General features: G+C 66.0%; 61 protein-coding genes (1 of these 61 running past the window's edge). 27 read left to right on the top strand and 34 right to left on the bottom strand.

All coding sequences use genetic code 11. From position 1 onward, the window contains the following. Positions 1-79 precede the first annotated feature (79 nt). From pufL to AC2EAL_RS07185, 5 genes are all read left to right on the top strand, one after another. Complete coding sequence (gene pufL, locus AC2EAL_RS07205) at positions 80-928, top strand: photosynthetic reaction center subunit L (RefSeq protein WP_484723519.1); 849 nt, start codon at positions 80-82, stop codon at positions 926-928. Beyond that, positions 921-1,844, top strand: coding sequence for a photosynthetic reaction center subunit M (pufM, locus tag AC2EAL_RS07200; protein ID WP_484723518.1), 924 nt, complete (start codon positions 921-923; stop codon positions 1,842-1,844). The genes pufL and pufM overlap by 8 nt, the downstream gene beginning before the upstream one ends. A 10-nt stretch (positions 1,845-1,854) precedes the next feature. After that, positions 1,855-2,076, top strand: coding sequence for an RC-LH1 core complex protein PufX (gene pufX / locus AC2EAL_RS07195; RefSeq protein WP_484723517.1), 222 nt, complete (start codon positions 1,855-1,857; stop codon positions 2,074-2,076). Positions 2,077-2,247: 171 nt separating this feature from the next. Continuing rightward, positions 2,248-4,185, top strand: a complete 1,938-nt coding sequence (gene dxs, locus AC2EAL_RS07190) for a 1-deoxy-D-xylulose-5-phosphate synthase (RefSeq protein ID WP_484723516.1) — start codon at positions 2,248-2,250, stop codon at positions 4,183-4,185. A 113-nt stretch (positions 4,186-4,298) separates the two neighbouring features. Continuing rightward, positions 4,299-4,880, top strand: coding sequence for a hypothetical protein (locus AC2EAL_RS07185; RefSeq protein ID WP_484723515.1), 582 nt, complete (start codon positions 4,299-4,301; stop codon positions 4,878-4,880). Positions 4,881-4,886: 6 nt separating this feature from the next. Here the strand turns inward: AC2EAL_RS07185 and ribD are convergent, their stop codons facing one another. Next, positions 4,887-5,984: a bifunctional diaminohydroxyphosphoribosylaminopyrimidine deaminase/5-amino-6-(5-phosphoribosylamino)uracil reductase RibD gene (gene ribD / locus AC2EAL_RS07180; RefSeq protein WP_484723514.1), complete on the bottom strand. Its 1,098-nt coding sequence runs from the start codon at positions 5,982-5,984 to the stop codon at positions 4,887-4,889. After that, entirely contained in the window at positions 5,981-6,448 is a 468-nt protein-coding gene (gene nrdR, locus AC2EAL_RS07175) for a transcriptional regulator NrdR (RefSeq protein ID WP_128514091.1), read from the bottom strand. The genes ribD and nrdR overlap by 4 nt, the downstream gene beginning before the upstream one ends. 241 nt (positions 6,449-6,689) lie before the next feature. Here nrdR and AC2EAL_RS07170 point away from each other — a divergent pair, with 241 nt between their 5' ends. From AC2EAL_RS07170 to AC2EAL_RS07155, 4 genes are read left to right on the top strand one after another with little or no spacing between them, the layout of a single operon-like run. Next, positions 6,690-6,887, top strand: a complete 198-nt coding sequence (locus AC2EAL_RS07170) for a glycosyltransferase family 2 protein (RefSeq protein ID WP_484723513.1) — start codon at positions 6,690-6,692, stop codon at positions 6,885-6,887. Further along, entirely contained in the window at positions 6,884-7,756 is an 873-nt protein-coding gene (locus AC2EAL_RS07165; RefSeq protein ID WP_484723512.1) for a glycosyltransferase family 2 protein, read from the top strand. Before AC2EAL_RS07170 ends, AC2EAL_RS07165 begins: the two co-directional genes overlap by 4 nt. After that, complete coding sequence (locus AC2EAL_RS07160; protein ID WP_484723511.1) at positions 7,756-8,631, top strand: glycosyltransferase family 92 protein; 876 nt, start codon at positions 7,756-7,758, stop codon at positions 8,629-8,631. Before AC2EAL_RS07165 ends, AC2EAL_RS07160 begins: the two co-directional genes overlap by 1 nt. A 35-nt stretch (positions 8,632-8,666) precedes the next feature. Next, positions 8,667-8,942, top strand: a complete 276-nt coding sequence (locus AC2EAL_RS07155) for a hypothetical protein (RefSeq protein WP_484723510.1) — start codon at positions 8,667-8,669, stop codon at positions 8,940-8,942. Positions 8,943-8,955: 13 nt separating this feature from the next. Here the strand turns inward: AC2EAL_RS07155 and AC2EAL_RS07150 are convergent, their stop codons facing one another. From AC2EAL_RS07150 to AC2EAL_RS07075, 16 genes are all read right to left on the bottom strand, one after another. Then, positions 8,956-9,426, bottom strand: coding sequence for a hypothetical protein (locus tag AC2EAL_RS07150; protein WP_484723509.1), 471 nt, complete (start codon positions 9,424-9,426; stop codon positions 8,956-8,958). Positions 9,427-9,541: 115 nt separating this feature from the next. Continuing rightward, positions 9,542-10,123, bottom strand: a complete 582-nt coding sequence (locus tag AC2EAL_RS07145; RefSeq protein ID WP_484723508.1) for a hypothetical protein — start codon at positions 10,121-10,123, stop codon at positions 9,542-9,544. Beyond that, positions 10,120-12,111, bottom strand: coding sequence for an RNA polymerase sigma factor RpoD (gene rpoD, locus AC2EAL_RS07140; RefSeq protein WP_484723507.1), 1,992 nt, complete (start codon positions 12,109-12,111; stop codon positions 10,120-10,122). Before rpoD ends, AC2EAL_RS07145 begins: the two co-directional genes overlap by 4 nt. Positions 12,112-12,185: 74 nt before the next feature. Next, positions 12,186-14,117 carry a DNA primase gene (gene dnaG, locus AC2EAL_RS07135; protein ID WP_484723506.1) on the bottom strand — a complete coding sequence of 644 codons (1,932 nt, stop codon included), beginning with the start codon at positions 14,115-14,117 and terminating at the stop codon, positions 12,186-12,188. Between the two features lie 147 nt (positions 14,118-14,264). Next, complete coding sequence (locus AC2EAL_RS07130; RefSeq protein ID WP_484723505.1) at positions 14,265-15,566, bottom strand: NAD(P)/FAD-dependent oxidoreductase; 1,302 nt, start codon at positions 15,564-15,566, stop codon at positions 14,265-14,267. Continuing rightward, positions 15,566-16,921 carry a glutamine synthetase family protein gene (locus AC2EAL_RS07125; RefSeq protein ID WP_484723504.1) on the bottom strand — a complete coding sequence of 452 codons (1,356 nt, stop codon included), beginning with the start codon at positions 16,919-16,921 and terminating at the stop codon, positions 15,566-15,568. The genes AC2EAL_RS07130 and AC2EAL_RS07125 overlap by 1 nt, the downstream gene beginning before the upstream one ends. A gap of 43 nt (positions 16,922-16,964) precedes the next feature. After that, positions 16,965-17,669 (bottom strand): type 1 glutamine amidotransferase, encoded by a 705-nt coding sequence (locus AC2EAL_RS07120; RefSeq protein ID WP_484723503.1) that lies wholly within the window; start codon positions 17,667-17,669, stop codon positions 16,965-16,967. A gap of 123 nt (positions 17,670-17,792) precedes the next feature. After that, the gene (locus tag AC2EAL_RS07115; protein WP_484723947.1) at positions 17,793-19,127 is read right to left on the bottom strand and encodes a glutamine synthetase family protein; all 1,335 of its coding nucleotides are present in this window, start codon (positions 19,125-19,127) and stop codon (positions 17,793-17,795) included. 187 nt (positions 19,128-19,314) lie between these two features. Beyond that, positions 19,315-20,139: an ABC transporter permease gene (locus tag AC2EAL_RS07110; RefSeq protein WP_484723946.1), complete on the bottom strand. Its 825-nt coding sequence runs from the start codon at positions 20,137-20,139 to the stop codon at positions 19,315-19,317. A gap of 76 nt (positions 20,140-20,215) precedes the next feature. Further along, on the bottom strand, positions 20,216-21,094 hold the full coding sequence (locus AC2EAL_RS07105; protein ID WP_484723502.1) for an ABC transporter permease: 879 nt from the start codon (positions 21,092-21,094) through the stop codon (positions 20,216-20,218). 51 nt (positions 21,095-21,145) lie between these two features. Beyond that, on the bottom strand, positions 21,146-21,898 hold the full coding sequence (locus AC2EAL_RS07100; RefSeq protein WP_484723501.1) for a transporter substrate-binding domain-containing protein: 753 nt from the start codon (positions 21,896-21,898) through the stop codon (positions 21,146-21,148). A 35-nt stretch (positions 21,899-21,933) separates the two neighbouring features. Next, entirely contained in the window at positions 21,934-22,644 is a 711-nt protein-coding gene (locus tag AC2EAL_RS07095) for a substrate-binding periplasmic protein (protein WP_484723500.1), read from the bottom strand. Further along, on the bottom strand, positions 22,644-23,426 hold the full coding sequence (locus AC2EAL_RS07090) for an ABC transporter ATP-binding protein (protein WP_484723499.1): 783 nt from the start codon (positions 23,424-23,426) through the stop codon (positions 22,644-22,646). Before AC2EAL_RS07090 ends, AC2EAL_RS07095 begins: the two co-directional genes overlap by 1 nt. Before the next feature lie 102 nt (positions 23,427-23,528). Then, a complete protein-coding gene (locus tag AC2EAL_RS07085; protein WP_484723498.1) occupies positions 23,529-24,302 on the bottom strand; it encodes a phosphate/phosphite/phosphonate ABC transporter substrate-binding protein in 774 nt (257 codons plus the stop codon). Further along, positions 24,299-24,733 (bottom strand): tellurite resistance TerB family protein, encoded by a 435-nt coding sequence (locus AC2EAL_RS07080; protein WP_484723497.1) that lies wholly within the window; start codon positions 24,731-24,733, stop codon positions 24,299-24,301. Before AC2EAL_RS07080 ends, AC2EAL_RS07085 begins: the two co-directional genes overlap by 4 nt. Positions 24,734-24,743: 10 nt before the next feature. Beyond that, entirely contained in the window at positions 24,744-25,541 is a 798-nt protein-coding gene (locus AC2EAL_RS07075) for a 23S rRNA (adenine(2030)-N(6))-methyltransferase RlmJ (protein WP_484723496.1), read from the bottom strand. A gap of 93 nt (positions 25,542-25,634) precedes the next feature. Here AC2EAL_RS07075 and AC2EAL_RS07070 point away from each other — a divergent pair, with 93 nt between their 5' ends. Together AC2EAL_RS07070 and AC2EAL_RS07065 are read left to right on the top strand one after the other, a co-directional pair. Beyond that, positions 25,635-26,297, top strand: coding sequence for a TerC family protein (locus AC2EAL_RS07070; protein ID WP_484723495.1), 663 nt, complete (start codon positions 25,635-25,637; stop codon positions 26,295-26,297). Between the two features lie 188 nt (positions 26,298-26,485). Then, the gene (locus tag AC2EAL_RS07065) at positions 26,486-26,953 is read left to right on the top strand and encodes an META domain-containing protein (RefSeq protein WP_484723494.1); all 468 of its coding nucleotides are present in this window, start codon (positions 26,486-26,488) and stop codon (positions 26,951-26,953) included. Positions 26,954-27,375: 422 nt separating this feature from the next. On the opposite strand, the gene pyrG is transcribed toward AC2EAL_RS07065, so the two are convergent. The 5 genes from pyrG to AC2EAL_RS07040 form a co-directional block, all read right to left on the bottom strand. Next, complete coding sequence (gene pyrG / locus AC2EAL_RS07060; RefSeq protein WP_484723493.1) at positions 27,376-29,019, bottom strand: CTP synthase; 1,644 nt, start codon at positions 29,017-29,019, stop codon at positions 27,376-27,378. A 151-nt stretch (positions 29,020-29,170) separates the two neighbouring features. Next, positions 29,171-29,575, bottom strand: a complete 405-nt coding sequence (gene secG / locus AC2EAL_RS07055; RefSeq protein WP_484723492.1) for a preprotein translocase subunit SecG — start codon at positions 29,573-29,575, stop codon at positions 29,171-29,173. Positions 29,576-29,787: 212 nt separating this feature from the next. Further along, the gene (locus tag AC2EAL_RS07050; protein ID WP_484723491.1) at positions 29,788-30,174 is read right to left on the bottom strand and encodes a VOC family protein; all 387 of its coding nucleotides are present in this window, start codon (positions 30,172-30,174) and stop codon (positions 29,788-29,790) included. Next, entirely contained in the window at positions 30,167-30,562 is a 396-nt protein-coding gene (locus AC2EAL_RS07045; RefSeq protein ID WP_484723490.1) for a DUF6524 family protein, read from the bottom strand. Before AC2EAL_RS07045 ends, AC2EAL_RS07050 begins: the two co-directional genes overlap by 8 nt. A gap of 96 nt (positions 30,563-30,658) precedes the next feature. Continuing rightward, positions 30,659-31,042, bottom strand: coding sequence for a hypothetical protein (locus tag AC2EAL_RS07040; RefSeq protein WP_484723489.1), 384 nt, complete (start codon positions 31,040-31,042; stop codon positions 30,659-30,661). A gap of 95 nt (positions 31,043-31,137) precedes the next feature. On the opposite strand from AC2EAL_RS07040, the gene AC2EAL_RS07035 reads away from it, so the two are divergent. The 3 genes from AC2EAL_RS07035 to AC2EAL_RS07025 all read left to right on the top strand — a co-directional run bounded on the left by AC2EAL_RS07035 (position 31,138) and on the right by AC2EAL_RS07025 (position 33,164). Beyond that, the gene (locus AC2EAL_RS07035) at positions 31,138-31,452 is read left to right on the top strand and encodes a winged helix-turn-helix transcriptional regulator (RefSeq protein WP_484723488.1); all 315 of its coding nucleotides are present in this window, start codon (positions 31,138-31,140) and stop codon (positions 31,450-31,452) included. Positions 31,453-31,526: 74 nt separating this feature from the next. After that, on the top strand, positions 31,527-32,819 hold the full coding sequence (locus tag AC2EAL_RS07030) for an adenylosuccinate synthase (RefSeq protein ID WP_484723487.1): 1,293 nt from the start codon (positions 31,527-31,529) through the stop codon (positions 32,817-32,819). 90 nt (positions 32,820-32,909) lie between these two features. After that, complete coding sequence (locus tag AC2EAL_RS07025) at positions 32,910-33,164, top strand: DUF2842 domain-containing protein (RefSeq protein ID WP_484723486.1); 255 nt, start codon at positions 32,910-32,912, stop codon at positions 33,162-33,164. A gap of 22 nt (positions 33,165-33,186) precedes the next feature. Here AC2EAL_RS07025 and AC2EAL_RS07020 read toward each other — a convergent pair whose 3' ends face one another. Continuing rightward, complete coding sequence (locus AC2EAL_RS07020) at positions 33,187-35,439, bottom strand: hypothetical protein (protein ID WP_484723485.1); 2,253 nt, start codon at positions 35,437-35,439, stop codon at positions 33,187-33,189. A gap of 135 nt (positions 35,440-35,574) precedes the next feature. Between AC2EAL_RS07020 and AC2EAL_RS07015 the strand changes: the two genes are divergently transcribed. Next, the gene (locus tag AC2EAL_RS07015) at positions 35,575-36,243 is read left to right on the top strand and encodes a thiamine diphosphokinase (RefSeq protein ID WP_484723484.1); all 669 of its coding nucleotides are present in this window, start codon (positions 35,575-35,577) and stop codon (positions 36,241-36,243) included. Here AC2EAL_RS07015 and AC2EAL_RS07010 read toward each other — a convergent pair. From AC2EAL_RS07010 to AC2EAL_RS06990, 5 genes are all read right to left on the bottom strand, one after another. Next, positions 36,218-37,156 carry a DMT family transporter gene (locus tag AC2EAL_RS07010; RefSeq protein WP_484723483.1) on the bottom strand — a complete coding sequence of 313 codons (939 nt, stop codon included), beginning with the start codon at positions 37,154-37,156 and terminating at the stop codon, positions 36,218-36,220. The two genes, AC2EAL_RS07015 and AC2EAL_RS07010, sit on opposite strands and share 26 nt — an antisense overlap. A 222-nt stretch (positions 37,157-37,378) precedes the next feature. Further along, positions 37,379-38,758, bottom strand: coding sequence for an L-serine ammonia-lyase (locus AC2EAL_RS07005; protein WP_484723482.1), 1,380 nt, complete (start codon positions 38,756-38,758; stop codon positions 37,379-37,381). Continuing rightward, the gene (locus tag AC2EAL_RS07000; RefSeq protein WP_484723481.1) at positions 38,758-39,423 is read right to left on the bottom strand and encodes a glutathione S-transferase family protein; all 666 of its coding nucleotides are present in this window, start codon (positions 39,421-39,423) and stop codon (positions 38,758-38,760) included. The genes AC2EAL_RS07005 and AC2EAL_RS07000 overlap by 1 nt, the downstream gene beginning before the upstream one ends. Next, on the bottom strand, positions 39,420-40,088 hold the full coding sequence (locus AC2EAL_RS06995) for a glutathione S-transferase family protein (RefSeq protein ID WP_484723480.1): 669 nt from the start codon (positions 40,086-40,088) through the stop codon (positions 39,420-39,422). Before AC2EAL_RS06995 ends, AC2EAL_RS07000 begins: the two co-directional genes overlap by 4 nt. Further along, on the bottom strand, positions 40,085-40,816 hold the full coding sequence (locus AC2EAL_RS06990; protein ID WP_484723479.1) for a glutathione S-transferase family protein: 732 nt from the start codon (positions 40,814-40,816) through the stop codon (positions 40,085-40,087). Before AC2EAL_RS06990 ends, AC2EAL_RS06995 begins: the two co-directional genes overlap by 4 nt. Before the next feature lie 120 nt (positions 40,817-40,936). Here AC2EAL_RS06990 and AC2EAL_RS06985 point away from each other — a divergent pair, with 120 nt between their 5' ends. The 8 genes from AC2EAL_RS06985 (at position 40,937) to AC2EAL_RS06950 (ending at position 48,207) form a co-directional block, all read left to right on the top strand. Next, a complete protein-coding gene (locus AC2EAL_RS06985) occupies positions 40,937-41,488 on the top strand; it encodes an EF-hand domain-containing protein (RefSeq protein ID WP_484723478.1) in 552 nt (183 codons plus the stop codon). A gap of 102 nt (positions 41,489-41,590) precedes the next feature. After that, positions 41,591-42,376, top strand: coding sequence for a ribose-5-phosphate isomerase RpiA (gene rpiA / locus AC2EAL_RS06980; RefSeq protein WP_484723477.1), 786 nt, complete (start codon positions 41,591-41,593; stop codon positions 42,374-42,376). A gap of 30 nt (positions 42,377-42,406) precedes the next feature. Next, on the top strand, positions 42,407-42,730 hold the full coding sequence (locus AC2EAL_RS06975) for a low molecular weight protein tyrosine phosphatase family protein (RefSeq protein WP_484723476.1): 324 nt from the start codon (positions 42,407-42,409) through the stop codon (positions 42,728-42,730). A gap of 116 nt (positions 42,731-42,846) precedes the next feature. Further along, complete coding sequence (gene gor / locus AC2EAL_RS06970; RefSeq protein WP_484723475.1) at positions 42,847-44,205, top strand: glutathione-disulfide reductase; 1,359 nt, start codon at positions 42,847-42,849, stop codon at positions 44,203-44,205. Between the two features lie 74 nt (positions 44,206-44,279). Further along, the gene (gene hflK, locus AC2EAL_RS06965) at positions 44,280-45,461 is read left to right on the top strand and encodes an FtsH protease activity modulator HflK (RefSeq protein WP_484723474.1); all 1,182 of its coding nucleotides are present in this window, start codon (positions 44,280-44,282) and stop codon (positions 45,459-45,461) included. Next, positions 45,461-46,381 (top strand): protease modulator HflC, encoded by a 921-nt coding sequence (hflC, locus tag AC2EAL_RS06960; RefSeq protein WP_484723473.1) that lies wholly within the window; start codon positions 45,461-45,463, stop codon positions 46,379-46,381. The genes hflK and hflC overlap by 1 nt, the downstream gene beginning before the upstream one ends. After that, on the top strand, positions 46,378-46,566 hold the full coding sequence (locus tag AC2EAL_RS06955; RefSeq protein WP_484723472.1) for a DUF2065 domain-containing protein: 189 nt from the start codon (positions 46,378-46,380) through the stop codon (positions 46,564-46,566). Before hflC ends, AC2EAL_RS06955 begins: the two co-directional genes overlap by 4 nt. 183 nt (positions 46,567-46,749) lie before the next feature. Further along, entirely contained in the window at positions 46,750-48,207 is a 1,458-nt protein-coding gene (locus tag AC2EAL_RS06950; RefSeq protein WP_484723945.1) for a Do family serine endopeptidase, read from the top strand. An 80-nt stretch (positions 48,208-48,287) separates the two neighbouring features. On the opposite strand, the gene AC2EAL_RS06945 is transcribed toward AC2EAL_RS06950, so the two are convergent. Beyond that, complete coding sequence (locus tag AC2EAL_RS06945; RefSeq protein ID WP_484723471.1) at positions 48,288-48,686, bottom strand: OB-fold nucleic acid binding domain-containing protein; 399 nt, start codon at positions 48,684-48,686, stop codon at positions 48,288-48,290. A 103-nt stretch (positions 48,687-48,789) separates the two neighbouring features. Here AC2EAL_RS06945 and AC2EAL_RS06940 point away from each other — a divergent pair, with 103 nt between their 5' ends. Together AC2EAL_RS06940 and AC2EAL_RS06935 are read left to right on the top strand one after the other, a co-directional pair. Next, the gene (locus tag AC2EAL_RS06940; RefSeq protein ID WP_484723470.1) at positions 48,790-49,113 is read left to right on the top strand and encodes a 2Fe-2S iron-sulfur cluster-binding protein; all 324 of its coding nucleotides are present in this window, start codon (positions 48,790-48,792) and stop codon (positions 49,111-49,113) included. A gap of 1 nt (position 49,114) precedes the next feature. Then, positions 49,115-49,882, top strand: coding sequence for an FG-GAP repeat domain-containing protein (locus AC2EAL_RS06935; protein WP_484723469.1), 768 nt, complete (start codon positions 49,115-49,117; stop codon positions 49,880-49,882). Here the strand turns inward: AC2EAL_RS06935 and AC2EAL_RS06930 are convergent, their stop codons facing one another. Both AC2EAL_RS06930 and AC2EAL_RS06925 read right to left on the bottom strand, forming a co-directional pair. Further along, on the bottom strand, positions 49,883-50,290 hold the full coding sequence (locus tag AC2EAL_RS06930) for a hypothetical protein (protein ID WP_484723468.1): 408 nt from the start codon (positions 50,288-50,290) through the stop codon (positions 49,883-49,885). A gap of 94 nt (positions 50,291-50,384) precedes the next feature. Then, on the bottom strand, positions 50,385-51,587 hold the full coding sequence (locus AC2EAL_RS06925) for a pyridoxal phosphate-dependent aminotransferase (RefSeq protein WP_484723467.1): 1,203 nt from the start codon (positions 51,585-51,587) through the stop codon (positions 50,385-50,387). An 84-nt stretch (positions 51,588-51,671) separates the two neighbouring features. Here AC2EAL_RS06925 and AC2EAL_RS06920 point away from each other — a divergent pair, with 84 nt between their 5' ends. Further along, positions 51,672-51,947 (top strand): FAD assembly factor SdhE, encoded by a 276-nt coding sequence (locus AC2EAL_RS06920; protein ID WP_484723466.1) that lies wholly within the window; start codon positions 51,672-51,674, stop codon positions 51,945-51,947. Between the two features lie 77 nt (positions 51,948-52,024). Next, positions 52,025-52,522, top strand: coding sequence for a MarR family winged helix-turn-helix transcriptional regulator (locus tag AC2EAL_RS06915; protein ID WP_484723465.1), 498 nt, complete (start codon positions 52,025-52,027; stop codon positions 52,520-52,522). Between the two features lie 229 nt (positions 52,523-52,751). Here the strand turns inward: AC2EAL_RS06915 and AC2EAL_RS06910 are convergent, their stop codons facing one another. After that, positions 52,752-53,198 carry a DUF1178 family protein gene (locus AC2EAL_RS06910; RefSeq protein ID WP_484723464.1) on the bottom strand — a complete coding sequence of 149 codons (447 nt, stop codon included), beginning with the start codon at positions 53,196-53,198 and terminating at the stop codon, positions 52,752-52,754. Positions 53,199-53,252: 54 nt separating this feature from the next. Continuing rightward, on the bottom strand, positions 53,253-53,493 hold the 3' portion of the coding sequence (locus AC2EAL_RS06905) for an NUDIX hydrolase (protein ID WP_484723463.1). 305 nt of this gene lie beyond the right edge of the window; the window shows 241 of its 546 coding nt (coding positions 306-546); its start codon lies beyond the right edge, outside the window — the gene reads right to left on this strand; the stop codon is at positions 53,253-53,255.

The following is a 53,493-nucleotide window of genomic DNA, read 5'->3' as shown; positions in this document are numbered from 1 at the left end:
CGTCTGACACATATCCGGCATCGCCTCACCGCCTGCGCCCGACGGCGGCCCTGACCGGAAAGAAACGCGAGAGGGAAGCATGGCACTGCTCAGCTTCGAACGAAAATACCGCGTGCCGGGAGGCACGCTGATCGGGGGCAACCTGTTCGACTTCTGGGTCGGCCCCTTCTATGTCGGGTTCTTCGGGGTCCTGACCTTCTTCTTTGCGGTGCTTGGCACGGTGCTGATCCTGTACGGGGCCGTGCTGCAGGGGACCTGGAACCCCTGGCTGATCTCGATCAACCCGCCGCCCGTCGAAGCGGGCCTGGCGATGGCCCCCCTGCGTGAGGGCGGGCTTTGGCAAATCATCACGATCTGCGCGATCGGGGCCTTCGTGACCTGGGCCCTGCGCGAGGTCGAAATCTGCCGCAAGCTGGGGATGGGCTACCACGTGCCCTTTGCCTTCGGCATGGCGATCTTCGCCTATGTGACGCTGGTGGTGATCCGCCCCGTCCTGATGGGGGCCTGGGGCTATGCCTTCCCCTACGGGATCTGGACGCACCTCGATTGGGTGTCGAACACCGGCTACACCTACGGCAACTTCCACTACAACCCGGCGCACATGATCGCGGTGAGTTTCTTCTTCACCAACGCGCTGGCCCTGGCCCTGCATGGCGCGCTGATCCTGTCGGCGGCCAACCCCGAAAAGGGGAAAGAGATGCGGACGCCGGACCACGAGGACACCTACTTCCGCGACCTGATCGGCTATTCGGTCGGCACGCTGGGCATCCACCGCCTGGGACTTCTGCTGGCGCTGAATGCCGGGTTCTGGTCGGCGGTCTGCATCGTCATCTCGGGCACGATCTGGTTCGACCAGTGGGTCGTCTGGTGGGACTGGTGGCTGCAACTGCCCTGGTGGGCTGGGATTCCGGGAGGCGTAAATGGCTGAGTATCAGAACATCTTCACGCAAGTTCAGGTGCGCGGGCTGCCCGAGATGGGGATGACCGAAGAGGTCGAACTGTCGAACCGGACCACGGGGGCAAGGTTCTCGTCGCTGGCCGGCTGGTTTGGCAACGCGCAGCTTGGGCCGGTCTACCTGGGCACGATGGGGGTGATCTCGCTGGCCGCTGGCCTTGCCTGGTTCGTCACTGTGGGCCTGTGGTACTGGTACCAGGCGGGCTACAACCCGGCGGTCTTTGCCCGCGACCTGTTCTGGTTCAGCCTGGAACCCCCGGCCGAGGAATACGGCCTGGGCTTCGCGCCGCTGGCCGAAGGCGGGGTCTGGATCATCGCCAGCTTCTTCCTGCTGGTAAGCGTCTGCGCCTGGTGGGTCCGTACCTACCTGCGTGCGCAGGCTCTGGGGATGGGCAAGCACGTGAGCTGGGCCTTCGCCAGCGCAATCTGGCTGTTCCTGGTGCTGGGCCTGTTCCGGCCGATCCTGATGGGGTCGTGGAGCCATGCCGTGCCCTACGGCATCTTCAGCCACCTCGACTGGACCAACAACTTCTCGCTGCAATACGGCAACTTGTTCTACAACCCGTTCCACGCGCTTAGCATCGTCTTCCTCTATGGATCGGCGCTGCTGTTCGCGATGCACGGGGCGACGATCCTGGCCGTAAGCCGCTTTGGCGGCGACCGGGAGCTTGAGCAGATCGCCGACCGGGGCACCGCCTCTGAACGGGCGGCTCTCTTCTGGCGCTGGACCATGGGGTTCAACGCGACGATGGAAGGGATCCACCGCTGGGCCTGGTGGTTTGCGGTGCTGGTCACGCTGACCGGCGGCATCGGCATCCTGCTGACGGGCACGGTCGTCGACAACTGGTACGTCTGGGCACAAGAGCACGGCTACGCGCCGCTCGACTAAGGAGGTCGATATGCCGAACGATTACTTCGAGGAAAGCAAGCAGACCAGCCTGGTGTACTGGGGCCTTGGCCACATGCTGAGGGGGGCCGGGTACGCCGCGGCCTTCGTCATCGCCATCGTGCTTCTGGTCTGGGCGATCTACCTGGTCGGGCTGCTTCTCCCCGAGGAAAGCCGCCAGACGCCGGACCCGATGGCCGCGCTTGAGATGCCGCTTGTGGCCGAGGTGGCCTGAAAGACCCACGGGTCCGAGGCCGATGCTTCGGGCCCGCCTTGCCGATCCTGACCCTCCCACGGGTCCGGATGTCGGGACCTCCGGGCCCCGGTTCCCTTCCTGTCGGACGACAGGCACTTGTGCCGTGTGGCCAATCCCCACACGGCACCTTTTGACCCCAAGGAGGCCGCCATGACCGCGCCCGGTTCCGCCGCCCTGACCCCCAAGCCGATGCTTGACCGCGTGGCCAGCCCCGCCGACCTGCGCGCGCTGCCCGACCGCGACCTGACCCAACTGGCCGACGAGTTGCGGCAAGAGGTGATCGAGGTCGTCAGCCAGACCGGCGGGCATCTCGGCTCCTCGCTGGGGGTGGTCGAGCTGACCGTCGCCCTGCACGCGGTCTTTGACACGCCCCGCGACAAGCTGATCTGGGACGTCGGTCACCAGTGCTATCCGCACAAGATCCTGACCGGCCGCCGCGACCGGATGCTGACGCTGCGCCAGGCGGATGGCCTGAGCGGGTTCACCAAGCGGTCGGAAAGCGAATACGATCCGTTCGGGGCGGCGCATTCGTCGACCTCGATCTCGGCGGCCCTGGGCTTTGCCATGGCGCGCGAGATGGGGCAGGCGGTGGGCGATACCGTGGCCGTCATCGGCGACGGGGCGATCACGGCGGGCATGGCCTACGAGGCGATGAACCATGCCGGTCACCTTGGTACCCGGCTGTTCGTGGTCTTGAACGACAATGACATGTCGATTGCCCCGCCGGTGGGGGCGATGCAGACCTACCTGAATTCCATTGCGCAGAAGGGCCCGCTGGCCACGCTGAAGGCCATCGCCGAAGGGATCGAAGAGGCGCTGCCCGGCCCCTTGCGCGAAGGCGCGCGGCGGGCGCGCGAGATGGTCAGCGACCGCCCGGGCGGCGTGACGCTGTTTGAAAAGCTGGGCTTTTCCTACTTTGGCCCGGTCAACGGGCATGACGTGCCGATGCTGCTGCATGCCTTGCGCTCGATGCGCGACAAGGCCGAGGGGCCGGTCCTGTTGCATGTCGTGACCAAAAAGGGCTGCGGCTATGGCCCGGCGGAAGGCGCGGACGACAAGTACCACGGCGTCGCCAAGTTCGACATTGCGACCGGCAAGCAGCACAAGACGCCCGCGAATGCGCCGAACTATACGGCGGTCTTCGGCCAGACGCTGACGGACGAGGCGGCGCGTGACCCGCGGATCGTGGCGATCACCGCAGCGATGCCGGGGGGCACGGGCCTTGACGTGATGCAAAAGCGCTTCCCGGCGCGGGTGTTCGACGTAGGGATTGCCGAACAGCATGGCGTCACCTTCGCGGCGGGGCTGGCGGCGGGGGGGATGCGGCCGTTCTGCGCGATCTATTCCAGCTTCCTGCAGCGCGGCTATGACCAGATCGTCCATGACGTCGCACTGCAGAACCTGCCCGTCCGCTTCATGATCGACCGCGCCGGGCTGGTGGGGCAGGACGGCGCGACCCATGCCGGGGCCTTCGACACGATGTACCTGGCGAACCTGCCGAACATGACGGTGATGGCGGCAGGCGATGAGGCGGAACTGGTCCATATGATCGCCACCGCCGCCCGGCATGACGAGGGGCCGACCGCGCTGCGCTATCCGCGCGGCGAGGGGATGGGCGTGGCGCTGCCCGAACGCGGGACGCCGCTGGAGATCGGCAAGGGCCGTGTCTTGCGCGAAGGCGGGGATGTTGCGCTGCTATCCTTTGGCGCGCATCTGTCTGAAGTGCTGGCTGCCGCCACGATCCTGGAAGCCGAGGGCCTGTCCGTCACGGTCGCCGATGCCCGCTTTGCCAAGCCGCTGGACCACGCGCTGATCGACCAGCTCTACCGCCACCACCAAGCGCTGGTGACGGTGGAACAGGGCTCGACCGGCGGTTTCGGGGCCTTGGTGCTGCACCACCTGGCCGCAACCGGCGCGCTGGACCGACGCGGAGCGGTGCGCACCATGACCCTGCCGGACCGGTTCATCGACCAGGCAAGTCCGTCGCAGATGTACGCCTGGGCTGGGCTGGCGGCCGCCGATATCGCCGCCACCGCCCGCGCAGTGGTGCTTCCTGCGAGGTCAGGCGAGGTTGTCAAGTTGCGCTGACACTGGTCAGCGTTTCCTGTGGAAAAACTGCCAGAAGTGTAAACTTCGGACGGGATTTTCTGCAGAACTGTGCTAAGGTCCCTTCGCTGACTACGCTGGGGAGGGCGAGAGCAGTGAAGTTCCTGCAGGTCTACGCAGTTGTAGACAGCGAATATCGGGTACTCTGGGTTGGGGGAGAGTGGGATGAGTTCGCGCTTAACGGCGGGGCGAACTCGGCTACCTCCAACGCCGTCCTGTCGACTTCGGTGATGGCGCATATCGCCGGGTCCGAGACGCGGGCCGAGACCGCCCGCATGATCGACGCAGTGCTGGAGCACAAGCGCACCCTGCGGCTTGAGTATCGCTGCGATTCGCCCAGCATGGCCCGCAAGTTCCAGATGACCATCCAGCCGATGAAGGATGATCGCGCGCTGATGGTGCATGACCTGAAGGACGCCTGGCACTACTCGCCGCCCCTGAACCGCTGGCACTACGACCCGGCGGCGGCGGATGTGAAATGTTCGTTCTGCGGCAATGTCCGGTTGGACGGGGAGACCGATTGGACCTCCTGCGACGATATCGGCGAACGGCACCCGACGCATGTCACGTATGAGGTCTGCCATAGCTGCGTCGTCGCCATCGAAAAGGCGGTCGAGGATGTGCGGCTTGGAATCGGGGCAAGCGTGCCCCTGGACGAGGACAAGCTGCCGCGCTGACCCTCGTCAGGCGCCGTCCTGCATCTGCCACAGCGAATAGAGGTCCGGCCCCAGCCGATCAGTTTCCAAAAGCCGCGGCCTTGGGGCGTCGGCCAGCGCGGACAGCATCAGCGGACCCAGCGCCGGATGCCCCTCGGCCCCGATCAGCGCGCCGCCGGAAAAGAGCGCGAGGTCATCGACCAGCCCGGCCCGGATCAAGGCTGCGGCCAGCGTGCTGCCGCCTTCGCTGAGGATGCGGGTCAGGCCGCGGTCGGCAAGGCTGCGCAGGGCGGCGGCAAGGTCTAGGCCCTGGGTCGTCTCGGGCACCTCGATCAGCTCGGCCCCCGTGGCGCCCCAGGCCTGCCGCGCCGGGGCAGGGGCGGAGGGGCCATGCAGGACCCAGACCGGATGAGCGCGGGCGGTGCGGCCAAGGCGGCTGTTGGGCGCGTGCCGCAAGGCGCGGTCGACCAGGATGCGGACCGGCTGCCGCACCGTGCCCATGTCGCGGACCGTCAGGTCAGGGTCATCGGCCAGCGCGGTGCCGGACCCGACCATCACCGCGTCGTGGGCCAGCCGCAGCGCATGCACCTTGCGCCGAGCTTCGGGCCCGGTGATCCAGCGGCTTTCCCCGCTGGCCGTGGCGATGCGACCGTCCAGCGTCGCAGCCAGTTTCAGGGTCAGGAAGGGCAGGCCACGTGTCACCCGCTTGAGGAACCCCACGTTCAACCGCCGCGCCGGGCCCGGCAGGACGCCTTCGGTCACCGCGATCCCTGCGGCCCGCAGCATCGCATGGCCCTTGCCGGACACGCGCGGGTCAGGGTCGGTCAGCGCGGTGACGACCCGGGAGACGCGCGCGGCGATCAGCGCCTCGGCGCAAGGCGGCGTCTTGCCGTGATGGGCGCAGGGTTCCAGCGTGACATAGGCGGTGGCGCCTTCGGCCAAGGGCCCCGCCTGCTGCAGGGCGCGCACCTCGGCATGGGGGCGGCCGCCCGGCTGGGTCCAGCCCCGCCCCACCACCAGCCCGTCCTTGACGATGACGCAGCCCACCGCCGGGTTCGGCCAGACATTGCCAAGGCCCCGCGCGGCAAGGCGCAGGGCATGGGCCATGTGTTCGGTGTCGGTCACTCTTCCCCGGCGGCTCCGGGCCGAAGCTCTGAGACAAAGCCGTCGAAGTCGTCAGCGGTCTGGAAGTTCTTGTAAACGCTGGCAAAGCGCACGTAGGCAACGGTGTCGATCCGCGCCAGGCTTTCCATCACGATCTCGCCGATGACCTTGGACGAGATGTCGGTGTCGCCAAGGCTCTCCAGCCGCCGCACGATGCCCGAGATCATCTGGTCGATGCGTTCGGGGTCGATCGGGCGCTTCTGCATCGCGATCCGGATCGAGCGTTCTAGTTTCGAACGGTCGAAATCCTCGCGCTTGCCCGAGGACTTGATGACGACCAGATCGCGCAGCTGGACGCGTTCATAGGTGGTGAAGCGGCCGCCGCATGCCGGGCAAAAGCGCCGACGGCGGATCGAGACATGATCCTCCGCAGGGCGCGAGTCCTTCACTTGCGTGTCGATGTTGCCGCAGAACGGGCAGCGCATCGGCCCCCTCCCTTGCTTTGTGGTTGTTCCTGCCTCAAGGCCGGGTGTATCCCCCGGTTCCCCGCTACAGACTATAGGGGAGGCGCATGGATTTCGGGAAGCCCCTTATTCGTGCCGCAGAATATGGGGGCGGCACTGTGGCGGCGGGGACTCACGCCGACTTGAACCGTGGGCGGTCGGATGCATAGATGAGGGGGACAGAGGCGTGAGGGCGGCACGCGCCGGGGGAAAGAGGCAAGGCGTGGCAAGCATCGCACTGTGCGGCATCGTCAAGGACGAGATCCACGCCATCGTCGAATGGCTGGCGCATTACAAGGCGTTGGGCTTCACCGATTTCCTGATCTACGACAACGAAAGCACCGACGGCACCAGCGACATCCTGCGCGAGGCGGGGCTAAGTTTCCCGATCTGGCCCTGCACCAAGGTCGAAGCCCCATGACCAGCATCGCGCTTTGCGCCATCGTGAAGAACGAGGTCCGGGCCATCGTCGAATGGCTGGCGCATTACAAGGCGTTGGGGTTCACCGATTTCGTGATCTACGACAACGAAAGCACCGACGGGACCGAGAAGATCCTGCAGGCACTGGACGAAGCGGGTGAGCTGATCCGGATCGATTGGCCGCACACCGTTGGGGAGAATCCGCAAACCATGGCCTACAATCACATGCGGAAGTCCTCGACCGTCGACTGGATCGCGTTCTTTGATGCCGACGAGTTCTTGTTTCTGCGGCATGACGACAGCATAGCCGACTTCCTGCGGCGGTTCGAAGCCGACGTGGGCGCGATTGCGGTGAACTGGGTCCCGTTCAACAGCGGTGGCCAGCACAGCTATCGGGCGGCTCCGGTGATCGAGCGCTTTACCGAAAGCCTGCACCCCTCGGCGCGCATTGGCCACATCATCAAGTGTATTGGACGGCGCGTCGCTCTGAAAGGAACCCACATCCACATCGTCCTGCTGCGCAAGGGCCTTCGCTACGTGACGCCCTCTGGAACGGATGCCGTGTTCCAGTCGCGCACAACGACCCGGACGCCCGATGTCGAGGTGGCGGCGCTGCATCACTATGTGGTCAAGTCTTTGGAAGAATTCGAAGAAAAGCGCATGCGCGGCCATGCCAACTCGCACGATGCCGACAGGAAGCGGGCCAAGCTGGACCGACGTCTCCGGATATCCAACGCGCCGGGAACGCGGAACAACGACCTTCTTGCCTGGTCGGACCGCATGCGGACCGAGGCGATGCGGATACGCGCCATACTTCTGGACGCCGGGATAAGCTATCCGGTCTGGCCCTTTGTCGAGGCCGATGGCTGATGACCGACCCAAGCATCGCGCTTTGCGCCATCGTGAAGAACGAGGTCCGGGCCATTGTCGAATGGCTGGCGCACTACAAGGCGCTGGGATTCACCGATTTCGTGATCTACGACAACGAAAGCACCGACGGGACCGAGAAGATCCTGCAGGTGCTGGACGAAGCGGGCGAGCTGATCCGGCTGGACTGGCCGCATTCGATGGGCGAACGCCCGCAACGCGCCGCGTATGAGCACATGCGCAAGAATTCCACCGTCGACTGGATCGCCTTCTTCGACGCGGACGAATTCCTGCTTCTGCGCCGCGACCGGACCATCGCCGAGTTCCTGGCGCGGTTCGATGACGAGGTGAGCGCGGTGTCCATCAACTGGGTCGTGTTCAACAGCGGCGGGCAGGACCGCTATCGCGCATTGCCAGTGATCGAACGGTTTACCGAAAGCCTCGAACGCCGCGCGCCCTACAATCGCAGCATGAAGGGGATTGCCCGGCGCGAAAGGCTTGCGGGCATCGGCATCCACCGGCAGGACATTGCGGAAGGGCGCTATGTGACGCCGACGAACAAGGACGCGGACTTCGTGACCGGCCAGATCATGCGGCGGCATGAACCCCGGGTGGCAGTGCTGCATCACTACATGGTCAAGTCGCTGGAAGAATACGAGGAAAAGCGCAACCGCGGCCATGCGAACTCGCACAATCCCCAGAGGAAGCTGGACAAGCTCATCAACCGCTTCCCGGAGGCGAATGCGCCCGGAGAGCCCAACACCGACATTCTGGTGATGTCCCCTCGGATGCGGGCCGAAGCGTTGCGGCTTTGTGCCATCCTGCGTGAGGCGGGGCTGTTCTACCCGGTCTGGCCCTTCGTCGAGGCCGAAAGTTAGTAGATTATTGTCACACCCGTGTTACGATTCCGTGCATGTGGCGTCGACTCATCCCACTACTCCTTGTGGCCGGACCGGCGGCGGCTGATGGCCCGATCGCCGAGGTGATCTGTTTTCCCCGGACCGAACTGGTGCAGCGGATGACGGGGGCGAGCGTGACGGGCGCGGGCCTACGGGATGCCGAAACGGTGCTGGAGATCTGGACCAAGGCCTCGGGCGACTGGACGCTGGTGCAAAGCTACGCCAACGGGACGGCCTGCATCCTGGCGATGGGCGAGGCCTGGGAGGCCGTGATCCCCCCACCGGCTTGATTTCGATGCCCGCCTAGTTGCAGGCGGTGGTCCAGGACTGGCTGTCGTAGTCCCAGCACTGGCCGATCCCGGCCTTGAGGTCGCTGATCGTGTCGAGGCCCCATTTGACGCTGCCCTTGTCGCAGGTCAGCGTGGCGAGCGTCTCGTCGCCCTTAAGCACGTTGACCCCGCCCTCCAGAACCGCGTTTTCGTCCATCTTGTCGAACGAGGACCAGACCTCATAGGTCACGCCCTCGTTTTCGAAGGCGACCATGTCCCAGATCGCCCGCCCGATCCCGGGCCAGGGGGTGTAGTCGACGGTCTCCAGCGGTTCGTAAAGGATGATCTCCGGACTGCCCTCGCGCCCGAAGCTGTAGGTCAACTCGCCCCGCCAGGAGCAGACCTCGACCACCTTCTTGCCGATGGGGCAGGAGAAGACCTCCTCCTCCTGGCAGGTGGCGTGTGCTGGGTTGGCGAGGAGGATGAGGAGAAGGGCTGCGCGCATGGGGACCTCCGGGGTTCAGGGGAGTGTGCGGCGGGAGGGGCCGGGGCGCAAGGTGGGGGAAATCGTAGGGTGCGGCTCACAGCGCATCGTCGGATGATGCGCTGTGAGACGCACCTTACGGGTTGGCCGGGCCAACGGGATCGGTTGACGTGTAGTAGACGCCGAAGCTGTTGCCCCAGCCATGCAAGTCGATCACGACCTCTGTCCCCATCGACCGCGCCAGCACCTTTTCTTCCCCGCTGTCAAAACAGACGCGGCCAAACAGGTCGTAAACGCGATCGCGGATGACTGACTTGTGTCTACAGCCGGCCGAGGGTCGGTCGACGCTTCCGCCGAAGTTCATCTGGGCAATCACTTGCTGGGTGGTGGACCCGCCGAGGGCAAGTGCAAGCACCCCGGGAAGCGTGATGTAGCCCGTGACAAAGATCAGCCCGAAGGCGGCAAGGGCCGGGAAGATGCGGAAGACAAAGTGGTTTTCCGGCAGGCCCGAGGGTTGGACGACCGGTCCATCAGGCTCACTCAGGCCACGGATGATCCAGACGGCGGGCAGGATGATCCCGACCGCCAGTGCGTAGGGATACGCCGTTTCCAGCCACCACTCCGACGGTAGAAAGTGGACGTAGCGTGACATCAGGGCCACCGGCGCCAGAACAAGAAGCCCCAGCGCCCCGGCCACCCATTTGCTGGTCCGGCTCACTGATCCAGGAAACTCCGCAACTTCCTGCTCCGGCTCGGGTGCTTCAGCTTCCGCAGCGCTTTCGCCTCGATCTGCCGAATCCGTTCCCGCGTCACGGAAAACTGCTGGCCGACCTCTTCCAGCGTGTGGTCGGTGTTCATCCCGATGCCGAAGCGCATGCGCAGCACGCGTTCCTCACGCGGCGTCAGGGAGGCCAGGACGCGGGTGGTCGTCTCCTTCAGGTTCTCCTGAATGGCGCTGTCCAAAGGCAGGATCGCGTTCTTGTCCTCGATGAAGTCGCCAAGCTGGCTGTCTTCCTCGTCGCCGATGGGCGTCTCAAGCGAGATCGGCTCCTTGGCGATCTTCATCACCTTGCGGCCCTTTTCCAGCGGCATCTGCAGCTTTTCGGCCAGTTCCTCGGGCGTCGGTTCGCGGCCGATTTCGTGCAGCATCTGGCGGCCGGTGCGCACGAGCTTGTTGATCGTCTCGATCATGTGGACCGGGATGCGGATCGTCCGGGCCTGGTCGGCAATGCTGCGCGTGATCGCCTGGCGGATCCACCAGGTCGCGTAGGTCGAGAACTTGTAGCCCCGGCGGTATTCGAACTTGTCGACGGCCTTCATCAGGCCGATGTTGCCTTCCTGAATGAGATCAAGGAATTGCAGGCCGCGATTGGTGTACTTTTTCGCAATCGAGATCACCAGACGCAGGTTCGCCTCGACCATTTCCTTCTTGGCCTGACGCGCCTCTTTCTCGCCCTTCTGGACCTGGTTCACGATCCGGCGGAATTCGCTGATGTCGACACCGACATACTGGCCCACCTGGGCCATTTCGGCGCGCAGCTCCTCGACCTTGTCGCGGCTGCGTTCGATCAGCGCCTGCCAGCCGCGGCCGGCCTTCTGGCCCATCCGCTCCAGCCACGAGGGGTCAAGCTCATAGCCCTGGTATTCCTGGATGAATTCCTGCCGGTTGATCCGGGCGGCATCGGCCAGCTTCACCATCCCTGAGTTGATCGACATGATCCGCTTGTTGATGCCGTAGAGCTGGTCGATCAGCGCTTCGATGCGGGAGTTGTTCAGGTGCAGCTCGTTGACCAGAAGCACGATTTCCGACCGCAGCTTCTGATAGGCGGCCTCGTCCGAGGTCGAGAAGCGCTGGCTGGAGGACAGCGTCGCGTTCATGCGGCTTTCCTGCATGTCAGCCAGCTTGTCATAGTCGCGCGCGATCAGGTCCAGCGTCTCCAGCACGCGGGGCTTCAGCGCGGCTTCCATCGCGGCCAGCGACATGTTCGAGGCTTCGTCATCCTCGTCCTCGTCCATCTCGCGCAGGATCGGGTTGCCGTCGGCATCCAGTTCCGGCTCGGCGCTCGATGACCGGCGCGGGGCGGCTTCGCCCACGCCCACGTCGTCCAGCGGCGGGCCGTCCATTTCTTCGTCACCATCCAGGCTGCGGCCGAAGGTGGCCTCCAGGTCAATGACGTCGCGCAGCAGGATCTCTTCGTTCAGAAGTTCGTCGCGCCAGATGATGATGGCCTGGAAGGTCAGGGGCGACTCGCAGAGCCCCGCGATCATCGTGTTGCGGCCGGCCTCGATGCGCTTGGCGATGGCGATCTCGCCCTCACGCGACAGCAGTTCGACGCTGCCCATCTCGCGCAGGTACATCCGCACCGGGTCGTCGGTGCGGTCGAGCGTCTCGGTCGTGGCCCCGGCGACGGCGATCTCGCGGCTGGTGGAGGTTTCGACCAGTTCCCCGGCGGGCTGTTCGCCTTCCTCGACCTCTTCGTCCTCGATGATGTTGATGCCCATTTCGGACAGCATCGACATCACGTCCTCGATCTGTTCCGAGGACACCTGTTCCGGTGGCAGGACCGTGTTCAGCTGGTCGTAGGTGATGTAGCCCCGCTCCTTCGCGTCGGCGATCATCTTCTTGACCGCCGCCTGGCTCATGTCGAGCGAGACGTCCGCGTCATCGGTTTCCGGCTTGGCGTCGTCGGTGTCCTTGAGGGCCATGAGTGCTCCTTGGCGCGAATCGGGGCGTGGCAAAACGAATCAATAACGCGAATCAGGCTGGGGGAAAGGCCGAATCAGCGGTTTTTCTTGACCCAGACCTGGCTATCGATCAGGGATTGCAGATGTCTTGACAGGGCGGCGCGGTCTTCTCCCAGGTCCGAACTGTCTGAAATTCCGCTTTTTTCCGACCGGTGACGGGCCTCGGCGGCCTGGGAAAGCCGCCAGGTCAGGCCCTCGTCGGGCAGGCCGTCCATATCCTCCATCGCATCTTCTATTTCGCGGCGCGCGCCCCGGCGGGCTTCCAGTTTCGCCAATTCTTCGGCCAGGCAGAGCGCGGCAAGCTCGTCATCCTGAAGGTTGCGGACCGGGGGTGCGATGGCGACATGGGGTCGCGCAAGCAGCGCTTCAAGGGCGGCGGGGGCGGAAGCGGTGATCTTTGCATAGAGATCAGGCATGTCGGCGCCCGCCAGGATCATTTGGCGCAGGGTGTCATGGTCCTCGCCGCTCAGGTCCAGCCGTTCCAGTGCGGATTCAAAGCGGTGGATGAGGGCGGGATGCAGAATCAGGATCGCCAGGATCACCGCCTCGCGCAGGGTTTCCTCGACCGGCCCCTGCGCCTGGGCCAGGAGCGAGGACCGCGTGGTCGCAAGGGCCCCGCCGGGGGGCGCATAGCGGCCACGACCGGGGCGGAAGGGGCCGGGCTGGAAGGGGCGATACTGGGCAGTGCCGAACAGCTCCAGCCGCAGGCGCTTCATCTCCTCGGCGTAATGGCTGCGGATCGAGGGGTCGGTGATCCGTGCCAGGTGGGTGCGCAGGGTCTTGTCCAGCGCGGCGCGGCGTTCGGGGCTGTCGAAGATGCGGCCCTCGGTTTCCCTTTGCCACAGAAGCTGGACCATGGGCTTGGCCTGATCCAGGACGGCCTGCATCGCGGGCGCGCCTTGCGCCTTGATCAGGTCGTCGGGGTCAAGGCCGCCGGGCAGGATCGCGATGCGGAGCGCCTTTCCGGCCTCGAGAAGTGGCAGGGCAAGGTCGATGACCCGCTGCGCGGCCGCGATCCCGGCCTTGTCGCCGTCGAGCGCCATGATTGGCTCATCGGCGATCTTCCAGATCATCCGCAGCTGTTCTTCGGTGACAGCAGTCCCCAAGGGTGCCACGGCGGCAGTGAAGCCGGCCTCGGACAGCGCGATCACGTCCATGTAGCCTTCGGCGACGATCAGCGGCTTGCCCTTGCCGGCAGCCTCGCGGGCGGGGGAATGGTTGAAGAGGTTGCGGCCCTTGTCGAAAAGCTCGGTTTCGGGGCCGTTCAGGTATTTCGCCTGGACGTTCGGGTCCAGGGTCCGGCCACCAAGGCTGATCGGGCGGCCCCGGGTGTCCTTGATCGGGAAGATGATCCGGGCGCGGAAGCGGTCGTAGAGGCTGCCGTCGTCGCCCTTGGCGATCAGGCCCGAGGCGACCATCAGATCCGGCGAGACGCCCTTGGCGGCCAGCGCGTCCTTCAGCGCGTGACGCGAGGCGGGGGCCCAGCCGATGTCCCAGCGGTCCCAGGCGGCCTCGTTCAGGCGGCGCTTCTGCGCAAGGTACGTCCGCGCCTCGGCCCCGGCGCCGGTCTTCAGCTGCAGGCGGTAGAACTTGATCGCCTCGTCCATCACCTGTTGCAGCAGCGTCCGCCGGTCGGCGCGTTCGGCGGCCTTGGGGTCGCGGGCGGGTATCTGCATCCCGGCCTCGCGGGCGAGAATCTCCACCGCCTCCATGAAGCCGAGGTTCTCTGACTCCTTCACGAAGGTGACCGCATCGCCCTTCGCGTGGCAGCCGAAGCAGTAGTAATACCCCTTGCGGTCATCGACGTGGAAGCTGGCCGACTTTTCCTGGTGGAACGGGCAGGGCGCCCAGAAGTCGCCCTTCGCCAGGTTCGACTTGCGCATGTCCCAGGTGACCTTGCGCCCCACGATGGAGGAGAGGGTCACCCGGGTGCGCAGCTCGTCGAGGAATCCGTTCGGCAGGGACATGGGACAGATATGGCGCTTGAGGCCTGACGAGTCGAGGGTGGACGCCCCAGGGGTTTCACACCCCCCGCGTCCAGTGGTGCTCGAACCAATGGCGCATCCACTGAACGCACCCGTGGGATATTTGGGGAAGAGAAAGCTGGGGCGCGGTCAAAGCCCCAGCCGGTCCCGCATCGCGTACCAGGTCATCGCGGTGACGAGGAGCGGCCAGCGGAAGGCTGCGCCGCCGGGGAAGCGGTACTGCGGGAGGGACGCCATCAGGTCGAAGCGTTCCATCTGACCTGCGGTGGCTTCGGCCATGAGCTTGCCTGCGAGGGTGGCCATCGCGACCCCGTGGCCGGAATAGCCGGAGGCGGAGAGGATGTTCTGGCCGGGGCGAGTGAAGCAGGGCATGCGGTTCACCGTGATCGCCAGCGTGCCGCCCCAGGCATAGTCGATCCGGGTCTTGGCCAGCTGCGGGTAGACCTGCAGCATGGGTTTCGAGACGGTCTTGATGATGTCGGGGAAGCGGTAGCCGTAGGACTCACCGCCGCCGAAGAGCAGGCGGTTGTCCTCGGATAGCCGCCAGTAGTTCACGACGAAGCGCGTATCGGCGACGGCGACGGGTTCGGAGAGGATATCCTTCGCCCGTTCACCCAAAGGTTCAGTTGCGACGATGAAGTTGTTGATCGGCATGACTTTTGCCGAAACCTTGGGGGAAAGCTGGCCAAGGTAGCCGTTCCCCGCCAGGATCACCGCGGCGCAGTCGACATGCCCCGAAGGCGTGCGAACCACGGGGCGGGGCCCCGGTTCGACCCGGTGGACTTCGCTGAGTTCGTGGATGCGCACACCTGCCTTGGCGGCCGCCTGCGCGAGGCCGATGGCGTAGTTCAAAGGGTGCAGATGGCCCGCGTCGCGGTCGATTTCGCCGCCGACATATTCGGTCGATCCGATCAGGCGGCGGATGCCGGTTCTGTCCAGGGATTCAAGGTGCTGGTAGCCGTAGTCGCGCCGGAGCTTTTCCGCGTAAGCGTGGGTGTCGCGGACCTCGGCCTCGGTGCGGCAGGCGTGGGCGATGCCGGGGTGGAAGGTGACCGGCATGGCATGGTCACGCACCAGGGTCTTGACCAGGGTCTTGGCTTCCTCGGCGAGGTCCCAAAGCCGGTGAGCGTTCTCCTTTCCCACGGTCTTTTCGACCCAGACCTGATCCTGCCGCTGACCGCTGCCGACCTGACCGCCGTTGCGCCCCGAGGCGCCGAAGCCCACCCGGTGCGCTTCCAGAAGGACGACGTCATAGCCCTTCTGCTTGAGGTGCAGCGCCGCGGAAAGGCCGGTATACCCCCCGCCCACGATGCAGACATCGGCTTTCACTGCCCCTTTCAGGATCGGAAACCTGTCCAAGGGCGCGGCGGTCGCGGCATAGTAGCTGGCGGGGTATTCGCCCCGCCGGTCGTTCACATGGAGCAGATTCATCAGACGTTGAGGAGCAGATGCTCCCTCTCCCACGGGCTGATGACTTGCAGGAACTCTTTGTATTCGTTGCGCTTCACAGAATCGTAGACCTTGATGAAGTCGACGCCGACCACCTCGTGAAGGGCGGTGTCCTCTTCCAGCATGTCCAGCGCATCGCCGAGGTTGGCCGGGATGTCCTCGTTGTCGACATAGGCCGAGCCGGTGAATTCCGGCCGGGCCTGGGTCTTGTTCATCAGGCCCAGATAGCCGCAGGCCAGCGTTGCGGCGATCCCGAGATAGGGATTGCAGTCCATCCCCGGCAGGCGGTTTTCCACGCGCCGGGCGGCCGAGGACGAGATCGGGATGCGCAGGCCGGTGGTCCGGTTGTCGCGGCCCCATTCCAGGTTGATCGGGGCGGCGAAGTCGGGAACGTAGCGGCGGTAGCTGTTCACGTAAGGCGCGAACAGGGCGACGGCGGCACCAAGGTGCTTCTGCAAGCCGCCGATGAAGTGCATGAAGGCTTCCGTCTCCACCCCCTTTGGCCCGGCGAAGATGTTCTTGCCGGTCTTGGTGTCCACGACCGAGGTGTGGATGTGCATGGCGGACCCGGGCTCACCCGCGATGGGCTTGGCCATGAAGGTGGCAAAGCAGTCGTGCCGCAGGGCCGCCTCGCGGATCAGGCGCTTGAAGAAGAAGACGTCGTCGGCAAGCCGGACCGGATCGCCGTGGGCGAGGTTCAGCTCGATCTGGCCTGCGCCGCCCTCCTGCAGGATGCCGTCGATCTCCAGGCCCTGGGCTTCGGCATAGTCGTAGATGTCGTCGATGACCTTGCCGTATTCGTCGACGGCGGACATCGAATAGGCCTGCTTGCCCGCTGCCCGGCGACCCGAGCGGCCCATCGGCGGGATCACCGGCATGTTCGGGTCGATGTTGCGGGCGGTCAGGAAGAATTCCATCTCGGGCGCGACGACGGGCCGCCAGCCTTGGGCGGCATAAAGGTCGACGATCCGGCGCAGCACGTTGCGCGGGCTGAAGGGGACAAGGTTGCCCTGCTGGTCCTTGGCGTCGTGGATCACCTGCAGGGTCACGTCGGCGGTCCAGGGCGCGGCGGTTGCGGTGGACCAGTCGGGTTCAAGGATCATGTCGGGTTCGGTGAAGGCGTCGAAGGGGTTGTCGGCCCATTCGCCGGTGATCGTCTGCAGGAAGATCGAGTTCGGCAGGAAGTAGTTGGTCTGCTTGGCGAATTTCGCCGCGGGCATCGCCTTGCCGCGCGCCACCCCGGCGATGTCGCCGATGATGCATTCCACTTCGTCTACCCGGCGGTTGCCGATGTAGTCGCGCGCTGCCTCGGGCAGCTGGTCGGTCCATTTGGACATAAGTCACACATTGTTGGGGGGTGGCCCCCGCGGCCGATCGGGATCAGGCGCGGAGCTTCTCGGCCCCAGATTTGGCTTGGTGGGTCAGGAAGAAGTCCGCGATCCGGTCGGCCATCGACGGGCTGTCGAGGTCCGTGTCGAGCCTTTGGGTGGCATCGGCAAGGAGCGCGTCGGGGACCAGACCCGGCCCCCGGTACTTGATCAGCCCCGCCATGAACTCCTTCTGGAATTCCGGGTGGGGCTGGACGGTGAACATGCGGTCGTCATAAAGCAGCGCCGCGTTTTCGCACATCGCGGTCGAGGCGAGGACTTTCGCCGTTTCCGGCTTTCTCACCACCTGGTCCTGGTGCCAGGCATTGAGCTTGTAGGTCCGGTCGCCGAAATCGTATTCGGTGGGCCCCACGGTCCAGCCGCCTGCGAATTTCTCGACCTTGCCGCCCATCGCCTGTGCGATGATCTGGTGGCCGAAGCAGATGCCGACCACCGGGACATGGGCTGCATAGGCCGCGCGGATGAAGTCCTCCAGCGGCGGAATCCAGTCGTGCGGCTCGTACGCGCCGAAGCGCGATCCGGTGATCAGCCAGCCGTCACACTCATGCACCGAGGCCGGGAACTCGTTCCGCAGGACCGCCCAGCGGCGGAAGGTCAGGCCCTTGCCCGCCAGCAGCGTCTCGAAGAAATCCGGGTAGTCGCCCTGATGGCGCAGCGCGTCGGGGCTTTCGCCGGTCTGGAGAATGCCGATCTGCATCTTGGGTAGCCTTCGGTTTTCTTCAAGGTGGGCGCGAGTAGGGGGCTTGGTCAAGGGGGGCTCGTCGTTCGCCTTCGGCTTCTCCTCGCAAGGCGACGAGGGCCGAAGGCCAACGAGGAGCGGTCAGACCGTGTCGAGATAGAGTTCCACCCGCTCTTCGGGCGACAGCTCGGCGATGTAATGCAACTCCTGCCGCTTGGTCTGCACCAGGTTGCGGATCAGGTCCTTCGGCAGGAAGCGGTAGAGGATGTCCGAATGCTCGAACGCGTCGATCGCTGCTTCCCAGCTGTCAGGGATCTGCGGCAGGTCCATCGCATAGGCGTTGCCGGTGATCGGCGCCGGCGGTTCCTTCTGGTCTTCGAGGCCCGACAGCGCCGCCCCGAGGATCGCGGCCAGCATCAGATAGGGGTTCACGTCGCCCCCCGCCACGCGATGCTCGATCCGCCGCGCCGATGGGTTGCCCGCCGGAATGCGGATCGCCGAGGTGCGGTTCTCATACCCCCAGCAGATCGCGGTCGGCGCGTGCTTGTCGGGGACCAGCCGGTCAAAGCTGTTCAGGTGCGGCGCGAACAGAAGCGTCGAATCGTGCATCGCCTCCAGGCAGCCGGCCACGGCGTGGCGCAACTGCGCAGTGCCCTTGGGACCGCCGGAGTCAAAGATGTTGTCGCCCTTTTCGTCCAGCACCGAGAAATGCGTGTGCAGGCCCGAGCCCGAGTACTCCATGTACGGTTTCGCCATGAAGCTGGCGGCAAAGCCGTGGCGGCGGGCCAGGCCCTTGACCAGCATCTTGAACAGCCACGCATCATCGGCGGCGCGCAGCGCGTCGTCGCAATGCATCAGGTTCACCTCGAACTGGCCAAGCCCGGTTTCCGAGGTCGTGGTGTCGGCCGGAATGTCCATCGCCTCGCAGGCGTCGTAAAGGTCGGTGAAGAAGGTGTCGAAGGCGTCTAGCGCGCGGATCGACAGCGTCTCGGCCGCCTTGCGCCGCTTGCCCGAGCGGGGGCTGGGCGGGACCTGCAGAGTCTTGCCGCTGTCGTCGATCAGGAAGAACTCCAGCTCCATCGCGCAGACCGGGGTCAGGCCGCGCGCCTTGTAGCGCTGGACGACGGCGTTCAACGCGTGGCGGGGGTCGCCCTCGTAAGGTTGCCCGTTTTCGCGGAACATCCAGATCGGGAGGAGCGCGGTCGGGGCCTCCAGCCAGGGCATCGGCATGAAGCCGCGTTCGGTGGGTTTCAGGACGCCATCGGCATCGCCCTGCTCAAAGACCAGCGGGCTGTCGTCGATATCCTCGCCCCAGATGTCGAGGTTCAGGATCGAGAAGGGGAACCGCGTCCCATCCTTCACGACCTTTTCCGCAAAGCGGGCCGGCACGCGCTTGCCGCGGGCCTGACCGTTCAGGTCGGCAGCGGCCACCCGGATTGTGCGCACATCGGGGTGCTTTCTCAGGTAGTCTTTCATATTCATGTCGTTACGAGGTCAGGGCACGGCTCCCGCGCCCGCAGCCAGCCGTGGCTGCCTCATGCGCAGGTTCGGACCATGCCCTTGGCCCTTCCCCTGATTTGATCGCCTCGCCCCGCAGGCCTTCTTTTCGGCGTTTCCACGGGGTCCGGGCGGGTGCCCGGATAATTTGATCAAAAGTAGCCTACTACCGGATCAGGTTCGGACGCAAGCGGATTCTGGCGCGCGCGTTGGACGGCAGATGCCGGTTCAGCCGTCGGTTCACCAGGCCATAGACAAAGGTCACGACCAGGGTCAGCAGGATGAAGTAGAAGGCGACGATCGGGTAGGGGATGAAGGGGTTGAAGGTCTTGTCGGCGAAATAGTTCGCGTAATAGAGCGCATCGCCCTTCTGCGCGAAGGCCGGGAAGCCCGAGAAATAGACCAGGGTCGTCGCGTGGAAGAGGAAGATCGCCTCGTTGGTATAGGCGGGCCAGCCCAGCCGCAGCATGGTCGGCCATTCGATGCGGATGAACTTCTTCCAGCCGGTCAGGCCATAGGCTTCGGCGGCCTCCAGGTCGCCCTTCGGGATCGACTTCAGCGCGCCGTGGAAGATTTCGGCGGAATAGGCGGCGGTGTTCAGGAACAGGACCAGCAGCGCCCCGGCCCAGGCCCGCGTGGTCCAGGAGGTGTTGATCTCGACCCCGAGGACGGTGAATTCCTTCGGCAACAGGACCAGCGCCTCGTAGGCCAGGAAGAACTGGATGAAGAGGGGCGAGCCGCGGAAGACGAAGACGAACCATTCGGCGGGCTTGCGGACCAACGGGTTCCGGGCGTTCTTCGCCAGCGCCACGGCATTGGCCAGGAAGAAGCCGAAGGTCAGGGCGAGGATGCCGAAGTAGAGATTCCAGATCAGGCCCGACCCGATCAGGGTGAACTGCTGGCACAGGGTGAAGTCGGACCGGGGCAACAGGTTCTCGCCGATCCCGATCGAACGCAGGCCATAGGCCTGGATGGTTTCCCAGCAGGTCATGCTCATGCGGCCGCCTCCCGCCCGGGCCAAATTCCTTCGAAGGAATTTGCAAAAGTCTTCGAAGACTTTTGGCCCCTCATGCCGCGGCCCTCCGCAGGGCTTCGCCGCCCGCTGTCGCCTGGCCGTGGCTGAGCTTGCGGGTGATCTTCGCGATGCCGATCTCGGAAATGCGGGTGAAGATCAGGTAGAAGACCAGAAGCCCCAGGAAGTACCAAAGCCGCCAGTCGCCGTGCGGGTATTCATAGGCCTGCGTCTTCGAGCCGCCCAGTTCCCGTGCGAAATAGACAATGTCTTTGACGCCCAGGAGGAACAGCAGCGGCGTGGCCTTGATCAGGATCATCCACAGGTTCCCCAGCCCCGGCAGCGCATAGACCCACATCTGCGGCACCAGGATGCGGCGGAAGACTTGCCCGCGGCTCATCCCGTAGGCCTCGGCGGTTTCCAGCTGCGCGCGGGGGACCGCCTGCATCGCGCCGTAGATCACGTTGGCGACAAAGGCCCCGAAGACGATGGCGAAGGTGACGACCGCCAGCATGAAGCCGTAGGCCTGGTGCCAGATCGCTGCGGACTTGCCCAGGGGGACCTTCGCCTCGGGGCAGACGCGGAATTCCAGCCCCTGCCAGGGCCATTCGTGGCTGTCGCAGACCACCCAGCTTTTCGAATACTCGATGGCCTGGTCCAGCGCGATGACGAAGAACAGGAAGAAGATGATGTCGGGCACCCCGCGCACCATCCAGATGTAGATCTTGCCCAGCCAGCTGACCGGCGCGATGTGCGACCGGGCGGCGGTGGCGCCCATGAAGCCCATGCCAAGTGCTGCTGGCGCGGTAATGGCGAGAAGGAGGAGGACCGTCAGGAAGGACCAGTAGAAATCGACATGCTTGGCCGAGGTGAAATAGCAGAGGTACCAGATCAGGCCCTCGATGGATTTCGGATCGGCGCAAGCGGAAAACATTCGCGGGTCCCGTTGTGGAAAGGGCGGGCCCGAAGGCCCGCCCGGTCAGGCTTAGCAGCCTTCCTTGCCCGCGTCGCCCCAGGTCTTTGCCTCGGGCCCGAAGTATTCGGCTTTGGTGATCATAGCATCCAGCGTGCCGTCGCATTTCATCGACTTGATCGCCGCGTCGAACTTGCCCCGGAGGTCGTCGTCGCTGTCCCGGAAGCCCAGGCCCACGCCGCCACCGATGGACTCTTCCTTCTCCAGCAGCACCAGCTCGCCACCCGATTCCGCCGCGATCGGCGCCAGGTAGTCCTTGTCGGCCAGCACGGCCACCGCTTCACCGTTCTTCACGGCGGCGACGGTTTCTTCCGGAGTGGCGTATTCGACGACGGTCATCCCGTTCTCGGCCACGAAGGCCGCCTGGATGGTCGAAGTCTGCGCCGCAACCGGGCCCGACATCAGGTCCGCATCCGCCGACAGCGCCAGATAGGCCGACGACGCCGGGGGCAGGTAGCCCTGGCTGAAGTCGATCACTTCCTCACGCTCGTCGGTGATGCTCATCCCGGCGATGATGACGTCATAGTTGCCCGACTGCAGGTTCGGGATGATCGAATCCCACTCGTTCGTCACCCACTCGCAGGTCAGGCCCGCGCGCTTGCAAAGCTCGTCGCCGAACTCGCGTTCAAAACCCGCAACCTCACCCGCGTCGTTGATGAAGTTGTAGGGAGGATAGGCGCCCTCGGTCCCGAGCCGCACCACATCCTGCGCGAAGGCCGCACCCGAGACGGCCACAAGGGCGGTTGCCAGAAGCAGTCTTTTCATCCGTAGTCTCCCCTATTGGATGGTTTTCATGCCGGTCACTCGAACCAGCGGTTTTCCAGGCTTGCAAGTGTTCCGTCGCGGCGCATCCCGTCAAGCGCGGTGTTCAGCGTATCCAGAAGCTGGCCATTGCCCTTGCAGACGGCCATGGCCACGCCCTCGTCCGGAACATGTTCCGAGTATAGGTAGTCGAACCCGTTCCCGGCGATGTAGTCACGGATATCCTGCCGTGTCTCGAACGGACCCAGCGCCAGGTCCGCCTCGCCTGCCAGCAGGGCTGCCAGTACCTCGGGCTCGGTCGAAAAGGCCATGTGGCGGTAGCCCATCTTGCGCAGGTGCGCCTCTTGCATGGTGCCGGACTGGACAGCGATCAGCGCCTTGGACGGTTCGGGCGCGCCGGGGCGGCCGATGTACCATTCCTCGGGATCGGTCGTGTGGTAGGTCTGGGTGAAATCCACCATCTCGCGGCGTTCTGGCGTCACGGCAATGCCGCCCAGGACAACGTCGAACTCTCCCGCCATGACCCCAGGGATCAGCTGGTCGAAGTTCGCCTGCGTCCAGGTGCAGCGCAGCACGGCGCGCAGGCAGACCTCGTCCATCAGGTCGCGCTCGAAGCCGGTGATCGTGCCGTCGGCGCTGAGATAGGTATAGGCCGGGAACGGAGCGTCGGTGGCGATCACCACCGGCTCTGACGCCGCCAGAACCAGACCGGCCATCAGCCCGGCAACCGTGCCGACACAATCCGCCATTAGGCGACCGTGGCCGACAAGAACCCGCGCAGGCGTTCGCTTTGCGGGTTGCCGAACAGGCTTTGCGGCGGACCCTGTTCCTCGATCTTGCCCTTGTGCAGGAAGATCACGTGGTCGGAACAGTCCGCCGCCAGCTTCATGTCATGCGTGACCAGAAGCATCGTCCGCCCCTCGTCGGCCAGCGCCTTGATCACGCGGACGACCTCCTGCTCAAGTTCCGGGTCCAGAGCGCTGGTCGGTTCATCGAACAAAAGCGCCCGCGGCTCCATACACAGCGCGCGCGCGATGGCCGCCCGCTGCTGTTGGCCGCCCGACAGCTGCGCGGGCCAGGCATCGCACTTGTCGCCGATCCCAACCTTGGCCAGGTAGTGCCGCGCCTTGGCCTCGACCTCTTTCGGGTCGCGCTTCAGCACGGTGACCGGGGCCTCCATCACGTTCTGCAGGATCGTCAGGTGGGACCAGAGGTTGAACTGCTGGAACACCATCGACAGGTTGGTGCGGATGCGGGTGACCTGGTCGCGGTCGGCCGGATGGCGGCCCATCCCTTCGCCCTTCCAGCGCACCGCCTCGCCCTCGAACCGGATCTCGCCCTGCTGGCTGTCCTCCAGAAGGTTGCAGCAGCGCAGAAGCGTCGACTTGCCCGACCCCGAGGACCCGATCAGCGACACGACATGCCCGCGGGGGGCCACCAGATCGACGCCCTTGAGCACCTCAAGGTGGCCATAGCTCTTGTGGAGGTCACGGATTTCGATGACCGGAGTGTCGGCTGGGGCGTCGGGCATAGCACACATGTCGCAAGCGATTTGGTCAGGCAGTAGGTAGCACTTCTTGCAGCAATGCAACGGTGATTTGGCTGGCTGCCCGGGGCATGATCGGTGATTTGATCAGATCAGCTCGGCAATTTGCTCGGGTGCGGGCGGATTGGGCACTGCGAGATAATCCGCGACGGGAATCCGCACCAGCCCCTTCAGCCGCAGGATTGCGCGGTCTGCAGGGCTCAGGGCCGCGATCGCCTCGCTTGTGGCGTCGAACAGGGGATCCGCGTCGCGTCCCGCCGCCGTGATCAGCGGCAAACCCGGCGTGGGCTTGGTCATCCCGACCACCTTCAGCTGTGCCGTGGCCGCTGGCTCCTGCGCCTGCATCAGCGCAAAGGTCACCACATCCAGCGCGGCGATTTCGGCCCGGCCCTCGGCCACGGCTGCGGCCGACAACCGGTGCGCGCCGGTTTGCACCGCGGGCAGCAGGCGCAGCCCCAGCCCGGCCGCATGGGTCTGCGGCGCGGCCCAACCGGACTGCGACAAGGGTTCGTTGTAGGCAAATCGCGCGCCGCCGAACTCGATCACATCGCGGCGCGGATCATCGGCCCGGGCCACGAAGACCGACCGGTAGTACCCCGGCGCGCAGCCCTCGATCCCGTAGTCGGGCGTGCCGACATAGGTCACGCGCTCATGCAGCCGCGCCCGGAACGGATAGCCGCAGGTCTGCGACACCAGCAGGTCGGGTGCGTCCCAGGTGTCCCAATAGGCTTGCTCTCCCCGGACCAGCGTCTCTGGTGCCTCCACACCCCTCCCGCGCAACCCCGTCCGGATCAGCGCCCAAAGCCTGTCATTCGCGGCCTGAGCGGGCCCGAAGTCATACATCCCCAGGCTGGCGATCATTCGCGTTCGGCCCTCTGCCGCGCCAGGGCCGAGTCCACATCCGTCAGCCCCAGCAGGTTCGCCACAAGCCGCATCAGCCGGTCCTCATGCGCCTCGCGCAGGTGATCGGCCAAAGCCACGGACCACAGTGCCGTCAACAGCTCGGCCCGATCCTCGACTGGAACGGCCTCTTTCAGGGCGCGGGTAAAGCGGACGGTGTCGGGGGCCTCGCTCTCCAGCGCCTCGGCTTCGGTCCGCAGCTTCGCCGTGGCGAAGGGGTCAAGCCCATAGCGGCGCGACAGCACGCGGTCGATCCGTTCGACCTCCTCGGCGGCGTAAAGCCCGTCGGTGCGGGCGATGCGGACCAACAGCGCCGCCAGCGCCAGCTGGGCGTCGGTTTCGGGAAGGCGGGCGGGTTCGGGGGCCAGAAGGCGGCGAAGAAGATCGATCATGCGGGTGAACCTAGGGCTTCGCGGGCGGCTTGGAAAGCCGGGCAAACCGGGATGTGAGCGCCTGCAGTTCTTCCTCCAGCCCATAGGGCGCATTGACGATGAAGAGGCCCGAGCCTTCCATCCGGTGCCCCTCACGCACCGGCGGGAAGCGGACCTCGTGCCGCAGGCCTTCTGGAAACGCGGCCTCCAGCGCCTTCAGCATCGGGCCATGCGCGCCGCCCTGCAGGATCGGATACCACAGTATCAGGATGCCCACGTTCCACTTGCGATGGATGTTGGCCATGTGGCGCGGGATCGCCTCGTAATCGGACTTCACCTCATAGGAGGGGTCGATCAGCATCAGCCCCCGGCGCGGGGTGGGCGGTGTCAGGGCGAGCGCCAGCTCGAACCCGTCGCGCTTGTGGACATGCGCGCCCCAGTCCTTTGCGACCGCTGTCAGCGCCGCATGCTCCTGCGGGTGCAACTCGGCCAGGTGGAGGCTGTCCGCCTCGCGCAGCCCCAAAGCCGCGATCAGGGGCGAGCCGGGATAGGCCCGCGCCCCGTACTGCGCCCGCGCTTCGTCAAGCCGCTGGCGGTAGGGGTGGTCCGGCGGAAACAGCGCCTCGGCCAGAGCGATCCCCTTGGCGGCCTCGCCGGTCTTCACCGCCTCTTCCGCGCCCAGGTCATAGACCCCGCGTCCGGCATGAGTCTCGATGTAGGTCAGCGGCTTGTCCTTGCGGGTCAGGTAGTCCAGCACCCAGGCCAGCACCGCGTGCTTCTGGACGTCGGCCAGGTTCCCGGCATGGTAGAGATGTTGGTAGGACAGCATGGCCTTGCCTAGCGATCTGCAGTCCTGCCTGCAACCGGGTTGATCCTCCGGAGTTGTAGGCGTAGGACCCACGAAAACGGCAAAGGGACAGTCATGGAAATCTTCACCTACGAGGGCTTCGTCGCCCTCATGCAGGTCATCGGCATCGATCTGGTGCTGGCTGGAGACAATGCCATCGTGATCGGCCTTGCCGCCGCGGGCCTGCCGAAAGAGCAGCGGGCCAAGGCGATCCTGGTCGGGATCGGCGCGGCGACGGTGATGCGGATCGGCTTCGCCCTGATCACGACGCAGCTTCTGGCGATCGTGGGCCTTCTGCTGGCTGGCGGCATCCTGCTTTTGTGGGTCTGCTGGAAGATGTGGCAGGAACTGCGGGCGGGGGCGCATCAGCATGACATCGAGGCGGTGGAGGCGCTGACCAACCAGGACCTCGATGCCGACAATGCCATCGCCGACGACGCGCCGAAGAAGACCTTCGCGCAGGCGGCGACCCAGATCGTGGTGGCGGACGTGTCGATGAGCCTCGACAACGTGCTGGCCGTCGCCGGGGCCGCGAAGGATCATCCGACCGTCCTGATCATCGGCCTCGCGCTGTCGATCGCGATGATGGGCCTTGCTGCGAGCTACATCGCGAACCTGCTGAACAAGTACCGCTGGATCGCCTACATCGGGCTTCTGATCATCCTCTACGTCGCGCTGAAGATGATGTGGGAGGGCTGGCACGAGGTAGAGCCGGTGGTCCTGGGTCTCTTGCACTGACCACGCAGGACAGGCCTGGTGACCTTCGGGAAATCAAGGGCTTGGCCCGGCGCGTTCAGGTGGACTTAACCAAGGGGCCGGGGCCACAAGCGCCTCGGCCCCTTCGCTTTCCGGGGGTGGGGAGGACCTGCCTTTCGCCCCGTGACCGGACATGGCACGGTTGCCCGGACCCTGCCGGAGTGCTGCCGATGTCCCGCCTGACCCCCCTTGCTGCTATCGTGGCCCTGCTGCTGCACAGCACTGCGGCCCAGGCCTGCAACCAGGCCGAGGCCCCACCCTTCGACGGCGGGGACGGCGGGTTCGAGGGCGGCGTCTCGGTCTCGGTCGGCCGGATCACCGACCGGACCTGGGAGCCGGTGACCATCGCCGGTGTGACGGTGCCAGAAGGGGCGGGCCTGTCGCTGACGGTCAGCTTCGAAGGGCAGGTCACCGGCACCACCGGCTGCAACCGGTTCAGCGGGACGGCGGACCTGGATGCCGGATGGATGCAGCTTGGCCCGCTGGCGGTGACGGAAATGGCCTGCGCAGAGCCGGAGAAGATGGAGCGCGAGGCCGCCTGGCTGAAGGCGCTGGGCGAGGCGAGGGGCTTCGTCGTCTCGCCTGAGGGGCTGTGGCTGACGCGCGAGGACGGGTCGGTGGCGGTGTGTTTGGGGTGAGGGGTGGGCGGTGCGCGCCAGCGCGCACCTTGCGAAATCACGAAAAAGGACGAACGACATAGCAAGACCCGAAGAGACTAGGGCCCAAATGTGCAAGTGCCCGAAACATCCTCAAAGGGCCAAACCGGTTCTGAACACTCCATGAATTTGTAGCGTCCAGCCCGAACCTCCACATGAATCCAGATGTCAGTTCCCGTGACTTCGCAGACCTTGCCACTTGGCCAAACGATGCTCGGATTCTCAATAGCGACTGCCCGTTCACAGTTTGCTTCGATCAGCTTTAGCTGCTGCTGATAGAACCGCTGGTTCGCGCTTAGTCCTAGAATAGCCAATGTGAGGAAAGAAAGACCGACGATTACACGCTTAGCCACCTTGCGCCTTTCCGGATCTCGAACTCAAAGAGGCAAGGCGTCGAAGCGGCGTCACACCAACCTCGCCCCCTCCACCGCCGCCCTGACAAAATCCGCGAACAGCGGGTGCGGCGCAAATGGCTTGGACTTCAGCTCGGGGTGGAACTGGACGCCGATGAACCAGGGGTGGTCCTTGACCTCGACGATCTCGGGGAGCCGCCCGTCCGGGGACATGCCAGAGAAGATCAGACCGCATTTCTCCAGCTGCTCGCGGTACTGGATATCGACCTCATAGCGGTGGCGGTGGCGTTCCTCGATGACGTTCGACCCATAGATACGGGCGACGGCGGACCCGTCCTTCAGGTTCGCGGTATAGGCCCCGAGCCGCATGGTGCCGCCCTTGGCGTCGTCGGCTTTCCGGCGCACCGTGTGGTTGCCCTGGACCCATTCCTTCAGGTGGTAAACCACGGGCGTGAAACGCTTTTCTCCAGCCTCGTGGTCGAACTCCTCGGACCCCGCGTTCTTCACGCCGACCAGGTTCCGCGCGGCCTCGATCACCGCCATCTGCATGCCAAGGCAGATGCCAAGATAGGGGACCTTCTTTTCCCGCGCGAAGGTGGCGGCCTTGATCTTGCCTTCGGTCCCGCGCTCGCCAAAGCCGCCGGGGACGAGGATGGCGTGGAAGTTTTCCAGGTACGGCGCCGGGTCTTCGCGCTCGAAGATCTCGGCGTCGATCCATTCGGCGCGGACCTTGGTGCGGTTCGCCATCCCGCCATGGGTCAGCGCCTCGGCGATGGATTTGTAGGCGTCTTCGAGTTGCGTGTACTTGCCGACGATGGCGACGCGGACCTCACCCTCGGGGTGGGTGATGCGGTCCATCACGTCTTCCCAGCGGGCGAGGTTGGGCTTTGGCGCAGGCGTGATGCCGAAGGCGTCGAGGACCGCCTGGTCAAGGCCCGCGCGGTGGTAGGCGAGGGGGGCCTCGTAGATCGTCTTCAGGTCATAGGCGGGGACGACGGCCTGTTTGCGGACATTGCAGAAGAGGGCGATCTTTTCGAGTTCCCGCTCGGGGATTGGGTGTTCGGACCGGCAGACGAGGACGTCGGGGGCAAGGCCGATGCTTTGCAGTTCCTTGACCGAGTGCTGGGTGGGCTTGGTCTTCAGCTCTCCGCTGGCCGAGAGGTAGGGCAGCAGCGTCAGGTGCATCAGGATCGACTGGCCGCGCGGGCGTTCGTGGATGAACTGGCGGATCGATTCAAAGAACGGCAGGCCCTCGATGTCGCCGACCGTGCCGCCGATCTCGCACAGCATGAAGTCGACCTCATCGTCGCCGATGCGCAGGAAGTCCTTGATTTCGTTTGTGACGTGCGGGATGACCTGGATGGTTTTTCCGAGGTAGTCGCCACGGCGTTCCTTCTCCAGCACGTTGGAATAGATCCGGCCGGAGGAGATGGAGTCGGTGGTCCGCGCGTGGACGCCGGTGAAGCGCTCGTAATGCCCGAGGTCGAGGTCGGTCTCGGCCCCGTCGTCGGTGACGAAGACTTCGCCATGCTCGAACGGCGACATCGTGCCGGGGTCGACGTTAAGGTAGGGGTCAAGCTTGCGAAGTCGGACAGTGTAGCCGCGGGCCTGCAGAAGCGCGCCGAGGGCTGCAGAGGCGAGGCCCTTGCCGAGGGAGGAAACGACGCCGCCGGTGATGAAGATGTAACGCGCCAAGGCGGGACTCCCGTGTTTTCAGGCGCGATTCGGATCGGGTGGAATCGCGGCACCACGGGAGTCGAGGTATAGCGACTACCGCAAGGGTTAGCAACGCCTGCCCGCTAGATCATGCGGGCAGGAGAGGTGTCATCTGCAAGCAGTTGTAGGATCAGGGGTTCGTGGCCGGGGCGGCCGGTTCGTCGGCGCGCGGCGGGGTCGCGGGCGCGTCGCCCGTGGTGCCGGGCAGCGTCAGGTCGGTGCCGGCAAGGCCGCCGCCGGTCGCGGGCAGGTCGGTCGCCGGGGCCTCGGCCGGGGCATCGGTGGCGGTATCGACGACCGAGCCGCCCTCATCGCCACGGGTGGCAAGGATCGTCAGGGTGATCGAGGTCACGATGAAGGCAGAGGCGAAGACCCAGGTCAGCTTGGAGAGCGCCGTGGCCGCGCCCCGGGCCGACATGGTGCCGCTGCCGCCACCGCCCATGCCCAGTCCGCCGCCTTCCGAGCGCTGCATGAGCACGACGCCGATCAGAAGAAGGGCAAGGATCAGGTGGATGGTGAGGACGACGTTTTCCAAGGACAAGCTCCGGCGGGCTTCTGGGCGGCTGACGCGCCTATCTAGGCGGAAGGGGGCCAAGGTGCAAGGGTTCCCGGTCGGGGGAGCCGTCCTCGGGGCATCGAACCCCTCGGACGGCGCTGCCGCGGCACCGTTTCCTGGCGGGGCGCGTGGGGAGTGCGGCGGATGCCTCCGGCGGGAGTATTTGAGCCAAGGGCAAATGTAGGCGTGAGTCAGCCTTCGTGGACGGCGGACAGCTTGTTGCCATCCGGGTCGCGGACGTAGGCCGCATAGAAGGCGGGGCCGTAGGGGCGCAGGCCGGGTGCGCCTTCGTCACTGCCGCCGTGGGCAAGGGCGGCTTTGTGGAAGGCTTTCACGGCCTCCTGGCTGGGGGCGACAAGCGCGGGCATCGAACCGTTGCCGACGGTGGCTGGCTGGCCGTCGAAGGGGAGCGTGATCCAGAGCCGGGTGCGGTGGTCGGAGGGGAAGCCGTAGCCCACTTCAGTTGCCTCGGACGCGCGGCGGACGAGGCCCAGGGGCGCGAGGGCTGCGTCGTAGAACCGGGTCGCGCGGGAAAGGTCATTGGTCCCGAGCGTGAGGTAGAGGAAGGTCTCAGCCATCGACCTCATCCGTGGTCTGCTGGCCCGAGAGGCGCTGGCGGAGGATCGACCAGCTCATCCCGACACCCAGGATCAGCGACAGGACGATGAGGGCCAGCCAGGTGTTCAGGGCGGAATTGTCGAGGCCGAGGAGGCCCCAGTCGGTCAGCACCCAAAGGCCCGCGGCGAAGATCGCGGCGATGATCAGCGCGCCAAGGATGCCGATGGAGCGCATCGTGGCCACCAGGTAGACCATCGCGGCAACGCCGAGGATCAGGCCGGTGAAGACGATCAGCGGGGTCTGCTCGCCCCAGGCTTCGCGCGCCCAGGTGACGTAGTTCCACGCGGTCGGGTTGAAGATCGCGGCGAGGAGGAGAAAGGCGCCAAGCCAGCGGAGGAGAAAGCCCATGATGCCCTGCCCTTTGGATGTGGTCGGGCGGCACTGTAGACGGGCGACTGGTCCGGGCCAAGGCCCCGCGCCGGTTGGGCCGGCGCGGGGGCGGGGTCAGGCGGTGCGGAGGGCGGGGTCTGCCCGTAGGCACCACAGCAGGCCCGCCGTGAAGAGGGCGGCGTTGGTGGCGGGGAAGGCCGCGACCTCTACCGGTACGATCCCGGCCCCGACATAGGTCAGCGCCAGGGCCAGGTCTACCGCCTGGATCAGCGCCATGTTGGCGATCCAGAAGCGCGAAGGGTTTGCGGCGCGGGTGAGCACCACCATGCCGATCCCATAGGCCAGGAATCGCGCGCCCAGCATTCCGATCATGTAGCCGTTGTCGGGCGCGGGGACGGTCAGCCCCATCCACGCGAAGAACTGCAGCGGGGCAAATAGGGTCAGGGCGGCAAGGACCAGCTGCGAGGCGGCGATGATCCAGAGAAGCGGTTTGAGCATGTTTCAGGTCTCCGTTGGTTGGCTCTGGACGGGTTCTGCGCTGCTTGCTATAGAAAAGGAAGTAGTTACAAATTCTATAGCTGAAGAAAGTGCCGATGGACTGCAATCCCGACTGTCCGGTCGCCCGGGCGCATGAGGTCCTGGGCGGCAAGTGGACGACGCTGATCTTCCGCGACCTGATGGGCGGGACGCGGCGTTATTCGGAACTCATGCGCAGCCTGGACGGGATCAGCCCGCGGATGCTGGCCGAGCGGCTGAAGATGCTGGAGGCCGAGGGACTGGTCACCCGGACGGTGTTTCCCACCGTTCCTCCGACGACGGAATACGCGCTGACCGACCTCGGGCGCGGCATGGGGCCGGTGATCCAGGCCATGGCCGGGTTCGGTGCCGCATTGCAGGCGCGTCGTTAGGCGATTTGCAGGGTTTCGCTGCGCTCGCCCTGCCGATATACCCCGCGTGGTTTGTGACTGACTCGGGGAATGACATGGCCAACGTCGTCGTGGTGGGTGCGCAGTGGGGCGATGAGGGCAAGGGCAAGCTTGTGGACTGGCTGTCCGAACGCGCCGACGTCATCGCGCGGTTTCAGGGCGGGCACAACGCGGGCCATACGCTGGTCATCGGGAACACGGTCTACAAGCTGTCGCTCTTGCCTTCGGGGATCGTGCGCGGTGGCAAGCTGTCGGTCATCGGCAATGGCGTGGTGGTGGACCCCTGGCACCTGGTGGCCGAGATCGACAAGCTGCGCGGGCAGGGGGTGGACGTCTCGCCAGAGAACCTGATGCTGGCCGAGAATGCGAGCCTGATCCTGCCGATCCACGGCGAGTTGGACCGGGGCCGCGAGGCGCAGACGACGGTCGCAAAGATCGGCACCACGGGGCGCGGGATCGGCCCGGCCTATGAGGACAAGGTCGGCCGCCGGGCGATCCGCGTCGCGGACCTGTTCGATGCGGCGACGCTGGACACGCGGATCGGACGGCTGCTGACCCATCACAACGCGCTCCGCGCCGGGCTGGGGCTGGAGCCGGTGGACCCTGCCGCGCTGAAGGCGCAGCTTCTGGAGATCGCGCCGAAGCTGAAGCCCTATGCCGGGCCGGTCTGGAAAGTGCTGAACGAGGCACGGCGGGCGGGCAAGCGTATCCTCTTCGAAGGCGCGCAGGGTTCGCTTCTGGACATCGACTACGGGACCTACCCTTACGTGACCTCGTCCAACACCATCGCGGGGCAGGCGGCGACGGGGACGGGAGTGGGGCCGACCGCCATCGACTTCGTGCTGGGGATCGTGAAGGCCTATACGACGCGGGTCGGCGAAGGCCCGTTCCCGGCGGAACTGCACGATGCGGATGGCGAGCGGCTGGGCGAGCGGGGGCATGAGTTCGGCACCGTGACGGGGCGCAAGCGCCGCTGCGGCTGGTTCGATGCGGTCCTGGTACGGCAGACCTGTGCGACCTCGGGCGTGTCGGGCATCGCGCTGACCAAGCTTGACGTGCTCGACGGGTTCAAGACGCTGAAGATCTGCGTGGGGTATGAGCTTGACGGCAAGCGGATGGATTATCTGCCCATCGCCGCGGACGAACAGGCGCGCTGCCGGCCCATCTACGAAGAGATGGAAGGCTGGTCCGAAACCACCGCAGGCGCGCGGTCCTGGGCGCAGCTGCCCGGCGCGGCGATCAAGTATGTGCGGCGGATCGAGGAGTTGATCCAGTGCCCGGTCGCGCTACTGTCCACCTCGCCCGAGCGGGACGACACGATCCTGGTGACGGATCCCTTCGCGGATTGACGTGATGGCTCATCGTGCGGCTTCGCCTTCTCTTCGCAGCGCAGTGAGGAGCGACCGAAGGAAGCGAGGAGCGTCCCGGGGAGAGACGGAATGGCGTTAAGCTACAAGGCCCGGAGACGCTGGGCGCTGGTGATCCTGTTGATCGGCATGCCGCTTTATGTGGTGGTGGCGGTGAACCTGATCGACCTGTTCGACCGGCCATCCTTCCTGGTCGAACTGGTGATCTATGTGGGCCTGGGCTTTCTCTGGATCCTGCCGTTCCGCTTCATCTTCCGCGGCATCGGCCAGCCGGACCCCGATGCCCCCGAAACGCAAAAGACGGACGGGCAGGGCCCATCCGTCTGAATGCATGCCTGGGGGAGGCGCCTCAGTTCAGGCGGCGCGCCTCGGCCAGGTAGGGCGAGGTCTCGGCCAAAGCGTAGTGGCCGCGCGTCACCTTCTCGATCCGGCCGGTGCGCAGAAGCGTGCCGAAGGACCGCAACCCATCCTCGCGGCTGACCGGCTTGCCGCCTGCGCTGGCCATCATCCGCCGCATCAGCTGCGGGCGGGTGAACTGCGCGCGCTTTTCGATGCAGGTGGCATAGGCGGCGGCGGCTTCCAGCATTTCGGCCATCGAGCGGGCGCCCACATTCTCGGCAAAGGCGGCCAGGCCCGATTCGTCGATCTCGCGGACGTCTTCGCCCAGGTCCTCGTCGTCATCGGCCTGGGTTGCCGGGCCATAGGACGGCTTTTCCAGCGCGATGTTGCGGGCCGGGGCGGCCGACATCGCCAGCGCAGCACCAGCACCGATCGCGCCCGAAAGCCGGCCGGTGCGGACTGCGACCATCGGCTGGCCGTCGGGATTGGCCGGGGCGATCCCTGGCTGCTCGGGCGAGACCAGCGGTTCTGCGACGGGGGTGGCGACAGCCGGGCCGACGCGGTCGACACGCTGTTCGGACACCAGTACCAGCGGCGGCGGGCTGATCATGCCGGGGCGGATCGTGCCGGGACGCGGTTCCTGCGGGCGGATGCTCACGGACTTGCGGCGCGTCGGCTTGACCTCGGGCGCGGCCTCGGGGGCAAACGGCGCGTCGGGCTGGATCGCCTCGGCCAGGTCGTCGCGGTAGGGGTCGAGGTTCACGTCGGCGCGCGGCGCGTCATAGTCGATGTCGGCGCGGTCGGCCTCGGTCGTGGCGACGGCATTCTTCAGATGCGACAGCGCCTCTTGCCGGCGACGGTTCGCCTCTTCGGCCATCACCTCTTCGGCCTGCTGCAACAGGCGGGAGATTTCGTCCGATTCGCTTTCGGCATCCATGACCCGGGTCGCGCCGGGATCGCGGTCCTGGGTGTTCAGGTCCTCGCTGGGATGCAACCGCACCACGCGCGAGCCAAGGCGGCGCGAGCGCTTGTTCGACTTGGCGACCGGCAGGTCGGGCTCGGGCTCGACCTCCTCCAGGGCATCGGCAGTGTCAGCGACCGCGGCTGCCACGTCGGCATCGGCGAAATCTGCATCCGCCAGCGCGGGCTCTTCTGCGGCAAAGGCCGCCACTTCAGCGGGTTCTTCCTGGGCAAGGCTGATCTCGCCGTCGGCAAACAGCGCATCATCTTCGGCCTGCGGCGCGTCAAGGGCGGCAGCAAGCGCCGTCTCGTCCGCGTCCGCGTCCGCCAGATCGGCAAACGCGGTTTCCGGCGAGTCCAGACCGTCCAGCGCCGCCAGATCGTCAAGGTCTGCCTGGTCGGGGCCCAGATCGTCCAGCGACGGCAGATCGGCGTAGGCTTCGACGTCCGAGACGGTCTCAGAAGCCTGAACCACGTCCTCGGTCGCGGCGACGGCGGCCTGCGGTTCTTCTTCGGCATCCTCGACGAAGGGGGCGAAGTCCTCGATCCGTTCATCTGCGGCAGCGTCCACGGACAGGTCGGTCTCGTCGCTCCAGACATCGGAGAATTCGACAACGCCGGTCGCGACTTCCGCATCCAGTGCTTCGGTCGCCGCAGCGACTGCCTCCGCAGGCTCTTCATCGGCGATCAGCGCGCCCAGGCGGGCGGCAACATCCGGCGCATCGGTGTCGGCTTCGGCCAGGTCCGCCTCGGGCTCAAGCGCGGTGCCAAGGTCAAGCGCGGTCTCGGTCTCATCGGCGACGAAGGGCGAGGCCGGGGTGGTCAGGTCGGCCGCAGCGGGATGCACGGCGCGGCGGATGCGGGCCAGCTTGGCTGCAACGCCATCGGGGATCACGTCCTGCACCGAGGGTTCCGGCGCGACGGCGGGTTCTTCCACGACGAATTCGGTCTTGCCCAGCTCGGCCGACTGGCGGCGGGCGCCCTGGTTCAACAGGATGCGCGGGGCGACCGCAGGCTCGGCCACAGGGGCGTTAGCGGAGGCGTCGGCGGGCATCTCGGCGCGCGGGGCGTCATCGCGCTGGGCGGCAGCGGCGGCCAGGCGCGACACTTCACGTTCTGCCAGGCGGTGCAGCATCGCGGCATCCGGGGGCGGCGGTTCGGCCCCGAAATGGCGGTCCTGCGCGGCAAGATCGCGGAAGTATTCGGCAATCGCCTTCATGGTGTCGAAGGGGTTTTCAAAGCCTTCCAGCGTGCAGCTGAAAGTCCCGTAGGACACGGTCAGGATCTTGCTTTCACTGGTCATGACTGGACAGCCTTTCGCCTTGGTTGTCACACGCTACGTCTCTGCACCGTCCTATTGCATGGACAGACCGGGGTAATTTGATGAATTGATTGTGGCCGGACCCCAGGAATCTGCCTTAATTGGATACAGTCTTACATGAATACGCCGATTGTCCAGTCAACCCGCGGTGTAACGCTGGCCGGAGGCGGCCCCTTTGCGGCTCGCGACCTTGCGCTGGCCCTGCGGCGCGCGCCGGTGCCGGTGGCGGCGGATGGGGGGGCTGACCGGCTCTTGCAGCTGGGGGTCACGCCGCAGGCGGTGATCGGCGACATGGATTCGATTTCCAACGCCGCGCGTCAGGCGATTCCCGTGGCAAGCCAGCACCTTGTGGCGGAACAGGTCACCACCGACTTCGACAAGGCCCTGCGCCTGATCGAGGCGCCGCTGGTCCTGGCGCTCGGCTTTGCCGGGGCGCGGCTGGACCATGGGCTGGCGGCCTTTTCCACCCTGATCGCCCGGGCGGAACGGCGCTGCCTCTTGATCGGGCCGAAGGATTTTGCCTTCGCAGCGCCGGACCGGCTGGCGCTGGACCTTGTCCCCGGCGATCCGTTCTCGCTGTTTCCGATGGCGCCGGTCACCGGGCGCAGCGCGGGGCTGGAATGGCCCATCGCCGGGATCGACTTCGCCCCGGACGGGATGATCGGCACCTCGAACCGGGTGGTGGCGCGGCAGGTCACGCTGGAGTTCGACCGGCGCGGCATGCTGGTGATCTTGCCTCGGCGCAGGCTGGACGCGGCGATCAGGGCGCTTCGGTCAGCACCGTGACGTTCGGTTCGCGCGCCTTGGCCCTTGCGGTCAGCCTTTCGCGGTAGATGATATAGAGCCCTGACGAGACGATGATCGCGATGCCGATCCAGGTCATCCGGTTCGGGAAATCGCCGAAGATCAGGTAGCCCAGGATCACCGCCGTCACGATCTCGCAGTAGTGGAGCGGCGCAAGCGTGGCCGAGGGCGCGTATTTCAGCGCGTAGGTCATGCACATGTGGCTGACCGCCGCCCAGAAGCCCACGCCGAACAGCCAGAGCCAGTTCCACCCCTCGGGCCAGATCGGGTCCAGCGGCGTGATGCCGGAGCCGTCGGCGAGGATCATGATGGGCAGGCAGAGGAGGACCCCGGTCCAGGAGGTGTGGAATTGCATGGTCACCGGGTGCATCCAGGCGGAAATCGCCCGGGTCACCAGCATGTAGAAGGCGAAGAGGAACGCCGTTGCCAGCGGCCAGAGCGCCACCAGCCCGAAGGCGGCAAGCGAGGGCTGGATGACGAACATCGCGCCGACAAAGCCCACGGCGCAGGCGGCGATCCGGCGCGGGCCGACCTGGTCGCCGAAGAGGAATCGCCCCAGGATCAACAGGATGAAGGGCTCGATGAAGACGATGGCCAGCGCGTCGGCGATCGGCATGAACTCGATGGCCGAGACGAAGGCGAAGGTCGAGACAAGAAGGAACAGCGCGCGCAGCGTGGTGTAGCCAAGCGCCCTCGCGTCAAGGCCAAGCGGCAGGCCCATGACCAGGACCAACGGCAGCATCAGCGCGGTTTGCACGACAAAGCGGGCGGCGGTGACCTGGCCGACGGGGACGCCAGCTTCGGCGGCAAGCTTGGCGGCGACGTCCAAGAGCGGCGCAAGGGCGCAGAAGGCGAGCATCATCAGCACGCCCAGAAGGGTAGTGTCGCGGGTCATGCGTCCTGCCTAGCGGCTGGGCTGCCCGGTTGCCTGCCTGAAAGCGACATCGCGGGGGTGGGGGCGGTTTTCAAATTGAGCGCTGGCGCGCGCGCCTTTTGTCTCGTCGTCGGGCTTAGCCTCCTCCTCGGACGAAAGGGGGCGCTGCCCCCAAACCCCCGGAGTATTTGTGAAAAGAGCAAGGGGATTTGCCCTTTTCCAAATACTCCCGCCGGAGGCTCTTCAGCAGTTCGGGACGTTGACGGCGAGGCCGCCAAGCGAGGTTTCCTTGTACTTCTCGTGCATGTCGCGGCCCGTCTGGCGCATGGTCTCGATGCAGACGTCAAGGCTGACGAGGTGCTGGCCGTCGCCGCGCAAGCTGAGGGAGGCGGCCGAGACCGCCTTGATTGCGCCGAGGCCGTTCCTTTCGATGCAGGGCACTTGCACCAGACCCTTGACCGGGTCGCAGGTCATGCCGAGGTGATGCTCCAGCGCGATCTCGGCGGCATTTTCCACCTGTTCCGGGGTGCCGCCCAGCACGGCGGCCAGGCCAGCGGCGGCCATAGCGGCGGCGGAGCCGACCTCGGCCTGGCAGCCGCATTCCGCTCCGCTGATCGAGGCGTTGTGCTTGCAGAGGCCCCCGATGGCGGCGGCGGTCAGGAGGAAGTCACCGACCTTCGTCACGCTGGCGACGGGGACGTGGTCGAGCCAATAGCGGATAACGGCGGGGACGACGCCTGCCGCGCCGTTGGTGGGCGCGGTGACGACCTGGCCACCGGCGGCGTTCTCCTCGTTCACCGCCATGGCGTAGAGGCTCATCCAGTCGTTGATCGTGTGCGGCGGCGTCAGGTTCAACCCGCGCTCGGCCAGCAGCGCGTCGTAGATGCCCTTGGCCCGGCGGCGGACCTTGAGGCCACCGGGCAGGATGCCCTCGCCCTTCATGCCCCTGGAAATGCAGTCGTTCATCACTTGCCAGATGCGGTTGATCCCGGCGTCGAGGTCGCTGGCGGAACGGAACTTCAGCTCATTCGCGCGCTTCATCGCTGCAATGGACAGGCCGGACTTCTTCGCCATCTCCAGCATTTCGGCGGCGCTTTCGAACGGATAGGGCACATCCGCCCGCGCCTTGGCCTTGGCGCCCCCGGCCTCGGCCTGCTCAGTTGCCGTCAGGACAAAGCCGCCGCCGATGGAATAGTAGGTCTCCTCCAGGATCACGTCGCCCTGGGCGTCGGTTGCGCGCAGGATCATCCCGTTGGCGTGGCCCGGCAGCGCGGGGCCGTAGTCGAAGACCAGGTCGCGGCCCGGGTCGAAGGCGAGGGTGCCGAGGCCCGGGGCCTCGATCACCTTGGTCTCCTTGATCCGCGCAAGCGTGGTTTCCGCCTTCTCGGCGTCGTAGGTGTCGGGCGCGAAGCCTGCCAGGCCCAGGATCGTCGCCCGGTCCGTCGCATGGCCGACCCCGGTGAAGGCGAGCGACCCGTGCAGCGAGGCCCGCAGCCCGTGGAAATGGAAGGGCGAGGCGCGCATCGTGTCAAGGAAGCGCGCGGCGGCGACCATCGGGCCCATGGTGTGGCTGGACGACGGGCCGATGCCCACCTTGAACATGTCGAAGACAGAGAGGAACATCAGGTACCCGGGTTGGTGAAAGGGGTGGGGCCAAGGCCGTCCGTGGCCGCGACGCGAAGGGCGGCAGGGCGCGCCTCATGCGCGGCAAGGACGGCTTTCAGGTGGGGGAAGTCGTCGAGCCGGACGCCATAGGGTGCGGGCGGCAAAAGGATCAGCCAGCGCACCAGAATGCCGATGTAATAGCCCAGCACGCCGGGATGATCGGGTGACAGCCAGCGCGGCGACTGGCTGGCGATCATCGCCTCGATCAGCCCCAGCCGTGCCGTGATCTGTTCCTGCGCGGTGGCCTGGGCCGCAGCCGAGTTCGCCTCGCCCGCCGGGCGGTGCGGGTAGAACATCGCCAGCGCCGCCTGGTGCAGCGCGTTCGAGGTGAAGAAGAGCCAGGACAGGAACGCTCCCCGGTCCGGGTCGTTGGGGCCGGGGCCCAGGCGGCCGGTGCGGTCGACCAGCCACAGAAGGATCGCGGCGGTTTCGAACATCGGGCCGTCGTCGGTCTCCAAGGCCGGGATCAGGCCCACGGGGTTCACCTGCCGATATTCGGGGGTGGTCAGCGCCCCGCTCTCGATGTCGACGATGGCCAGGGTATGCGGCAGTTCCAGCTCTTCCAGCGCGAAGCGGACGATGGTCGAGGCGAAGTCGGGCGCGTGGTGCAGGGTCAGGGTCATGCGGCCTCGGGTGCGGTATAGGGTCTCTCGCCCAACCCGTCGATCTCTGCAAGGCGGCGTGCGGCGGGGGTCGCCTCATGCGCGGCCAGGATGGCGGTCAGCGCCGGGAAGGGGGTCAGGCTGAAGCGCAGGTCCGGGTCCTCAGGCAGATAGATAGCCCAGCGGAGAAGGATGCCAAGGTAATGCCCCAGCGCGGGCTGCGCAGGGGTCAGCCACAGGGGCGCGCCGGGGGCGACAAGCCGCTCCAGATGCCCGGCCTGCTCCACCAGCCGTTCCAGCGCCAGCCGCCCGGCCTCAAGCGCCGCCTCGGGGCCAGCGGGGCGGTCGGGGTGGATCAGCGCCATCACCGTTGGGTGGACGGTGTTGGCGGTGAACAGAAGCCAGGACAGGAAGGCCGCCGCCGCGGGATCCTCCATCCGCGGACCCAGCCCGCCATGCCGGGCGTTCAGCCACAGAAGGATCGCCGCCGTCTCGAAGATCGGGCCATCAGGCGTCTCAAGCGCCGGGATAAGGCCCAGCGGGTTCACCGCAAGAAAGCCGGGGTCGTCGAAATCGCCCGCGTCCCAGTCCATCGGGCGGATGTCGTAGGGGACGCCAATCTCCTCCAGCGCCAGCCGGATGATCTGCGAGGCCCAGTCCGGGCAATGATACAGGGTCAGGGTCACAGCACGCTGCCTTCGGGCGGGTTCGGTTGTTCGGGCCGGGTAAAGGGCTGCGGACCCAAGCCTTCGGCCCGGGCGATCACCCGGGTTTCGACGCGCGCTTCCTGCGCCTGGGCCAGGTCGGCAAGTGTCGGGTAGTCGGCCATGTCCAGCCAGCGCGGACCGTCCTCGGGGTAAAGCTGCGCCCAGCGGGTCAGGACGATGGTGTAGACGCCCAGGGGCTTGCCGGCCGCAAACAGCGCAGGGTGCAGGGCCGCGGCGTCGTCGAGCAGGGCGAAGTGGCGCTTCATCCGGGACGACATGATCTCCAGATGGCTGCGATGCGCCTCGGCGGGGGAATACTGGTGCGGGTAGAAGATCGTGCGCAGATCGGCATGCGCGGTGTTCGACAGGAAGAACAGCCAGCGCAGGAATTCCGGCCGCTGCCGTTCTCCCGTGGCCGGGGCCAGGCGGTGGGTATCGGCCAGCCATAACAGGATCGCCCCGGTTTCCGAGATCGGCCCGTGTGGCGTCTCCAGCGTCGGGATCAGGCCCGTGGGGTTCAGCGCGCGATAGGCCGGGCTGTCCTGCTGCCGCGTCCTGCGGTCGACCAGCGCCGTCCGGTACGGGATGCCCGACCCATCCAGCACAAGGCGGATGATCAAGGACGCATTGTCCGGGGCGTAGTGCAGCTTGTACATCGTGGTCTTTCGCAGTGAGCCTTGGGGTGGGCCTTGGTCAAGCTGGCGCAACTTTGCCCGTATCGCTGCGCAAAAAGCGACTCTCTGACGCGCATCGACGCAGCAGGGTTAACGGCTTGTCAACCAAGTTCGGGTCAGTCTTCCGGCGCGAGTGCGGAACGGGAGTGCAGAATGCAACTGGCAAAGGGAATGATCGTCGTGGCGGTGGTCGCCATGACGCAGGCGGCCTGGGCGGAAGGCGCGGCCCCGGTTTCGGCGCTGGACAAGGCGATGGGCCGCGACCCTGACCGCTTTGCCGCCCGGGTCACCGACCTGATCGCCGGGTTCGGCGGGCCGGATGGCCTGACGGCCAAAGGGATCGAGGAGCATATCCTTCTGGAACGCGCCGCTGCCCGGGCCACGGCACTGCGGCGGATGCTGGCGATGGACCTCGATGCCGACGGAACGCTGGACGGAGAGGAGCTTGCGATCACCCAGCGCGCGGCCAGCGCTTCGACTCGGGGCCGGCTGGACCGCCAGTTCCGCGCGGCGGACCTGGATGGCGACGGCCGCGTCGATGCCGAAGAACTGGCCGCTGACGCCCGCGCCGCCGGCCTGCGCGCCCTGGACGAGGAGGAGGCTACGATGCTGCGCGCGCTCCTGACGCTCGACCGCGACGGCAATTCCGCCCTCTCGGTCGATGAGATCGAGGCGGCGGCGGCACAGGCGACCGAGGCCGGCTGAACCTCTGGTGTTTCCCGATTCCCGGCGGATTGTCCCCTGTATAGGCTCTCGCCCTGCAGCAGTCTTTGCGCTATTCCGGGGCAACCAACAGGGGATTTCGCCATGGCTGCCGAACTGTCACCCATCGACCAGGCCAAGTATGTCGCCGCCCGGCGGTCGGTGGATTTCGTCGAATCCGGGATGAAGCTTGGCCTTGGCACCGGCTCGACCGCGGCCTGGATGGTGCGTTGCCTGGCCGAACGGGTGCGCGACGAAGGCCTGCAGGTCACCTGCGTCGCGACCTCGTCGCGCACGGTGGATTTGGCAAAGGCGAGCGGGCTGCAGGTCGTGGGCCTGGACGAGGTGAAATGGCTGGACCTGACCATCGACGGCGCGGATGAGTTCGACGCGAACCTCAACCTGATCAAGGGCGGCGGCGCGGCGCTTCTGCAGGAAAAGATCGTGGCGACGGCCAGCGACCGGATGATCGTGATCGCCGATGCGGCCAAGGAAGTGGCACAGCTGGGCGCCTTTCCCCTGCCGGTCGAGGTGATCCCCTTCGGCTGGCAGACCACCAAGGCGCTGATTGAGGAAACGCTCTACAGCCTTGACGTGATGAACCGCGAGGTGAGCCTGCGGATGCAGAACGACGCGCCCCTGCGCACGGATGAGGGGCACTGTATTCTGGACCTGAACCTCAAGCGGATCGGCAATCCCCGGCAGCTGGCCCTTGTCCTGAACCAGATTCCCGGCGTGGTGGAAAACGGGCTCTTCATCGACATCTGCGACATCGTGGTGATCGGCCATGCCGACGGCCGGGTCACGGTGCGCGACATCAATTCGGGCCGGATCGAGAACGGCTCGGTCGACCTGACCGAAAGCCCGAACATCTTCGCCGACCTGGAGTGAAGGGCGCCCGGGGGCGGGGGCCGGGATGGCATGACCAACATCCTCTTCATCTGCGGCAAGGCGCGCAAGCGCAGTCCGACGGCTGCAGCCGTGGCGGCCGAGCAATTTGGCCTGCAAACCGACTTCGCGGGGCTCAGCGCCGACGCCGACGAACGCGTGACGCCTGAACATCTGGCATGGGCGGACACGATTGCCGTCATGGAGAAGGCCCAGCTGTCCCGGCTCAAGCGGCAGATGGCACCCTCGCTTAAGGGCAAGCGGCTGGTTTGCCTGGGTATCCCGGACAGCTTTGAATACATGCAGCCGGACCTGGTCGCGCTGCTTCAGGCGCGGCTCAAGCGCATCGTCGGATAGGGCACAGGACCCGGCCCGCTTACCGCAAGGGAACCGAAAAGTGCGGCAGCGGGCTTCCGTCCGGGGCCGCAAAGGCGTAGCTGGGATACAGGCAACGCCTGCGGGAAAGGTGTGACATGACCTTCGACTACGATCTTTTCGTCATCGGCGGCGGCTCGGGCGGGGTGCGGGCGGCGCGGATTGCGTCGGGCGAATACGGTGCCAAGGTGGGCCTGGCCGAGGAAAGCCGGATGGGCGGCACCTGCGTCATCCGGGGCTGCGTGCCGAAGAAGCTGATGGTGTTTGCCTCCGCCTACCCCGAAGCCATCGCCGAGGCGCGGGAATATGGCTGGGACGCAACGCTGGGCGGCTTCGACTGGGCCCGCTTCCGCACCCGGCTGGAAACCGAGCTCGACCGGCTGGAAGGCGCCTACCGCAACACGCTGAAGAACGCAGGCGTCATCGTCCACGACGAACGCGCGGTGATCGTCGATGCGCATCGGGTGCGGCTGGCCTCGGGCCAGGAGTTCACCACCAAGCACATCCTGGTCGCCACCGGCGGCTGGCCCTTTGTCCCCGACATCCCCGGCAAGGAGCTTGCCGTCACCTCGAACGAGATGTTCCACCTGCCCGCCCTGCCCAAGCGCGCGCTGGTGGTGGGCGGCGGGTACATCGCATCGGAATTCGCCTGCATCCTGAAAGGCCTCGGCGTGCAGGTCAGCCAATACTACCGCGGCGCGCAGATCCTGCGCGGCTTTGACGACGAGGCGCGCGGCCATGTGTCGAACGCCATGCGCAGTGGTGGGATCGACATCCACTGCGGCACCGACGTGATGCGGCTGGAGAAGACCGCAGGCGGCATCCGCGCCGTGGCGACCGACGGGTCCGAACGCGAGTTCGACCTGGTCCTCTACGCCACCGGCCGCCGCCCCAATACCGCGGGCCTGGGCCTCGAAGCCCTTGGCCTGACCCTTGGCCGCGACGGCGAGATCCCGGTCGACGCCTACAGCCAGACCGCCGTGCCGTCCGTCTTCGCCGTGGGCGATGTCACGGGCCGGGTCAACCTGACCCCGGTCGCCATCCGCGAGGGCCACGCCTTTGCCGACACGGTCTTTGGCGGCAAACCCACCGCCTTCGACCACACACTTGTCGCCTCGGCCATCTTCACGCAACCTGAGATGGGCAGCGTCGGCCTGTCCGAGGAAGCGGCGCGGGCGCAGGGGCCGATCGAGGTCTATTCCACCGCCTTCCGCCCGATGCGGACGCTGTTTGCCGGCAAGCAGGACCGGGTGCTGATGAAACTGATCGTCAGCCAGTCCAGCCGCAAGGTCCTGGGCTGTCACATCGTCGCACCCGAAGCGGGCGAAATGATCCAGCTGGCCGCCATCGCCATTGGCATGGGCGCCACGAAAGAGGATTTCGACCGCACCTGTGCGGTGCACCCGACCATGGCCGAGGAATTGGTGACGATGCGAAAACCGGTACGAACTGCCTGACAAACGGGCGGGACGGGTTGATTTCTGGCTGGATATGACCAGCTTAGGCTAAAGTTCTGGAAGAGGTTCGATCAATGGCAGGAAGTGGCGGTCCCTGGGGCGGCGGTGGCGGCTCGGGCGGGGACGACCGGGGTGGACGGGGCAACAACGACGACGACAACGACCGTCGCGGCGGCAGGCCGGGTCAGGGCGGGGGCCAGATCCCCGAGATCGACCAGTTGATGAAACGTGGCCAGGAACAGCTGCGCGTCCTGATGGGCGGGCGCGGCAATCGCGGCACCGGCGGCCCGGGCGGCGAGCCTGACGGTCCGGTCTTCACCAAGCAGGGCATAGCGCTTGGGGCGCTGGCGCTGATCGCGGTCTGGTCCTTCATGTCCTTCTACACCGTCCGGCCCGAAGAACAGTCGGTCGAACTGTTCCTGGGCGAAAGCTCGGGTGTGGGCGAGCCCGGCCTGAACTTCGCGCCCTGGCCCATCGTGACCTATGAAAAGGTCCAGGTGACCGGCGAACGCACCACCGACATCGGCGCGGTGCAGGGCAACACGGACGGCGGTCTGATGCTGACCCGCGACCAGAACATCGTCGACATCGGCTTTCAGGTCGTGTGGAACATCTCGGACGCCGAGAAGTACCTGTTCAACCTGGCCGAGCCCGAAGCGACGATCAAGGCGGTCAGCGAAAGCGCGATGCGCGACATCATTGCCCGGTCGGAACTGTCGCCGATCCTGAACCGCGACCGGGGCGTCATTGCATCGGATCTTCGGACTGCCGTGCAGGCGACGCTCGACAGCTACAACGCCGGGATCACGGTGATCCGGGTCAACCTGTCGGTGGCCCAGGCCCCGCGTGAGGTGATCGATGCCTTCCGCGCCGTGCAGGCGGCCGCGCAGGAACGCGACCGGCTGGAAAAAGAGGCCGACGCCTACGCCAACCAGGTCACCGCCGGTGCCCGAGGCGAGGCCGCGCGGCTTCTGGAAGACGCCGAAGCCTACCGGGCCCAGGCCGTGAACAGCGCTCAGGGTGAAGCGGCACGCTTCATCTCGGTCTACACCGAATACGTGAAGGCGCCCGAGGTGACCCGGCGGCGGCTTTATCTGGAAACCATGGAACGGGTGCTGGGAGGCATGAACAAGGTGATCCTCGACGGGGTGTCGGGCGGTGAAGCCGGACAGGGCGTCGTGCCCTTCCTGCCGTTGAACGAGTTGGGAAGGATGACGCCCACCCAAGGGGCCGGCACGTCGGGAGGGTCGAACTGATGCGCGCGATTTACGTCATTCCCGCCGTCCTGTTCGTGGCGCTTGTGCTGGTGCTGTCGTCGGTCTTCATCGTCGATGAACGCAAGAAGGCGCTGGTGCTGCAATTCGGTCAGGTCATGCAGGTCAAGCAAGAGGCCGGCCTTGGCTTCAAGGTCCCGCTTCTGCAGGATGTGGTCTTGTACGAAGACCGTATCCTCGGCCTGCAGACCCAGCCCATCGAAGTCACGCTGCTGTCCGACCGCCGCCTGGTGGTCGACGCCTTCGCGCGGTGGCGCATCGTCGATCTGGTGCAGTTCCGCCAGTCGGTCGGGACCGGGGCCGAAGAGCGGGCCACGCAGCTTCTGGGCAACATCCTGTCCCAGGCGATCCCCGAAGTCCTGGGTAATGCGACGCAGGATCAGGTCCTCAGCCAGAACCGAGCGGCGCTGATGAACCAGATCCTTGCCATCGCCAAGCGCGAAGGGGCGGCCCTTGGGGTCGACGTGATCGACGTGCGTCTGACCCGGACCGACCTGCCGGAACAGAACCTCGAGGCGACCTTTGCCCGGATGCGCGCCGAACGCGAACGAGAAGCGGCCGACGAAAAGGCCCGCGGTGGCGAAGCCGCGCAACGGGTGCGGGCGTCTGCCGACCGGACGGTCATCGAACTCACCTCGGACGCCCGGCGCCAGGCCGATGTGATCCGCGGCGAGGCCGATGCCGAACGGAACCGCATCCTCGCCGAAGCCTATGGCCAGGACCCGGAGTTCTTTGCCTTCATCCGCTCGCTTTCGGCCTATGAGACGAGCCTGAAGGGGGGCAATTCCTCGATCGTGATGCAGCCGGACAGCGAGTTCTTCGACTATCTGCGGTCCGATGCCGGACGTCCCAGCGGCGCATCGGTCGGCCCGACGACGCCGGCTCCGGCCCCGGCTCCGTGACCGAAATCCTTCTGGCACTGGGTCTGGTGCTGGCGATCGAGGGGCTGGTGCTTGCACTGGCCCCTCGTCGTATCGAGGACGTGCTGCGGGTCATCGCCGGTCTGCCCGTCGATACCCGCCGGATGATCGGTCTTGGCGCGCTGGCGCTGGGGGTGCTGATCGTCTGGCTGGCGCAAGCATCCTGACGCTCCGGCACCATGCAGGGGCGTCTGCGATGATCACCTTGCATGACATTCGCGTTCACATCCCTTTGAAGCGCCGCGACGGGGTTTGCATTGCGGGGACCTTCCACTAACTGTTTGTTCAGCGGCGACGGGAAGGCCCCCGATGGCTCGCCTTCCTCGCCAGACCCATGAACAGGAGTTCGCATCGTGCCCGATCTCACCCCCTCCATCCGCTCGGCCCTGCGGTCCAGCACGCTTTTGGCACTGGTCCTGGGCTTTGGCCTCAGCGTCGCCCCCGTGCAGGAAGCACAGGCCTTCGGCGCCCCGGAAAGCTTTGCCGAACTGGCCGAGAAAATCAGCCCCTCGGTCGTGAACATCACCACCAGCGCCATGGTGTCGGGCCCCGCCGACGGCATGCCCATGGTGCCCGAAGGCAGCCCGTTCGAGGACTTCTTCGATGACTTCGGCGGCCCCGGTCCGGGTGGCCCGCAGCGGTCCGAGGCGCTGGGCTCTGGTTTCGTCATCTCCGAGGATGGCTATATCGTCACCAACAACCACGTCATCGAAGGCGCCGACGAGATCGAGATCGAGTTCTTCTCGGGCGAGAAACTGAAGGCGAAGCTGGTCGGCACCGACCCCAAGACCGACATCGCGCTCTTGAAGGTCGAAAGCGACAAGCCGCTGCCTTTCGTCAGCTTCGGCAACTCTGACCTGATGCGCGTCGGCGACTGGGTCATGGCGATGGGCAACCCGCTGGGCCAGGGCTTCTCGGTCTCGGCGGGCATCGTGTCGGCCCGGGGGCGTGAGCTTTCGGGGTCCTATGACGACTACCTGCAGACCGACGCCGCGATCAACCGCGGCAACTCGGGTGGCCCCCTGTTCAACATGGACGGCCAGGTGATCGGCGTGAACACCGCGATCCTGTCGCCCAACGGCGGGTCCATCGGCATCGGATTCTCGATGGCGTCGAACGTGGTGACCAAGGTTGTCGACCAGCTGAAGGAATTTGGTGAAACGCGGCGCGGCTGGCTGGGTGTGCGCATCCAGGACATCACGCCCGAGATCGCCGAATCCATGGGCCTTGACGTGGCCGCGGGCGCGCTGGTCTCGGACGTGCCCGACGGTCCGGCCAAGGAGGCCGGGATCGTCGCCGGTGACGTGATCACCCGCTTTGCCGGGCAGGAAGTGTCCGACGCGGGCGACCTGACCCGCCGCGTGGCCGACGCGCCCATCGGCGAGGCGGTGCCGGTGATCGTCCTGCGCAATGGCAAGACCGAGACGCTGCAGGTCACCCTTGGCCGCCGCGAAGAGGCCGAAGCCGAGACCATGCCCGCCTCGGCCCCGGCGGCGGAAGAGCCGAAGGAACTGGAGACGCTGGGCCTGACGCTCGCGCCGCTGGATGACGAGATGCGCTCGAAGCTGGGGCTTGAGGCCTCGGCCGAGGGTCTGATGATCGTGGCCGTCGACCAGGCGTCCGAGGCCTTCACCAAGGGCCTGACCGAGGGCGACCTGATCACCGAGGCCGGCCAGCAGAAGGTCGTCCGCCTGCAGGACCTGGAGGACCGGATCAAGGAAGCCCAGGACGCGGGCCGCAAGTCGATCCTGCTTCTCGTCCGCCGCGGCGGCGATCCCCGGTTCGTGGCGCTGTCGATCGAGAACTGAGCGTCGGCTTGAAACGAAGGAATGGCGGCGGGGGCTCCTCTGCCGCCAAATTCCTTGCTTAAGGAATTTGAATTTGCGCCCTAAGGCTGGTCCCCCGCCCTGACCCCGTCGAACTTGAACCCGGGGTCCAGAAGCCGGTCCAGAAGCGGCGACAGGTCCTCGATCAGTTCCGCCACCACATGCACCACCCCCGCCTCGCGCTGCAGCTTGCCCGTCACCCGCAACAGCCGCCCCGCGATCACCGCCCGGCGAAAGCGTTCGTAGACGTTGGCCCAGACCACCACGTTGGCCGTCCCCGTCTCATCCTCCAGCGTGACGAAGATCACCCCCTTCGCCGTCCCCGGCCGCTGCCGGACCAGCACCAGCCCCGCCACCGTCACCCGCGCGCCGGCGGGCGGCTCACCCAGCCGGGCGGCCTGCAGGGCCTTGGGCGGGCGCGGCCAGGACCCGCGCGGGGCAGAGGGCAGGATCATCGTCATGAGAACAATAATAGAACATCCGCATGGCAGGGCAAGCCCGCTCCCCTCTGGCAAATCGGGCCGGACTGGCCTATGTCACGTCAGACGATCCCTGGAGACCGAAATGGCGAAGATCACTTACGTCGAACACAATGGCAAAGAGCACGTCGTCGAGGTCGCGAACGGCCTGACCGTGATGGAAGGCGCGCGCGACAACGGCATCCCGGGGATCGAGGCCGATTGCGGCGGCGCCTGCGCCTGTTCGACCTGCCACGTCTACGTGGACCCCGCCTGGGTCGACAAGCTGCCGAAGAAGGACCACATGGAAGCCGACATGCTCGACTTCGCCTGGCGCCCCGACCCGGCCCGGTCCCGCCTGACCTGCCAGCTTAAGGTCACCGACGCGCTGGACGGGTTGCGCGTGCAGATGCCGGAAAAGCAGATATAGGATGCGCTCGGCAGCCCTTGCGCTGACGGGACTGATCGTCCTTTCGGCTCCTGCCACAGCCTGTATCGTCGATCCCTACAGTGCCTCCGCCTACCCAGCCTCGCTGACAGTCGATGCCGGCGGCAACATCATCGGCCGTGCCTGGTTCGATGGTCCCTCGACGGCCTATGATCATTTCGTGTTGGGCCGCGACCATGAACCGACCATGCTCCACCTCCAATACGTGCCGGTTGGTCTGACGTCGGATTGCGGGTCAGCCATCTCGGCGGGTCAGGGCCATGTCTTCGAAGACACCGCGCCCCGGCTTACCGACCTGACAGGCGATGGCCTGAACGAGGTGATTGTGGTCCGCTCGGGCGGCGGGCAGGGAGCACAACTGGCGGTCTACGGGGTGGCGGGAGACAGCTTCGGCCAGATCGCCGCCACTGCGCCTTTGCCGCATCACCGCTGGCTTGCCCCCGCCGGGATCGCCGATTTCGACGGCGACGGACGGGTGGAGATCGCCTATGTCGACCGCCCGCATCTGCGGAAGGACCTGGTCTTCGTCCGGCTGGAGGGCGACAAGCTGGTCGAGACCCTGCGCCTGCCGGGCCTGACCAACCACCGGATCGGCGAGGATTTCATCTCGGGCGGGGTGCGCGACTGCGGGCAGGGGCCGGAACTCATTCTCGCCTCGGGCGACTGGACCCGGGTGATGCGTGTCCGCGACGGCCAAGTTGACGACATCGGACCCATGCCCGCGACGGGCCTGACCGTTCCGCCCTGCTGATCAACTGTCGCCCTTGGCCAGCCGGTCGGCCTTGCGCTTGACCAGCATCGTCCGCAAGTCGTGCATCGCCAGCAGCAGCTGATCCGTCACCGCCTCAAGCTGGGCGTCCGTCGCGCGGGACTGCGCCCATTGCGTCGTCAGGTTCAGGTGATCGACCGTGCGCAGGATGTCGTCCACCTCGCGCATCGCCAGCTGCGCCTGCCGCGCCGCCAGCCACTCCTCGATCGCCGCCTTGTCCGCCGCGGTCAGCTTCACCTCGCCATGCGGCTTGATGTTGCCGTTCTTCACGTTGACCGTGGCGATCTCGTCCATCTCGATCCGGCGCTGGCGGTTCTCCGTGCCGATGCGGAAGACCGCTGCGCCGTTCTCGCGCACCCGGAAGTAGTAATCGGGAAGGTCAGCGGTCATCTTCCATCGGTCCATTGCCTGTGCGGGCGCGGGACAACCCCGGCCTGCACCCTGCCATTCCTTCAATAGCGCAGCGGTCTCGTCAACCCTGCCGTCAGACGAGCGCCGCGCAGAAGGCCTGAATGCGGGAACAGGCCTCGCGCAGCACCTCATCGCTGGTCGCATAACTGATCCGGAAGTTCGGCGACAGGCCAAAGGCCGCCCCGAAGACCACCGCCACCCCGGTTTCCTCTAGCAGGGCCGTCGCAAAGACCTCGTCGTTGGTGATGACCGTGCCCTTGGGCGTGGCCTTCCCGATGCAGCCCGCGATGTCGGGATAGACATAGAACGCGCCTTCCGGCTTCGGGCAGCGGATGCCCTTGGCCTGGTTCAGCATGCCAACCACCAGGTCGCGGCGGCCCTGGAAGACCTTCCGCCAGTCGGCCAGGAACTCCTGCGGGCCGGACAGCGCCTCAAGCGCCGCATACTGGCTGACCGAACAGGGGTTCGAGGTCGACTGGCTCTGGATCGTCCCCATCGCCTTGATCAGCGCGACCGGCCCCCCGGCATAGCCGATCCGCCAGCCGGTCATCGCATAGGCCTTCGACACCCCGTTGCAGGTCAGCGTGCGGTCATAGAGGCCCGGTTCGATCTCGGCAGGAGTGCAGAATTCGAAATCGTCGAAGACCAGGTGTTCGTACATGTCATCCGACATCACCCAGACATGCGGGTGGCGCATCAGCACGTCGGTCAGGCCCTTCAGCTCTGCCCGGGTATAGCCCGCGCCGGTGGGGTTGGAAGGAGAGTTGAATATGAACCACTTGGTCCGCGGCGTGATCGCGGCTTCCAGCTGCTCCGGGGTCAGCTTGAAATCGGTCTCGATCCCCGCCACCACCGGCACCGGGGTCCCCCCCGCCAGCAGCACCATGTCCGGGTAAGACACCCAGTAGGGCGCAGGGATGATGACCTCGTCCCCCGGATTGCAGGTCGCCATCAGCGCGTTGTAGAGGATCTGCTTGCCGCCGGTGCCGACCGAAATCTGCTGCGGCGTGTAGGTCAGCCCGTTTTCCCGCAGGAACTTGGAACAGATCGCGGCCTTCAATTCAGGGATCCCATCCACCGCCGTATAGCGTGTCTTGCCGTTGTCGATGGCCCGCTTTGCCGCCGCACGGATGTTTTCCGGCGTGTCGAAATCCGGCTCGCCCGCGCCAAGGCCGATCACGTCACGGCCCTCGGATTTCAGCCGCTGCGCCTTGGTCGTCACCGCAATGGTGGGCGAGGGTTTGACGCGCGCCAGGGTGTCAGAGAGGAAGGCCATGCTGCGCCCCTTTCGGCGATGGAACTTTGCTCGCGCCTGTCTTAGGGTCCGCCCCGATGCGGTTCAAGCGGGAACGGTGGGCAGATGGGCGAGACGGCTGAAGCACGCCTGAAGCGGATGGCGATGCGATCCTGGCGGCGCGGGACCAAGGAGATGGACCTGGTGCTGGGGCCTTTCGCCGACGCGAACCTTGCGGCGATGACGGGGCCAGAGCTTGATCTCTACGATGCCCTGCTGGCGGAAAACGATCAGGACCTGATGGCCTGGATCCTGGGCCAGTCCGCGCCCCCGCCTGCGCTGGCAGGCCTGCTGGCCCGGATCACCGCCTTTGCCGAGACGCGACTTTCGCGCGAAAAATAATCGAAGTTCTCTGCAAGTTTACGGAATGTTTGCGGTTTGTGCCGATTCTGTGCCCGTCCGAACGGTGGAGAAACGGTATGACAATGTATGCCCCGGTGCTGGATGGGTCGCAAAAGGCGTTCCTGTCCTGCTACCTTGACAACCTTGCCCTGGTCGAACGGCTGCACCGGCTGCTGCTTGACGTGATCAAGGACGAATTCGAACGGCTCTCGATCCTGGAAATCAACTCGGTCCAGGCGCTGCTTCTGTTCAACATCGGCGAGAATGAGGTGACGGCCGGCGAACTGAAATCGCGCGGCTACTACCAGGGCTCGAACGTCAGCTACAACCTGAAGAAGCTGGTGGAACTGGGCTACATGCACCACCAGCGGTCCGAGATTGACCGTCGCTCGGTGCGGGTGCGGCTGACGGAGAAGGGCCGCCAGGTCCGGGGCGTCCTGTCCGACCTCTTCGCCCGCCATTCCGAAGGCATCGAAAAGCGCGCGCTGATCGACGCCTCGGGGATGGATGAAATCAACATTTCGCTGAAACGGATGGAACGGTTCTGGACCGAACAGATCCGCTACATCTACTGATCTATCGGGCCTTGGGGCGCGCGACGCGCCCGGGGCCAGAACGGCCCGGACCAGGACGGGCCGCTGCGCCTGATGCGCGGATCGGTCCACGCGGGCAGGGCTGCCGGACAGCCCTCTGGACGGCGCATTCGCCCTCGCGCACAGGTGTTGACAGACGGTAAACGCCCGCGACCAAGCCATTGAAATCATTCAGGCCGCAGGGGCTGTCCACCGTGGACAGGCCGGGGGCTCAGTTGACCTTGCGGGCCGGCAGGAAGGGCAGGGGCGCGACCGGCAGGCCTTCCTCGATCAGGGCCCGCGCCTCCTCGGGCTTGGCCTCGCCATGGATCGCACGACCGGGAGCCTCACCTGCATGCATCGCCCGCGCCTCGGCGGCGAAGTTCATGCCGACATATTCCGAGTTTTTCTCGATCTGCCGCTTCAACTCGGCGATCTTCGCCTCCAGCTCGGACGCCGGGGCCGACAGGTCGGGCCGGGCCTCCGCCTCATGCGGGACGGCGGCAGCCTTGCGGGCGGGCCGGACGGCAGGCGCCATCAGGTCCTTCCTCACCTCGGTCGAGCCGCAGACCGGACAAGACACCTGTCCCGCCCCCTGCAGCGCGGCAAAGGCATCAGCACCCTTGAACCAGCTTTCAAACGCATGGTCCTTGGCGCAACGAAGACTGTATCGGATCATCGGTCGTCTGCCTGCATCCTGCCGGACCTTTAGGTAACGACGCCCGGGAAAACGTCAATGCCCCCGCCGCTTGCCATCGCTATTGCGCGGGCGCGGATCGTCATCGTCATCGTCATCGTCCGCAGCAATCGGGGCCGGACGGCCGCCTTCGGGGGGCGTGAACCCGGCGATGATCTGCCGCAGTTCCGGTTCCGCGACCAGGCTTGCCGCCTCGGCCAAGGGGAACCATTTCCGCTGGCGTTCCTTCGCCTCGGGGTAGCTTGTCGCCAGCTTTGCCACCCGCAGGCCGTAGACC

It is taken from the genome of Tabrizicola sp. T74 (genome assembly GCF_057219935.1).
This window is presented reverse-complemented; position numbering and strand designations above follow the sequence as displayed.

Bases quoted from the DNA above. Each gene is read 5' to 3' on its own strand.
- pufL (WP_484723519.1), top strand. From the start codon at position 80: ATGGCACTGCTCAGCTTCGAACGAAAATACCGCGTGCCGGGAGGCACG.
- pufM (WP_484723518.1), top strand. From the start codon at position 921: ATGGCTGAGTATCAGAACATCTTCACGCAAGTTCAGGTGCGCGGGCTG.
- pufX (WP_484723517.1), top strand. From the start codon at position 1,855: ATGCCGAACGATTACTTCGAGGAAAGCAAGCAGACCAGCCTGGTGTAC.
- dxs (WP_484723516.1), top strand. From the start codon at position 2,248: ATGACCGCGCCCGGTTCCGCCGCCCTGACCCCCAAGCCGATGCTTGAC.
- nrdR (WP_128514091.1), bottom strand. From the start codon at position 6,448: ATGCGCTGCCCGTTCTGCGGCAACATCGACACGCAAGTGAAGGACTCG.
- AC2EAL_RS07165 (WP_484723512.1), top strand. From the start codon at position 6,884: ATGACCAGCATCGCGCTTTGCGCCATCGTGAAGAACGAGGTCCGGGCC.
- AC2EAL_RS07160 (WP_484723511.1), top strand. From the start codon at position 7,756: ATGACCGACCCAAGCATCGCGCTTTGCGCCATCGTGAAGAACGAGGTC.
- AC2EAL_RS07155 (WP_484723510.1), top strand. From the start codon at position 8,667: ATGTGGCGTCGACTCATCCCACTACTCCTTGTGGCCGGACCGGCGGCG.
- AC2EAL_RS07150 (WP_484723509.1), bottom strand. From the start codon at position 9,426: ATGCGCGCAGCCCTTCTCCTCATCCTCCTCGCCAACCCAGCACACGCC.
- rpoD (WP_484723507.1), bottom strand. From the start codon at position 12,111: ATGGCCCTCAAGGACACCGACGACGCCAAGCCGGAAACCGATGACGCG.
- dnaG (WP_484723506.1), bottom strand. From the start codon at position 14,117: ATGTCCCTGCCGAACGGATTCCTCGACGAGCTGCGCACCCGGGTGACC.
- AC2EAL_RS07130 (WP_484723505.1), bottom strand. From the start codon at position 15,566: ATGAATCTGCTCCATGTGAACGACCGGCGGGGCGAATACCCCGCCAGC.
- AC2EAL_RS07125 (WP_484723504.1), bottom strand. From the start codon at position 16,921: ATGTCCAAATGGACCGACCAGCTGCCCGAGGCAGCGCGCGACTACATC.
- AC2EAL_RS07120 (WP_484723503.1), bottom strand. From the start codon at position 17,669: ATGCAGATCGGCATTCTCCAGACCGGCGAAAGCCCCGACGCGCTGCGC.
- AC2EAL_RS07115 (WP_484723947.1), bottom strand. From the start codon at position 19,127: ATGAAAGACTACCTGAGAAAGCACCCCGATGTGCGCACAATCCGGGTG.
- AC2EAL_RS07110 (WP_484723946.1), bottom strand. From the start codon at position 20,139: ATGACCTGCTGGGAAACCATCCAGGCCTATGGCCTGCGTTCGATCGGG.
- AC2EAL_RS07105 (WP_484723502.1), bottom strand. From the start codon at position 21,094: ATGTTTTCCGCTTGCGCCGATCCGAAATCCATCGAGGGCCTGATCTGG.
- AC2EAL_RS07100 (WP_484723501.1), bottom strand. From the start codon at position 21,898: ATGAAAAGACTGCTTCTGGCAACCGCCCTTGTGGCCGTCTCGGGTGCG.
- AC2EAL_RS07095 (WP_484723500.1), bottom strand. From the start codon at position 22,644: ATGGCGGATTGTGTCGGCACGGTTGCCGGGCTGATGGCCGGTCTGGTT.
- AC2EAL_RS07090 (WP_484723499.1), bottom strand. From the start codon at position 23,426: ATGCCCGACGCCCCAGCCGACACTCCGGTCATCGAAATCCGTGACCTC.
- AC2EAL_RS07085 (WP_484723498.1), bottom strand. From the start codon at position 24,302: ATGATCGCCAGCCTGGGGATGTATGACTTCGGGCCCGCTCAGGCCGCG.
- AC2EAL_RS07080 (WP_484723497.1), bottom strand. From the start codon at position 24,733: ATGATCGATCTTCTTCGCCGCCTTCTGGCCCCCGAACCCGCCCGCCTT.
- AC2EAL_RS07075 (WP_484723496.1), bottom strand. From the start codon at position 25,541: ATGCTGTCCTACCAACATCTCTACCATGCCGGGAACCTGGCCGACGTC.
- AC2EAL_RS07070 (WP_484723495.1), top strand. From the start codon at position 25,635: ATGGAAATCTTCACCTACGAGGGCTTCGTCGCCCTCATGCAGGTCATC.
- AC2EAL_RS07065 (WP_484723494.1), top strand. From the start codon at position 26,486: ATGTCCCGCCTGACCCCCCTTGCTGCTATCGTGGCCCTGCTGCTGCAC.
- AC2EAL_RS07050 (WP_484723491.1), bottom strand. From the start codon at position 30,174: ATGGCTGAGACCTTCCTCTACCTCACGCTCGGGACCAATGACCTTTCC.
- AC2EAL_RS07045 (WP_484723490.1), bottom strand. From the start codon at position 30,562: ATGGGCTTTCTCCTCCGCTGGCTTGGCGCCTTTCTCCTCCTCGCCGCG.
- AC2EAL_RS07040 (WP_484723489.1), bottom strand. From the start codon at position 31,042: ATGCTCAAACCGCTTCTCTGGATCATCGCCGCCTCGCAGCTGGTCCTT.
- AC2EAL_RS07035 (WP_484723488.1), top strand. From the start codon at position 31,138: ATGGACTGCAATCCCGACTGTCCGGTCGCCCGGGCGCATGAGGTCCTG.
- AC2EAL_RS07030 (WP_484723487.1), top strand. From the start codon at position 31,527: ATGGCCAACGTCGTCGTGGTGGGTGCGCAGTGGGGCGATGAGGGCAAG.
- AC2EAL_RS07025 (WP_484723486.1), top strand. From the start codon at position 32,910: ATGGCGTTAAGCTACAAGGCCCGGAGACGCTGGGCGCTGGTGATCCTG.
- AC2EAL_RS07020 (WP_484723485.1), bottom strand. From the start codon at position 35,439: ATGACCAGTGAAAGCAAGATCCTGACCGTGTCCTACGGGACTTTCAGC.
- AC2EAL_RS07015 (WP_484723484.1), top strand. From the start codon at position 35,575: ATGAATACGCCGATTGTCCAGTCAACCCGCGGTGTAACGCTGGCCGGA.
- AC2EAL_RS07010 (WP_484723483.1), bottom strand. From the start codon at position 37,156: ATGACCCGCGACACTACCCTTCTGGGCGTGCTGATGATGCTCGCCTTC.
- AC2EAL_RS07005 (WP_484723482.1), bottom strand. From the start codon at position 38,758: ATGTTCCTCTCTGTCTTCGACATGTTCAAGGTGGGCATCGGCCCGTCG.
- AC2EAL_RS07000 (WP_484723481.1), bottom strand. From the start codon at position 39,423: ATGACCCTGACCCTGCACCACGCGCCCGACTTCGCCTCGACCATCGTC.
- AC2EAL_RS06985 (WP_484723478.1), top strand. From the start codon at position 40,937: ATGCAACTGGCAAAGGGAATGATCGTCGTGGCGGTGGTCGCCATGACG.
- rpiA (WP_484723477.1), top strand. From the start codon at position 41,591: ATGGCTGCCGAACTGTCACCCATCGACCAGGCCAAGTATGTCGCCGCC.
- AC2EAL_RS06975 (WP_484723476.1), top strand. From the start codon at position 42,407: ATGACCAACATCCTCTTCATCTGCGGCAAGGCGCGCAAGCGCAGTCCG.
- gor (WP_484723475.1), top strand. From the start codon at position 42,847: ATGACCTTCGACTACGATCTTTTCGTCATCGGCGGCGGCTCGGGCGGG.
- hflK (WP_484723474.1), top strand. From the start codon at position 44,280: ATGGCAGGAAGTGGCGGTCCCTGGGGCGGCGGTGGCGGCTCGGGCGGG.
- hflC (WP_484723473.1), top strand. From the start codon at position 45,461: ATGCGCGCGATTTACGTCATTCCCGCCGTCCTGTTCGTGGCGCTTGTG.
- AC2EAL_RS06945 (WP_484723471.1), bottom strand. From the start codon at position 48,686: ATGACGATGATCCTGCCCTCTGCCCCGCGCGGGTCCTGGCCGCGCCCG.
- AC2EAL_RS06940 (WP_484723470.1), top strand. From the start codon at position 48,790: ATGGCGAAGATCACTTACGTCGAACACAATGGCAAAGAGCACGTCGTC.
- AC2EAL_RS06935 (WP_484723469.1), top strand. From the start codon at position 49,115: ATGCGCTCGGCAGCCCTTGCGCTGACGGGACTGATCGTCCTTTCGGCT.
- AC2EAL_RS06930 (WP_484723468.1), bottom strand. From the start codon at position 50,290: ATGACCGCTGACCTTCCCGATTACTACTTCCGGGTGCGCGAGAACGGC.
- AC2EAL_RS06925 (WP_484723467.1), bottom strand. From the start codon at position 51,587: ATGGCCTTCCTCTCTGACACCCTGGCGCGCGTCAAACCCTCGCCCACC.
- AC2EAL_RS06920 (WP_484723466.1), top strand. From the start codon at position 51,672: ATGGGCGAGACGGCTGAAGCACGCCTGAAGCGGATGGCGATGCGATCC.
- AC2EAL_RS06915 (WP_484723465.1), top strand. From the start codon at position 52,025: ATGACAATGTATGCCCCGGTGCTGGATGGGTCGCAAAAGGCGTTCCTG.
- AC2EAL_RS06910 (WP_484723464.1), bottom strand. From the start codon at position 53,198: ATGATCCGATACAGTCTTCGTTGCGCCAAGGACCATGCGTTTGAAAGC.